The following is a 57,671-nucleotide window of genomic DNA, read 5'->3' as shown; positions in this document are numbered from 1 at the left end:
TGGCCATCAATGGTAACCCGGAGTACATGATTCTTTATCTGGGGCTGCAACAGCAGCAACTTCTGCTGACCATCCTGTCTTTCGTCGGCGGCCTGGCCGCATCCAGTGGCATCATGATCGTCAGTGTACTGGCCCTCGCTGCGATGATCCTCAACCACCTGCTGCTACCCACCTTTCAGCCCAATCCCAGAACCGATTTCTACCGCTGGTTACTATGGTCAAAACGCAGTCTGATCGTAACCGTGGTATGGCTGGCGTACTTTTACTACAGCACTGTTGGCCAGGCCTATCCGCTGTACCTGCAGGGTCTAATCGCCTTCGTTGCCTTTCTGCAGTTCATGCCTGGTCTGCTTGCCACGCTATTCTGGCCTCGCGGACACCGCCTTGGATTTATCTGGGGCCTTCTTACAGGCATGGGATACTGGCTGGTGAGCATGCTGTTACCTCTGGTAACAGGACACACCGACGCCCCCAGCCTCAGCCTGTACACCGATAACTGGCATCAGTCGGCCCTGTACTCTCTGACCCTCAACACGCTGATTTTCAGCGTCATTTCCATCTACTCCAAGGCCACAGCCAAAGAGCAGCAGGTAGCACAGATTTGCGCTCTCAACGCCCTGCCCAGCCCAGTGGGCAAACAGGTGATGGTCACCAACTGTCAGGACTTTATTCTTTGCCTGACTCCCCATCTGGGCTACCGCACGGCCGAGAAGGAAGTATTACAGGCCATGGATGATCTGGCTCTGGAGCCGGATGATCATCGCCCTTCGAGCCTCCGATGGCTGCGTGACCGACTGGAGACCAACCTGTCCGGCCTGCTGGGCCCGACCGAAGCGGAGGAAATACTCGACTCCTCCATTCCGTCACAGGGTGATGACACGCTGTATAAAGCAACCGATATACACATCATTGAAAGCCAGCTAAGCCAGTACAAGTCACGCCTCACTGGCCTTGCGGGAGAGCTGGACAGCTTACGCCGCTTTCACCGCAACATCCTGCTGCACTTGCCTATTGGTGTCTGTGCACTGGGAGAGGATCAGGAAATCGCGCTATGGAACAATGCCATGGTGACTTATACCGGCCTCAGTGCAGAACAGGTACTTGGCAGTACCCTGAATGACCTCCCTCACCCCTGGCAGGATCTGCTCAGTGAATTTATCTGCAGCGGTCAGGCACGCCAGAGCACTCAGGAAGTAAGCTGGGCGGCTCATACCCGCTGGTTCAGCTTGCAGCGCCTGGATATTCAGGCCGAAACCGATGAAGCACCGGTAGGAGAGCACAGTGTCATCCTGCTCGAGGATGAGACCGAGACCAAGCTGATTGATGATCGTCTCGCTCACAGTGAGCGACTCATATCCGTCGGCCGACTGGCAGCAGGCGTAGCCCATGAGATAGGTAATCCGGTGACCGCGATTGCCTGTCTGGCACAAAATCTCAAGTACGAAACGGATGTCCCGGAGATTCTCGAAATTGCTGGCCAACAGGTGCAGCAGACCGAGCGCATCAGCCGTATTGTTCAGTCACTGCTGACCTTCTCCCATACCGGCCAGCACTCCGACCCTCGCCACTATGAGCCGTTGAACATCAACGACTGCATCAGCGAAGCCATCCACCTTGTGCGCCTTGACCATCGCGGTCGCCAGTTGCATTTCATAAATCACTGCCATACGCAGTTGTTGGTTGCTGGTGATGCGCAACGCCTGATCCAGGTATTCGTCAACCTGTTCAACAACGCCAGAGATGCTTCTGCAGACGGGGCCCCTATCGAAGTTCGGGGTTACACCGATGAGTTTTCAGTGATAGTTCAGGTTGAGGATCACGGTCGCGGCATCCCGGCCGATGCACTGGAGCACTTGTTTGAACCCTTTTTCACCACTAAAGAGCCGGGCAAGGGCACAGGGTTGGGCTTGTCCCTCGTCTACAGTATCATCGAGGAACATTATGGTAAGATCGAAGTCCAAAGCAGAACGGCTGCAGCCCCCAAGGACTCAGATGGAGCCGATGCCCAAGAACAATCAACCGGCACCTGTATCACCTTAACGCTTCCCCGCTACCTGTCGGTGGAAGCCTCGAGCGAAGGCTAATTATGCGCCGTATCCTGATAGTAGAAGATGAAATCATCATCCGTCAGGCGCTGAAGAAACTCCTTGAGCGCAACAGTTACAACGTAGACGACACTGGCAGTGTCGACGAAGCCCTAAGTAAAAATCTCGACGATTATCAACTTATTATCAGTGACCTGCGCCTGCCCGGGCGCCCCGGCACCGATCTTATAAAGGAAGCTGGCGCAACGCCGGTACTGATAATGACGAGCTATGCCAGCCTGCGCTCTGCCGTAGATGCCATGCGCGAAGGGGCAGTCGATTACATCGCCAAACCCTTCGACCATGAGGAAATGCTGAACAGTGTTCAGCGCATCATCCGTCAACGTGAAGAACGTACGACCCGCCCGGGGCGTGCAGCTTCGAATAACAGCACGACGCCGCAGCGCAGCAGTTCCGAAATAAAGACGCGTATCATTGGCTCCTGCGAGCCGATGCAGACGCTCTTCAAGCGTATCGAAAAAGTAGCAGGGACCGATGCAACCGTTCTTATTCAGGGGGAGTCAGGCACAGGTAAAGAGCTGGCAGCACGTGCCATTCATGAGCTCAGCCGTCGTGCGGACAAAACCATGATATCGGTTAACTGTGCCGCCATTCCGGAAAGCCTGATCGAGTCAGAACTGTTCGGCCATGAGAAAGGGGCGTTCACCGGCGCCGTGGCAGCCCGCAGTGGGCTGATTGAAGCCGCAGACAGTGGCACCTTGTTTCTGGATGAAGTGGGAGAACTGCCTCTGGAGGCGCAGGCCAGACTGCTGCGGGTACTTCAGGAAAATGAAATACGCCGTGTCGGCTCTATCACCTCGAAGAAAGTCGACGTCCGCCTGATTACTGCAACGCATCGCAATTTGCGGGAAATGGTCAAGGAAGGCAAATTTCGGGAAGACCTCTATTACCGCCTGTATGTAATGGAAATCCGTATGCCTCCATTGCGTGAACGCGGTCAGGACATTACCGAAATTGCTGAAGTATTCCTGCGTTTGACCAGCGATCGGATGGGTAAATCAGGCCTGCAGTTTGCGCCAGACACATTAGACACCATGCTCCACTATCCCTGGCCCGGGAATGTCAGAGAACTGGAAAACGCCATAGAGCGGGCGGTAATTCTGGTAGATGATCACTTGATTACCACCGAACTGCTGGGCATCGAGATAGAAGACGATGAACTGGAGCAAATCGAAGCGCGCCTTGCTTCCACAAGTCCAGCTCAGATGCGCCCACTTAGCTCACGTGCAGTCAAAGAAAATCTGTCGCTGGATGACTATTTCCTGCGTTTCGTGCTGGAGCACCAGGACAAGATGAGCGAAACAGAGCTGGCACAAAAACTCGGGGTCAGTCGCAAGTGCCTATGGGAAAAGCGCCAAAAGCTTGGCATTCCACGCAAGCGCTGATCGTTTCAGGCGGTAACATGGCAAGCAGGTAACACCTGGCAAACTTTGTTACCGCGTTACCTTGATATGATCCCATAGGTAACACATTCCTTCTTTCCACTTCTTGGAAAAAAATAAAACCTAATAAAATCAGTAACTTGAAAAGTTGGCATAGACTCTGCTTTATACATAGCAAAGAAAAATTCTGGCACCTCCAGATCGCTAATAAAAATAAAAACTGATCAGGAACGTGTAGAACGCCTCGGTAAAATAAAAATAAATAGGGGCAGGAAAAAACTGATCGCTTTAGACATCCAGCTTTTTTAACAACCGTTGACGGCTGGAATGGGTTAGGCATAAGAACGAACCAAAAATAAAAATAAAACCGGTAGACGTACTTGCAACCCACTCCACAAAAGCCACTGGTTGTACTGGATATTTAAAGCGATCTGTTTGTTCTTCTTGTTACTCTCAACCATAAGAACAATGTCATGAGTCCGCGTGAATAAAAATAACAGCGGTAGATTCTGTTCACTGCATAAGTTTTCCTTCGAGTAGCAGTTCCCGTTTTTACCTTTTCCCCGTCGGTGGTATCATCCGCTACTCTCGTAGTCGTCCAGCAGATGAGACGCTTACGGCACGATTACACTCCCTTTGCTAATCCAAGAGCGGTATGGAACATCAGGTTGATTTGTATTATCTGATTGGCTTTGCAGCCATCACAGGCATAGCGATACTGGTCGCCCGCCTTCTAAGCCGTCCTCGCAACTCAGACAGAGTAATGAATACAGGTCCGGCTCACCACGACACAGTTCCCGTTGTCCCTCAGGACTCGCGCATCATTCAACGCGATCACCACTCCATTTCCCGCAAAGACATTACCCCGAGCGCACTGAAGGTGTTGTACCGCCTGCAGGAAGCTGGCTTTGACGCCTATATCGTGGGTGGCGGTGTACGCGACCTGTTGTTGCACCTGCATCCCAAAGATTTTGACGTCGCCACTAATGCCAGCCCAGAAGAGGTTCACCGGCTGTTTCGCAACTCACGCATGATCGGTCGTCGTTTCAAGATCGTTCACGTACAGTTCGGTCGCGAAATCATTGAAGTGGCGACATTTCGCGCACACCACGCTGAACAGGAAGAACAGGGCTCGGATCATAGCCGTCAGGCAGCCAACGGTATGCTGCTTCGGGATAACGTCTACGGTACGCTGGAAGAGGATGTTGAGCGACGGGACTTCACAATCAATGCGCTCTACTACACCACGAAAGACTTCTGTATCTACGACTATCATGGCGGCATTAGCGACCTGAATAGCCGCGTAGTACGCATTATCGGTGAACCCGAAGCCCGTTATCGGGAAGACCCTGTTCGCATGCTGCGAGCGATCCGCTTTGCTGGCAAGCTCGGGTTTGATATTGAGCCTGTTACCGCCGCCCCGATTCATGAGCTGGCGCCTCTTCTGGCTGCTGTTTCAAACGCCCGTCTGTTTGACGAAGTGCTCAAGCTGCTCAGTTCAGGTCACGGCCTGCCCACATGGAAACTGATGTGGCAGTACGGACTGATCGCCCCGATGCTGCCTGACACCTGGCAGAGCCTGCAAGGCGACGATGAACAGACTGTGCAGAACCGGATGATGATTGAGCTGGCCCTCGCCAATACCGACAAGCGTATTGCCGAAGATCGCCCCGTCACACCCGCCTTCCTCTATGCCGTACTACTATGGGCACCCTTACTGGAAGAACTCAGCTATTTACAGGATGAAGAGCGCATGCCATTAATTCCTGCCATGCATGAAGCTGCGCAGCGCATTATGGATCGCCAGGTAAAACATATTGCGATTCCCCGCCGCATCAGCAGTATCATGCGTGAGATTTGGGAGCTGCAGTTCCGGCTTCCACGTCGTCAGGGCAAGCGCCCGGACCAACTGATGGAACACCCTCGCTTTCGCGCCTCCTATGACTTCCTGCGCTTGCGAGAAGAGAGTGGGGAAGACCTTAACGGCCTGGGCATCTGGTGGGAGCGTTATCAGGAACAAACTGACGACAGTCGCCGTTCAATGATTCAGGATCTTAAGGAAAACTACAGTGAGCCACCGCGCAACAAGCGTCGACGCCGGCCACGTAAGCGGACCCCCTCCAATGAATGATGCCTGGCATGGTACCGAACTAGCCTGGATTGGTCTTGGCAGCAATCTGGAGTCACCTCACACTCAAGTGAGTAAAGCCCTGGACGAACTGGCAAGCATTCCAGCTACCTGTGTACTGGCTCATTCAGGATTATATCGTTCCGATCCGGTTGGCCCTCCCGGCCAACCTGACTACATCAATGCCGTTGCCTTACTCCGTACGCAGCTTGAACCTCATGATCTGCTGGATAGCTTACAAGGCATAGAACAGCTGCATCAGCGTCGGCGTATTCAACACTGGGGGCCGAGAACACTGGATCTCGACCTACTGCTCTACGGACAACAGCAAATCAGCACTGATCGTCTCCAAGTTCCCCACCCTTATATGAGCCAACGTAGTTTCGTGCTCTATCCGCTGGCCGAAATCAGCCCTGGACTCACCCTCCCCGGTCTGGGTGCTCTGTTCGATTTATTAGCCCAATGCCCGATGGGCACACTGAATCGTATTCCCGTATAATTTTGCTGCACTACAACAAAGAATAAGAGGACATGTGCTGATCTTCGTTGTCATGCCATGTCGCTCCAGTTGCATGCTCAACTAGTCTGGCTTCCATGCCTTGTTCAGGAACATTACTGAAATGAAAAAGGTAACCCTGCACACCCTGACGCAAATGAAAGCGTCTGGCGAAAAAATTACCTGCCTTACTGCCTACGATGCCTGCTTTGCCAAAGTACAAGACGAGGCCGGTGTCGAGATCATCCTGGTGGGTGACTCCCTTGGCATGGTGCTGCAAGGCAATGACAGCACCCTGCCTGTTACCGTTGAAGAAATGGTGTATCACACACGAGCCGTAGCTCGCGGCACACAACGTGCCATGGTGATGGCCGATATGCCCTTTATGAGCTACGCCACTCCGGCACAGGCAATGCAGAACGCCGGTTTACTGATGCAGGCAGGCGCCCATATTCTGAAACTGGAAGGTGGTGCATGGCTGGCTGAAACGGTTCGCATGCTCAGCGACAGAGGTGTACCTGTGTGTGCGCACCTTGGCCTGACGCCGCAAGCGGTCAACAAGCTGGGCGGCTTTCGTGTTCAGGGCCGTACACCTGAAAGCGCCAGGGAGCTGCTTGACGATGCTGCGATTCTGGAGGAAGCAGGCGCAAGCATGTTGCTTCTGGAGTGCGTACCAAGCAGCATCGCCGCCGCCATCACACGGCAAGCACAGGTCCCCGTTATCGGTATCGGTGCAGGCGCAGCAACTGACTCTCAGGTACTGGTCATGCATGATCTGCTAGGCTTGAATACCGGTTACGTCCCCCGCTTTGTTAAGAACTTCATGACTGAAGCAGAAGATATTCCTGGTGCTTTTCGCGCCTATATCGCAGCCGTCAAGGAAGGTCGCTTTCCTTCAGACGAACATGGATTTGAATAATGCTAGTACTGCCCACCATTGCTGAGCTGCGCCAGCAACTCCATGTCGAACGCATGCGTACTCACAAGATTGCCTTCGTGCCAACTATGGGTAACCTGCACGATGGCCATATTTCGCTGATTCACAAAGCCCGTGAAGAAGCGGATGTGGTCGTAGCGAGTATCTTTGTCAACCCACTGCAGTTCGGCGCCAATGAAGATCTGGAGCGATACCCACGCACCTTTGCGGAAGACAGTGCCAAACTCGAAGAAAGCGGTTGCGACTATTTATTTGCCCCCAGTGTCGAGGAGATGTATCCACAGGGCCTGACCAGTCAAACCATAGTTGATGTTCCAAGGCTGTCATCATTGCATTGCGGAGCCAGCAGACCTGGACACTTTCGTGGTGTAGCCACCGTCGTTGCCAAGCTCTTTGGCATTGTCCAGCCAGATGTTGCCATCTTTGGCCTGAAAGACTTCCAGCAACTGGCAGTGATTCGCCAGATGGTCAACGACCTCTGCCTGCCCGTTAACATTCTGGGAGCAGAAATAGCACGTGCAGAAAGCGGCCTAGCGTTAAGTTCACGTAATGGCTATCTGACCTCCTGCGAATTGCAGACGGCGCCCCTGCTGTACCAGACTCTGCAGGGTATTGAGCAGCGCATTAGCGCAGGTGAAGTGGATTTCAGACAGCTCGAAGCGGAAGCCAAGCAACAACTGGATGAACTGGGGCTAAGACCCGATTACTTCAACATCTGTAACCAGGCGACGCTGGAACTGGCAGAGCCCGATGACAAGCAGTTAGTTATTCTGGCAGCCAGCTACCTGGGCAAGGCACGACTGATCGACAATATTCGTATTCAACTCTGAGGCCGGTTATCCGGCCTTTTTATTATCTTGCGCCTTGTCATAGCCATTTAATCTAACCAGCAGCATAGTATCAGCTGGAATATCAACCCGGCCATCACCTATGATGGCCTAAGCAACCAAGTACAACTCATCAAGGGAGATCCTTATGCGTGATGTAGTGATCGTCGCAGCAGGCAGAACAGCAGTTGGAAGTTTTGGTGGTGGCCTTGCAGCTATGACAGCAGCGGAGCTGGGTGCAACAGTAATCAAAACCTTGCTGCAGCAAGTGGATCTTGATCCTGCACAGGTCAACGAGGTCATTCTGGGTCAGGTACTCACTGCCGGTTGCGGTCAGAATCCTGCCCGTCAAAGCGTCATCAAAGCAGGTCTACCTGACACCGTCCCCGGTATGACCATCAACAAGGTTTGTGGCTCAGGACTTAAAGCCATCCACCTGGCCACACAAGCGATTCGCTGTGGTGATGCAGACATCATCATCGCAGGTGGCCAGGAAAGCATGAGCCAGGCCCCCCATGTGCTGCCGAAATCACGTGATGGACAGCGTATGGGTGACTGGAAGATGATTGACTCCATGATCACTGATGGCCTTTGGGATGCATTCAACAACTATCACATGGGCATTACGGCGGAAAATATCGTCAGCAAGTATGGCTTCAGCCGAGAAGAGCAAGATGCCTTTGCTGCTGAGTCACAGCGCAAAGCAGGTGAAGCCATGGCTGCAAATCGCTTTGCGGACGAGATCATTCCTGTCAGCATCCCTCAGCGTAAAGGCGACCCTATTGTCATCGATAAAGATGAACAGCCCCGCCCAGGCACTACAGCTGAATCACTGGCGAAACTTCGGCCAGCCTTCAAACCCGACGGCAGCGTGACAGCAGGCAATGCCTCCTCCCTGAATGATGGTGCGGCTGCAGTTATCCTGGCCAGTGCAGAAAAAGCCAAAGCACTGGGACTTCCTGTTCTGGCCACCATCAAGGCGTACTCAAGCGCTGGTGTAGCACCCGAAATCATGGGTACCGGGCCAATTGACGCGACTCGCAAGTGCCTGGAGAAGGCAGGCTGGGATATCAACGAGCTGGACCTGATAGAAGCCAACGAGGCGTTCGCTGCCCAGGCAATGTCGGTTAACAAAGACCTGGGCTGGGATATCAGCAAGGTCAACGTCAACGGCGGCGCAATTGCACTGGGCCATCCCATTGGTGCGTCAGGTTGCCGTATTCTGGTTAGCCTGCTGCACGAGATGATCAAGCGTGATGCCAACAAAGGCTTGGCGACCTTGTGTATCGGTGGTGGCATGGGAGTCGCTCTTGCCATTGAGCGTTAATCTGTAATTTTCTCAACCAGCGCCATGAATAGAAAAAGCCACTTAGCGTGGCTTTTTCTTCACTAGATACTATAAAAGCGAACTGACGAATCCCTGCTAGGGCTGGCGGAAGCCGTCATGGCAGCCTTTACATGCTCTACCCAGCCCAGCAACATCCTTGGCTGCCAAATCCGGGTCATTTTTATCGACTGCCATTTTCACATTTGCCAGGGCCTCTTTGAAGTTACCCTGCGCCTGCTTAAATAACTCGGGCTCTTCCCAGACTCTCGATAAAGCCTCGCTTTCACCCACGGCGGTTCCCGGCAGGAATGCAGCAAAAGCTCTGTCACTGGCCTGCTCCAGAGCCGAAACATAGCCTTGAGCAGCAGCCTGGTCCCACTTGCTCTTGTCCTTCAGCATTGACCGGAGCATGCCGCTATTTTCTTTAAACTCATGAAAGGCATCCTGCCGGTAACTAACCACCTGCTCGGGCGACATGCCACTCAGATCATCTGCAGCCCAAACGGCCCCAGCCACCACACTTAATAACGTTGCAAACAACACGATTCGTTTCATTTTCGGCTCTTCCCGTCCATTATCCATGCCAATAACAGTCAAACCCCATCCCACTGTTACCCTGCAAAACAGAGCCAGCTTAAAACAGAAAAGGGACCCCAAGGTCCCTTTTTAATGTTTCAGAATGTGATTCAGGATAACAGCCGATTACTCAGCAGTCACATCCTTCATGGTCAGTTTGATACGGCCACGCTGATCGACATCCAGAACGCGCACCAGCACTTCATCGCCTTCATTAACAAAGTCAGAGACATTGTTAACACGCTCCTGGCTGATCTGGGAAATGTGAACCAGACCGTCTTTACCTGGAAGAATGTTCACAAATGCACCGAAGTCCGCCAGACGTACAACCTTGCCTTTATAAACCTTGCCTACCTCAGCCTCACATACGATGGCTTCAATACGCTGTTTGGCTGCATCGGCAGCGATCTTGTTCTCTGCGTAGACACGTACAGAACCATCATCTTCGATATCGATAGAAGCGCCAGTTTCCTCACAGATAGAGCGAATAGTCGCACCACCTTTACCGATAACATCACGGATCTTATCGGAATCGATTTTCATGGTCAGCATGCTAGGTGCATTTGGCGACACTTCTGGACGTGCATAACCAATAACCTTGGCCATTTCACGCAGAATGTGCAGACGTGCATCACGAGCCTGCTCCAAGGCAATTTCCATGATTTCTTCGGTGATACCCTGAATTTTGATGTCCATCTGCAGAGCAGTAACACCACTTTCAGAACCCGCCACCTTGAAGTCCATGTCACCCAAGTGATCTTCATCACCCAGAATATCGGTCAGAACAGCAAAGCCGCTTTCTTCCTTTACCAGACCCATAGCGATACCAGCGACCGGCTTCTTGACAGGTACGCCGGCATCCATCAGTGCCAGGCTGGCAGCACAGACTGATGCCATTGAGCTGGAGCCGTTAGATTCGGTAATTTCCGAAACGATGCGAATGGAATAGGGGAATTCATCATCGCTGGGCAGCATCGCTTCCACACCACGACGAGCAAGACGACCGTGGCCAATTTCACGACGTCCGGGTGGGCCCATGCGACCACACTCGCCTACAGAATAAGGTGGGAAGTTGTAATGCAGCATAAAACGGTCTTTACGCTCACCTTCCAAAGCATCGATAACCTGTGCATCACGCATGGTACCCAAGGTACAGGTTGCCAGAGACTGTGTTTCGCCACGTGTGAAAAGAGCAGAACCGTGGGTGCGCTTAAGAACACCAACGTCCACATTTATAGGACGCACAGTCTTGTTGTCACGACCATCGATACGGGCTTCGCCACGGATGATGCGACCACGAACAATGTCTTTTTCCAGGCTATTGAACAATCCGGCGACTTCACTGGCATCTGCAGCATTCTCACCGACGGTCAGTTCAGTCAGTGCTTTGCTACGCAGAGCATCAATCGCTTCACGGCGGGCAGTTTTGTCACTCACAATGTAGGCAGCAGCCAGTTCATCACCGACCAGTGACTGCAGACGTGACTTCAGTTCAGAGTTCACTGGCTCTGGTTGCCAATCCCAAGCAGACTTGCCTACTTCTGCGGCAAACTCGTTGATGGCCTTGATAGCCACCTGCATTTCCATATGACCAAACAGAACTGCTCCCAACATTTCGTCTTCGGTCAGCTCTTTGGCTTCAGATTCAACCATCAGTACCGCTTCGTTGGTACCCGCAACCACCATGTCTAACAGTGAGGTTGCCAGCTGTGGGTAGCTGGGGTTGAGTACATAGCCGCTGTCTTCGCTAAAACCTACACGAGCAGCGCCGATGGGACCATGGAAAGGAATCCCGGAGATAGTCAGGGCAGCGGATGCACCCAGCATTGCGGCGATATCTGGATCCTGCTCCTTGCTTGCAGAAACAACAGTACAGATTACCTGCACTTCATTGTTGAAGCCTTTGGGGAACAGCGGACGAATCGGACGATCAATCAGGCGAGAGGTCAATGTTTCCTTTTCGGAGGCTTTCGCTTCACGCTTGAAGAAACCGCCAGGAATCTTACCTGCAGCGTAGGTTTTCTCCTGATAGTGTACAGTCAGAGGGAAGAAATCCTGACCGGGCTTGGCTTCGCGAGCACCAACTACGGTACAAAGTACCTGCGAGTCGCCCATAGTGACCATTACCGCACCAGAAGACTGGCGGGCAACACGACCGGTTTCCAGAACTACTTCCTGGCCACCGTACTGAAAAGTCTTGGTAACGACGTTAAACATCGACATAGCTTCTTATCTTCCTTATTCGGACACCGATGAGGATGCTGCTATAGCCGTAAAGCCAGTACTGCGCTGGACTCAAGGGTGTAAACCCAGAGCAGTACAGGCTCAGAAAGTCAGCGTCCATTCAACTGTGTCTTGGATGTAGCACAGGAGCAAACCGCCCCCGCTAAATGACGAACGCCGCAGTAGACTGCGGCGTTCCATATCGCTTAGCGGCGCAGGCCCAAGCGACCGATCAGCTGAGTATAACGCTCAGCATCTTTGTTCTTCAGGTAGTCCAGCAGCTTGCGGCGCTGGTTAACCATACGGATCAGACCACGGCGAGAGTGGTGATCCTTGGCGTTAGCCTTGAAGTGAGACTGCAGGCTGTCAATGTTAGCAGACAGCAGAGCAACCTGAACTTCAGGTGAGCCAGTATCATTCTCAGTCTGAGCGAAATCTTTCAGAATCTGAGCCTTATGTTCAGCGGTCAAAGCCATTTCAATAACTCCAATAATCAATATGCAATCAACAGACGCCAACCGTGCATATTTACAGATGGCGCGCCCTCCCTCAGGAGGTTTTTAGCAAGCGTCGCGGATGAAGTATCCCCGATGCTACAACTTCACCGAGACCTAGAAACTCACCCGTATTTGCGTAGATACGCAAGAGCGGATTAGCCTGCACACCAGTCAGTGCAATACGCTGCCCCTGACGTAGCCTCTCAGTCTGCAAAGGGTCTAATTCTACAGCATTCAAATGCATTACGGCAGTCTCTGCCGGCATTAAATGATGCAGCAAAGGATTATCGATTTCGTCTGGCTGCGCAGTCTGTTGCAACTGCTCCAGAGTCATCGCATTTGCCAGAGTAAACGGCCCTGCCAGAGTACGCCGCAATACTTCAACATGAGCACCACAGCCGAGCGCCTCGCCGATATCCGCTACCAGAGAGCGAATATAGGTCCCTTTACTGCACTTTACTTCCAGCTCCAGCGTAGACTCTGACCAGTTAAGCAAGCGTAAAGAAGAGATAGTAACCTGGCGACGTTTTGTCTCCATGTCGACACTCTTCCCTTCCCGAGCCAACTTATAGAGAGGCTGGCCGTCTACTTTAAGAGCAGAGTAAAGGGGCGGCAGTTGTTCAATCTCACCACGAAAACGGCACAAAACCGACTCAATCAGCTCAGCCGTCAAAGCAGGGAGGGGACGCTGAAGCAATACCTGCCCTTCAGCATCAGCTGTGTCGGTGGTAGTACCAAGCCGAGCCACAGTCACGTACCCCTTATCGGCATCGAGCAATAACTGGGAAAACTTAGTAGCCTCACCAAAACACAGAGGCAGCACCCCCGTTGCCAGAGGGTCAAGTGCACCGGTGTGACCCGCTTTCGCGGCTCGAAGCAGATGACGTACTTTTTGCAGGGCGGAATTGGAGGTCAACCCCTGGGGCTTATCCAGCACCAGGATACCACTGACCTCCCGCCAGTAATTGGAAGACTTTTTCTGACTCATCAACGAACACTTATTCGGTATCGTTATCCGCCTGACTGTCAGGCGTCGGATCCTGACGCGCCTTGTCTTCGCGCACAGCACGAGTTATCAAGGCACTGATCTGATTCCCCCGATTAAGGGTGTGATCATAGTGAAAACGCAGAGCAGGGATGACACGCATGGTTTTTAAACCGCGGGCCAGTTCAGTGCGAAGAAATCCAGCAGCCTGGTTGAGAATTTTCTCACCCTGACGATAAACCTCTTCGCCTTCTTCCATGCTCAGCAATGTGAAATACACATCAGCATAGTTCAGGTCTTTGGAGACCCGGACGTCACTGATGGTGATGATCCCCAGACGGGGATCCTTCATTTCCAGCTGGACGATGCCAGCCAGATCCTTTTGGATCTGGTCGGCAACGCGCTGGGTCCGACTGAACTCTTTCGGCATCCAGTTCTCTCTTTAGAGACTACGCTCTACGGTAATCACATCGAAGACTTCGATCTGGTCACCAACGCGGACATCGTTGTAGTTCTTCACGCCGATACCACACTCCATGCCCTGGCGAACGTCGTTGACGTTGTCCTTGAAACGACGCAGTGAATCAAGCTCACCACCTTCAAAGATAACCACGTTGTCGCGCAGTACACGCAGCTTCTTACCACGCTGAACCACACCATCAATGACCATACAACCAGCCACCAGACCAAACTTCGGTGAACGGAACACATCACGAACCTCGGCAGTACCAAGGATCTGCTCATGGAACTCAGGAGCCAGCATACCGGACAACGCTTTCTTCACATCATCAATGATGTCGTAGATAACGCTGTAGTAACGCATGTCGATGCCTTCACGCTCAACGATGGTTTTGGCACCCGCATCCGCACGGACATTGAAGCCAAACACTACGGCGCTGGACGCCAGTGCCAGGTTAGCATCAGATTCAGAGATACCACCTACACCGCTGGATACAATGGTGACCTTAACTTCATCGTTAGATAGATCAGTCAAAGCCCCACTGAGCGCCTCAAGAGAACCACGAACATCGGTCTTCAGAACGATATTGAGGTTAGCAACCTTGTCGGAGCCCATGTTCTCAAACAGATTATCGAGCTTAGCAGCCTGCTGACGGGCCAGCTTCACATCACGGAACTTGCCTTGACGGAACAATGCAACTTCACGTGCTTTCTTCTCAGAAGCAACCACCGAGAACTCATCCCCAGCGTCAGGTGCCCCATCCAGCCCCAGAATTTCCACTGGAATGGAAGGACCCGCTTCATCAATCTGCTGACCGTTTTCGTCAAGCATAGCCCTGACGCGACCGTAATACATACCAGCCAGAACGATATCACCTTTACGCAGGGTACCATTTTGAACCAGCAGGGTTGCGACAGTACCGCGACCTTTGTCCAGACGTGACTCAACAACTGTACCGCGGCCGGAGATCGCAGGAACTGCTTTCAGCTCCATAATCTCAGCAACCAGCAACACCGTATCCAGCAGGTCATCAATACCCTGACCCGACTTGGCCGAGACATGAACAAACTCGGTATCACCACCCCAACTTGTGGGAATGACGCCACGCGAAGCCAATTCACTGGTAACACGGTCCGGATCTGCCGCTTCCTTGTCGATCTTGTTGATCGCAACAACAATAGGAACTTCTGCCGCTTTGGCGTGTTGGATAGCCTCTTCTGTTTGCGGCATGACACCGTCATCAGCAGCCACAACCAGAATTACGATATCAGTTACTTTCGCACCGCGAGCACGCATTGCAGTAAACGCCGCGTGACCGGGGGTATCCAGGAAAGTGACCATGCCTTTTTCGGTTTCTACATGGTAGGCACCGATATGCTGCGTAATGCCACCTGACTCACCTGCGGCAACCCGCGTACGGCGAATATAGTCAAGCAGTGAGGTTTTACCGTGGTCAACGTGCCCCATAACGGTAACAACCGGTGCACGTGGCTCTTCAGTCCCCTCTTCAACATCAGCACTGGCCGCACTTGCCAGATCGTCTTCCAGCGCATTCTCATTGAGCAGTTTGACCTTGTGGCCCATTTCCTCAACAACAATGGCAGCAGTATCCTGATCAAGTACCTGGTTGATGGTAGCCATAGCTCCCATCTTGAACATGATCTTGATAACTTCTGCAGCCTTGACCGCCATACGCTCAGCCAGTTCTGCAACTGTAATAGTTTCAGGAATCAGAACATCACGCACAATCGGTGCAGTCGGCTTCTCGAAGCCATGAGCATTCTGACCAAGCTTACCTTTCTTGGGCTTGCGTGGACCTGCTTTACGGCGAGCACCGTCGAAATCGTCATCAGAAGCGCCAGCTGGGCGACGAACAGCCACTTTGCCTTTAGCTCGGCCACGCTCTTCTTCGTCACTGCGCTCTTTAGTCTTAACAACCTTGCCAGGCTTGTCTTTACTCGCCTTACGCTTTTTCTCAGACTCACTCACTTCGGCAGCCTGAACATCAGCGATGGAAGCCACCTGAGGAGCTTTCACTCCATCATTGCTGCGCTTGGGTGCATCATTTCTGCGCGCCTGTTCTGCAGCAGCCTTGGGCACAGCCGTTTCAGTAGCTTTGCGAGCCACTTCATCGGCCTGCTTACGCGCGGCAGCAGCCTCTTCTTCCTGACGTGCCTGCTCTTCAGCCTTGGCCTGAGCTTCCTGCTCGTCACGCTTCACATAGGTACGCTTACGGCGTACCTCGATATTAACTGTCTTCTTCTTGCCAGATGAATTGCTGACTTTAAGCTGACTCGTAGTCTTACGCTTCAGTGTGATTTTCTTGGGCGAAGCTTCACCTTCGTCCTCATCACCGCCGTGGCTGCGCTTCAGAAAGGTCAGCAACGTCATGCGTTCCTTCTCGGAAACGACGTCATTGGACCGGGTGTGTTCAAGCCCCGCTTCCTGCATTTGGTTCAACAAACGCTCAACAGGAACTCCAACCACTTCGGCCAGTTGCTGAACTGTAACTTCTGCCATCATGGGTCTCCTCTATCCGCTGCGTTCTTACTCTTGAGCAAACCAAGGAGCACGCGCGGTCATAATCAATTCGGCCGCCCGTTCTTCGGACATGCCGTCAACTTCCATCAGATCGTCGATGGACTGCTCGGCCAAGTCCTCCATGGTGACAACACCTTTGCTCGCAAGAACAAAAGCAAGATGTTTATCCATACCTTCCATATTCAACAAATCGTCAGCCGGAGTACTGTCCAGCTTCTCTTCGGAGGCTATGGCGAGATTCAGCAGCACATCCTTGGCTCGACTACGCAGCTCTTCAACCAGGTCTTCATCAAGATCTTCGATGTCCATGAGCTCTTCCTTAGGCACATAGGCAATTTCCTCCAGAGAGGTAAAGCCTTGTTCTACCAGCAAGGAAGCAAAATCCTCATCGATATCCAGACGATCCATGAACAGGGTAACCAATTCACCGGTTTCCTCCTGCTGCTTGGTCGCCGCATCTTCTTCACTCATTACGTTCAATTCCCAACCAGTAAGCTCACTGGCCAGACGAACATTTTGTCCACTACGCCCAATTGCCTGGGCAAGATGGTCTGCGGCTACGGCCACATCCATCATGTGCGAGTCTTCATCCACAATGATCGATGCAACATCTGCTGGAGCCATTGCATTGATCACGTATTGAGCAGAATTATCATCCCACAGTACGATATCGATACGTTCGCCTTTAAGCTCGTTTGATACCGCCTGAACACGCGCTCCACGCATACCAACACAGGCGCCGACAGGATCAATGCGACCATCATTAGTTTTAACCGCAATCTTCGCGCGCGAACCGGGATCTCGTGCAGCGCCCCGGATCTCAATCACCTCTTCGGCAATTTCCGGAACTTCAATGCGGAACAGCTCGATCAGCATTTCCGGGCAAGTCCGACTCAAAATCAACTGAGGACCACGGCCTTCAGCTCGCACTTCCTTCAGCAGGGCCCGCACGCGCTCACCAGTACGGTACGCTTCGCGAGGAATCAACTGATCACGGGGCAGCACGGCCTCAGCATTGTTTCCAAGATCAACAATGATGTTGTCCCGAGTAACTTTCTTGACCGTAGCGGTGATCAACTCACCTAGGCGATCTCGATATGCATTGACAACCTTGGCGCGCTCAGCTTCTCGTACCTTCTGGATAATGACCTGACGAGCTGTTTGTGCAGCAATTCGGCCAAAAGCAATGGACTCGATCTGCTCCTCGTAGGTGTCGTCTGGTTGAAGCGCAGTATCAATCTCCATTGCTTCTTCCATGGTCAGTTCCGTACCCAACGCAGGAACAGCGTCATTGGATACTACCAACCAACGACGAAACGTGTCGTAATCACCGGTCTTCCGATTGATCGCGACACGAATATCCACTTCTTCTTCAAAACGCTTTTTGGTAGCAGTTGCCAAGGCGATCTCAATGGCTTCGAAGATCACTTCCTTGGAAACATCCTTCTCGTTGGATAGAGCTTCCACCACGTTCAGAATTTCTTTGTTCATGCCTATGCCTCGCCTTACAGCTCGTCGCTGACAATCCTCAAAATTCCGGTACAACATTAGCCTTGTCGATCAACTCGAAAGGCAAAAGATACTCGGCATCATCTACCTGCAATACAACTTCATCATTCTCGATTGCATTGAGGCGCCCAACAAACTTACGGCGCCCGTCAAAAGGCATACGCAAGCGTAATTTCACGATCGCACCGACATAGGCCTGAAATTGCTCAGGGGTATACAGCGGACGATCCATGCCTGGAGAAGAAACCTCCAGAACATACTCACCGGAAATGGGGTCTTCCACATCCAACAAAGCACTCGCTTGATGGCTGACTTTTGCACAGTCATCAACACCAATGCCAGACTCATGATCGATATAAATGCGCAACACACTACGACGACCTTGAGCCAGAAACTCTATCCCCCAGAGGGTAAAACCCAGGCCAGTCACAATAGGTGTTAGCATCTTATGCAGTGCAGCTTCTTTGCTTGTCACCGGGCAACCTCTCTAGCGCACAAATAAAAAATGGGTCCATGACCCATTTCCTCCTCCCTTGACGGGATTATCTCCTTAGCTAACAAAAAACCCCTTCAGAGAGGGGTTTAAGGAGAAAATGCTTGGTTGCGGGGGCCGGATTCGAACCAACGACCTTCGGGTTATGAGCCCGACGAGCTACCAGACTGCTCCACCCCGCGTCAAAACGAGAACGTATTTTACATGCTAAAAATACTCTACTCAAGAGCAAACACGTCTTTTAAAATTGGTGCCGAAGGCGGGACTCGAACCCGCACGACCGTAGGTCACTACCCCCTCAAGATAGCGTGTCTACCAATTCCACCACTTCGGCAATTTATTAGTTAGAGGACTTATTCGAATTGCCCAAATCAGGCAAATCACTATCCTTACTAACCTTATCTACAGCCTTGGACTGCTCAATCTGCTGTACAACATCAGCAGAAGGCACACCCATTTGACCAACTGTAGACACTTTCTCTTTTGCAAAATAAGCAAGAGCAAAACTTGTCACAAAGAAGAAGGCCGCAATACCTGCAGACAATCGAACCAAGAAAGAACCTGAACCCTGGCTACCAAAAACAGTCTGAGAAGCACCTGACCCAAACGCCGCCCCAGCATCTGCCCCCTTACCTTGTTGCAAAAGAACCAGAGCAATCAGAGAAATAGCCAGAGCAACATGAACAAAAATTACGAGCGTTTCCATCAGCACTTACACCTGCTGCCGCGCACGACAGATCGCTATGAATTCTTCAACCTTGAGTGACGCACCACCAACGAGAGCGCCATCTATATCGTTCTTCGCAAACAACTCACAAGCATTGTCTGATTTCACACTTCCACCGTATAAAATCGAAACAACTTCAGCACTTTCCGCATCAACATTCGCAATGCTGGCACGAACAAACCGATGCATTTCTTGAGCCTGATCTGGTGTTGCAGTTAAACCAGTACCGATTGCCCAGACAGGCTCATAAGCAATCACAAGCTTTTTCAGCTGACTTTCACTCAAGACAGATAAAACCGCATTCATTTGTTTAGAAACGACATCAAATGCAGCACCAGCCTCACGCTCCTGCATAGATTCACCTACGCAAAGCACCGGAACAAGATCAGCTTTCAATGCTGAGAGACACTTCTGAGCAACAAGCTCATCACCCTCCCCATGCATTACCCGACGCTCGGAATGCCCTAACAACACATATCGCGCACCGACGTCTCGCAACATTTCCGCAGAAACATCACCAGTAAAAGCACCTGATGCATTTACTGAACAGTCCTGACCACCCAAAGCCACATCGCTTAACACGATGCTCCCCAAGTATGGAAATGGAGGAAATAAAACAACATCGATATCATCAACAAGAAGATAACTAGATATCTCTAAACAGTATGCTCTCACAAACTCAGAGTCACCGTTCATCTTCCAATTGCCTGCCACTATCTTGCGTCGCATTGGCAACCTCCTCACGGCTGAAGCGGCGCCAATACTACTCAAGTTATCAGTAACTTACAAGCCTTTAGCAATATTGTTGTAGAGTTTTTCCACCTCAGTTGCCAACCAACCCCCAATGTCCGCCACCGTCTGAGGATCAGAATGTTCCAGCGTGACACGAATCTTTGGCTCAGTACCTGACGCACGCAACAATACCCTGCCCACTCCAGCCAGTCGCTTTTCAGCTTCCGCCAATAACTCTGCCACCTCCGGAAGATCGTGAGGATCCTTTCGAACAGCCACACGAATATTGATCGTTTCCTGAGGCACTCTATCAACCTCGGCACAAGCCTCGGCAAGTGACTGACTACCTCTAAGTAAGGCCGCCAACACCTGAAGAGCGGCTATAATCCCGTCCCCTGTACTGTGGAGATAGCGGCAGACGATGTGGCCCGAAGCCTCACCTCCCAACCACCACTCACGCGCCGTCAGCTGCTCCATTACATAACGATCACCAACCTGCGCCCGGACAAAAGGAATCTCGAGACGTTCAAGGGCTCTTTGCAGGCCAAGATTGGACATCAAAGTACCCACCACTCCACCATGCAACGAGCCACGTTGCTGCAAATCACGAGCGATCAGATACAGAAGCTCATCACCATCGACCAAGCGTCCTTGATGATCAACCATTACTACCCGATCACCATCACCATCGAACGCAATGCCAAGATCAGCACTCTCCAACAGAACTCGTTCGCTTAGCTGAGCCGGATCAGTGGACCCCACGCCGGCATTAATGTTAGTCCCGTTAGGGGTACAACCAGTCGTGACAATTTCAGCACCTAACTCCTGAAATACACTCGGAGCGACGTGATAAGTAGCCCCATGAGCACAGTCCAGGACAATCTTCATGCCATTTAAGCTGATGTGATTACCCAATGTGCTTTTACAGAACTCAATATAACGCCCTGCAGCATCATCAATGCGCTTGGCCTTTCCCAGAGCGGCCGAACTCACCATTACCATGGGCTCATCCAGCATCTCTTCAATTGCAGCCTCGACAGCATCAGGCAACTTTTCACCATCCGCTGAAAAAAACTTGATTCCGTTATCTTCAAAAGGATTGTGCGATGCACTTATGACAATGCCCGCAACACACTTGAATGTACGAGCCAGGTAGGCAATAGCAGGTGTTGGCATTGGGCCAATTAACAGCACATCCACACCCGCAGCCGACAACCCCGCCTCCAGCGCAGACTCGAACATATACCCAGATAGCCGGGTATCTTTGCCAATGACAATACGGCTTCGACCTTCCTTGGAAAATACGCGTCCTGCCGCCCATCCAAGCTTCATTACGAAGTCAGGCGTAATCGGCGCAACACCGACCTTTCCCCTTATACCATCAGTACCAAAATAGCGTTTAGACATCGTATTCCTTCTACACCTTCAGCACCTGGTGCGCCATCTTCAGCGCATCAACGGTCTCTGCAACATCATGCACCCTGAATATCCACGCGCCCTTAGTCAGTGCCATCACGGCCAACCCCAAACTACCTGCCAAACGCTGGTCGACCGGTCTATTCAGAATCTGCCCTATCATCGACTTACGAGACACACCAATCAATAGCGGCATATCCAATACCCTGAGCGTATCAATGTGCCGGAAAAGCTCGACATTATGCTCAAGCCCTTTACCAAAGCCAAAACCCGGATCAAGTATTAGTCTGGATCGATCTATACCCGCAGTAATACACCGACTCACCCGTTCCTGCAAAAAAGTCAGCACTTCTAGGGTAACGTTGGCGTAGCTGGGATCATGCTGCATATTCTGCGGGTCGCCCTGCATATGCATCAGACAAATAGCCGCATTACCTTGCACAGCTGCATCCATTGCACCCGGGCGCGTTAAAGCCCGAATATCATTTATAAGGCCTGCCCCTGCTTTCACCGACTCAGTTATTACCTTAGGCTCACTTGTATCTACCGAAATAACCACATCCAGGCGTGCAGCGATCGCCTCCACCACTGGCACAACACGATCAAGCTCCTCCTGCTGGCTGACGATTACAGCACCTGGGCGAGTGGACTCACCACCAATATCAATGATTGACGCTCCATCTTTCACCATTTGTTCTGCAATACGCAGTGCATGCTCGACAGACTTGTAAGCTCGCCCGCCATCCGAGAACGAGTCAGGGGTAACATTCAGAATACCCATTACCTGTGGAAGAGCAGGATCAAGACAGCGATTTCCGAATTGCATAAAACACTCCTACCAAGAAGGCAGATTCCCTCTCTAAAAACAACTCACGCCACACAAACCCAATAAAAACAAAAGGCCGAACAGAGTCGACCTTTTGCGCTAAAACATCATATCAAAATCAATGCGATGGCTGCCCTGCATCGGGATGGTTACCACCCGGATGCTCACCATGAGCAGGAACCTCTTTACGTTCCTCTCCTGAAGACGCCCCGGTAGTCGGCGGATCTTTCGGATGATCAGTCCAGCCTTCAGGCGGAGTAACCGGCTTACGCGCCATTAATTCATCAATTTGAGATGCATCGATAGTCTCATACTTCATCAACGCCTCAGCCATGGCTTCAAGAATGTCACGATTCTCAACCAGAATCTGCTTGGAGCGCTCGTAGCAACTATCAATAATCCCACGCACTTCCTGATCAATCAGCTTGGCAGTTTCAGCAGAGTGAGCATTAGCGCCGCCACCTGCGCCACGACCAAAGGGATCAGAATCCTCTTCAGCATACAACAGAGGGCCAAGCTTCTCTGACAACCCCCAACGAGTCACCATGCTGTGTGCAAGCTTGGTTGCACGCTGAATATCATTTGACGCACCAGTAGTCACACCTTCTTTACCCAGCGTCATCTCCTCAGCCAGACGACCACCATAAAGGCTACAAATCTGACTCATAATAGCTTGCCTGCTGTGACTGTATCGATCCTCTTCAGGCAGGAACATAGTCACACCTAGTGCACGACCACGAGGAATGATTGTCACTTTATAAACAGGATCGTGATCAGGAACCACACGCCCGATGATGGCATGACCAGCTTCATGATAAGCCGTATTTAAGCGCTCTTTGTAACTCATGACCATAGAGCGGCGCTCAGCTCCCATCATGATTTTATCTTTGGCTTTTTCCAGAAGATTCATGTTGACCAGGCGCTTGTTCTCTCGAGCTGCAAACAGGGCCGCTTCGTTAACCAGATTGGCTAAATCTGCACCGGAGAAACCAGGAGTTCCACGAGCAATCAGGTCCGGGCGCACATCCTCAGCGATAGGGACTTTACGCAGATGAACTTTCATGATCGCTTCACGCCCACGGATATCAGGCAACCCTACATGAACCTGACGATCAAAACGACCGGGACGCAACAAAGCAGAATCCAGCACATCTACACGGTTGGTAGCCGCTATTACAATGATGCCCTCATTTCCCTCAAAGCCATCCATTTCTACCAACAACTGGTTAAGAGTCTGTTCACGCTCATCATGGCCGCCACCCATACCTGAGCCGCGGTGGCGCCCTACAGCATCAATTTCATCGATAAAGATAATACATGGAGCCTGCTTCTTGGCCTGCTCGAACATGTCACGTACACGAGATGCACCTACACCAACGAACATTTCTACAAAGTCAGAACCCGAAATGCTGAAGAAAGGTACTTTCGCTTCGCCGGCGATGGCACGCGCTAAAAGCGTCTTACCTGTACCAGGGGGGCCAGCCATTAGCACACCGCGAGGAATCTTGCCGCCCAGACGTTGAAACTTGCCTGGATCACGCAGAAAATCGACTAGCTCTTTGACTTCTTCTTTTGCCTCCTCAACCCCGGCAACATCAGCAAAAGTCGTTTTGATCTGGTCTTCGCTGAGCAGCCTGGCACGGCTTTTACCGAAAGCCATCGGACCACCCTTACCCCCACCGCCCTGCATCTGGCGCATAAAGAACATAAATACAGCAATGATGACCAGAATAGGAAAGCTTGCTACCAGCAGCTGCGTCCAGATGCTCTGCTGCTCGGGCATTTTGCCCTCAATAGTCACATTGTGCTGCAGCAGATCATCAATCAGCTTTTCATCGCGAACAGCCGGACGAACAGTTTCAAAACGGTCTCCATCGACACGAGTCCCCTGGATGGTGTAGCTGTCAATGACCACACGAGTCACTCGACCAGCCTGCACTTCAGAGACGAAGTCGGAGTAGCTAACACGCTGCCCTTCAGACTCAACACTGAAGTTGTTAAATACCGTAAGAAGGACTGCAGCAATTATCAGCCACAGAACTAAATTTTTTGCCATGTCGTTCAAGAGCTTGTCCTCTTCAACCCAATCTGCTTTTCCTGAATGACATACTCAGGAGCGAAATCCCAGACCTACCAGATACACCTCGCGGGAGCGAGACCGGGAAGCATCTGGCTTCCGTGTTAACACACGCTCAAAGGAACCCTTGAGCTCTTGCATATATTCAGGAAACCCTTCTCCTTGAAACACCTTAGCGACAAAGTTACCGCCGGGCTTAAGCACTGTTCGAGCCAAATCCAACGCCAGCTCGACCAAATACATTGCAGCAGGTTGATCAATGTTTTGATTACCACTCATATTGGGGGCCATGTCCGAGATTACAAGATCCGCACAATCGCCCTGCATTTCGGCCACAATTGCCTTATATACTTCTTCAGAGGTGAAGTCGCCCTGAATAAAGCTCACCCCGGCAATGGGGTCCATGGTTAGGATATCAGAGGCAATTACCTTACCGTGATCTCCCACCAGCTCCACGGCAACTTGCGACCATCCTCCCGGAGCTGCGCCCAAATCTATCACACGCATACCCTGCCGAAACAGTCGATCCTTTTCATTTATTTCCATCAGTTTGTAACTAGCCCGGCTGCGATAGCCATCTTGCTTGGACCGCTTCACGTATACATCTGAAAAGTGTTCTTGCAGCCAACGCCCACTGCTTTTTGATCGTGCCACAGACTCAATATTCCTCGCAGACAAACCTGCCTAAATCAATAAGCTGTCAATTTAATAGCAAACGATTGCCCTACTAATACAAGTTCCCAGCCTACTCAGAACACAGCACCCAACGCGCCAAGTTTGTAATGCACACTTCCTTGCTACTCAAGCACCTGGCTTTTGAGTACAATTGCGCTTTCGGCTGAATGCCAATTCGTTTGACAAAGAATCCAACATTATGAGCTTATCGATTGAAGAAAAAAAGCGGCTGCGCGGCATTGGCCATCAGCTGAAACCCGTTGTCTACGTCTCTGACCGCGGTTTGTCTGAAGGTGTGGTGCAGGAAATGGACCGTGCTCTGGAAGATCACGAACTGGTTAAAGTGAAGTTCAGCATCCCTGATCGCGAAGCCAAACGTGAGGTAATGGGTGATCTAGCACAGGTGTGTGAAGCTGAGCTCATTCATGTTATCGGCAATATGGGCCTATTCTTCCGCAAGGCACAGAAACCCAATCCCAAACTATCCAACTTACACCGTCACCTCTAAGCCAGCAGCTCAACTCTATCATCTGCAGAGATCCCCCTGACACACAGCAGTAAAATTACCGTTTTGACGGACGCATTCGCAAATGTGTGAACGCTAGATCGATAGACAAAAAAGCCCGCATTGATGTCAATGCGGGCTTTTTTTACGCTAGAGATACCTGTTGAGCTTAGACGATATGCTCGACGCCACTCACTTCATACTCCACCGCACCATTTGGTGTTTGCACCACTACAACCTCGCCTTCCTCTTTGCCGATCAGGGCACGAGCAATGGGGGAGTTAACCGAGATCTTACCCACTTTCAGATCAGCTTCATCGTCACCGACGATACAGTAAGTGACGGTAGCATCACTGGCGATGTTAAACAGCTCAACAGTCGTACCAAAGATCACCTTGCCAGTATTGGGCAACTTGCCGACATCAATAATCTGCGCGTTGGACAATTTAGCTTCGATTTCTTTGATACGCCCTTCACAGAACCCCTGCTGCTCACGAGCAGCATGATATTCTGCATTCTCTTTAAGATCCCCATGCTCACGCGCCTCTGCAATCGCAGCAATGATGCGTGGACGATCAACGGTCTTGAGGCGTTGCAGCTCATCACGCAGCTGCTGTTCACCTCTCACTGTCATTGGGATTCTACTCATTCGCTAATTCCTGCATGCAAATCCTGTAGACGACGAACCTGACTAAGCTCACCAAAACCAAGTGCCATGCAAACAGCGTGCGCTCCGGCAACCGTAGTAGTGTAAGGAACCTTGTAGCGCAGTGCCGAACGACGAATCAGGGATGAATCTTCAATCGCCTGACGTCCTTCTGTGGTATTGATCACATACGCGACTTCTTCATTTTTGATCATGTCCACAATATTCGGACGACCTTCCGTCACCTTACTCACATACTCGGCGCTAATCCCTGCTTCTACCAAAGCACGATGCGTACCGCTGGTAGCAATCAGGCTGAAGCCTTGCTTCACCAGTTCATGCGCCAATGCAATGGCAGCGGGCTTATCAGCATCGCGCACACTGATAAAGGCTTTACCTGGACGAGGCAGCTTTTCACCCGCTCCCAGACTGGCCTTGGCAAACGCCTCGGAGAAGCTGTCACCGACACCCATAACTTCGCCGGTAGACTTCATCTCAGGGCTAAGAATGGGGTCAACACCCTGGAACTTAGCAAACGGGAATACCGCTTCTTTTACTGCATAGTAAGGAGGTACGATTTCTTTGGTGAATGCCTGCTGCTCCAACGAACTGCCCGCCATAGCGCGCGCAGCCACTTTCGCCAGAGACTGCCCAATGCACTTGGATACAAAGGGAACAGTACGCGAAGCGCGAGGATTCACCTCGATGACGTAAATTTCGCCATCCTGCCAGGCCAACTGCACATTCATCAAGCCAACAACACCCAGTTCGATTGCCATTTTCTTGACCTGCTCACGCATCTGGTCCTGAACATCAGCAGGCAAACTGTAAGGTGGCAAGGAACAGGCAGAGTCACCAGAGTGAACACCACACTGTTCAATATGCTGCATGATGGCACCGATAACGACCTGCTGACCATCCGCTACCGCGTCGATGTCCACCTCAATAGCATTGTGCAGGAAACGATCAAGCAACACAGGCGCATCGTTGGACACCTTAACCGCATAGGTCATGTAACGACGCAGCTCATCTTCCTTGTGGACAATTTCCATTGCCCGACCACCCAGTACATAAGACGGGCGGACGACCAGAGGATAGCCAATCTGCTCAGCACAACGCACCGCCTCTTCGATACTGCGCACAGTAGCGTTTGCTGGCTGCTTCAACTGCAATTTCTGCAGCATCTGCTGGAAACGCTCACGATCTTCAGCACGATCAATGGCATCCGGGGTTGTACCAATAATGGGTACACCCGCCTCTTCCAGTGCTACCGCGAGCTTCAAAGGGGTCTGTCCACCGAACTGAACAATTACCCCTTTGGGCTTTTCAACCTGAACGATTTCCAATACATCCTCAAGGGTAACCGGCTCGAAATACAGACGGTCCGAGGTATCATAATCCGTAGAAACGGTTTCAGGGTTACAGTTAACCATAATGGTCTCGTAACCATCTTCGCGCATGGCCAGCGCTGCATGGACGCAGCAGTAGTCAAACTCGATACCCTGGCCGATGCGGTTAGGACCACCACCCAGCACCATGATCTTGTCACGCGCAGACGGGTTAGCCTCACACTCTTCCTCATAGGTCGAGTACATATAGGCAGTATCAGTAGAAAACTCGGCAGCGCAGGTATCGACACGCTTATAGACAGGATGAATATCCAGAGCCCAACGACGCTTGCGGAATTCTTTCTCACTTACACCCAGCAGTTCCGCCAGGCGAGCATCCGAGAACCCTTTGCGTTTGATGCGGAACAGGCTGTCTTTATCAAGGTCAGCAATAGCCAGCTTGTGAATTCGATCTTCTTCATCAACCAGATCTTTAACCTGCACCAGGAACCAGGGATCGATACCGGACAGCTTGTAGCATTCCTCGATGCTCATGCCATAACGGAACGCATCTGCCAGGAACCAGATACGATCAGCCCCGGGCAGAGTCAGCTCACGCACCAGCGTATCCTTGATCTCTGGATCATTCAGATCGGCTATAGGATTAAGACCGGTTTTACCCACTTCCAGACCACGCAGCGCCTTCTGCAATGACTCCTGGAAGGTACGGCCAATAGCCATGACCTCACCCACAGATTTCATCTGTGTAGTCAGACGATCATTGGCCTGAGGGAATTTTTCAAAAGTAAAACGGGGCACCTTGGTGACAACATAGTCGATCGATGGCTCGAACGACGCCGGAGTACGGCCACCAGTAATGTCGTTCTGCAACTCATCCAGGGTATAGCCCACAGCCAGTTTGGCTGCGACCTTAGCAATAGGGAAGCCCGTCGCTTTGGAAGCAAGTGCCGATGAGCGAGATACACGAGGATTCATCTCGATCACAACCATACGTCCAGTTTTCGGATCAATACCGAACTGCACGTTGGAGCCACCGGTTTCAACACCAATCTCACGCAACACTGCCAGCGAGGCATTACGCATGATCTGGTATTCTTTGTCAGTTAATGTCTGTGCAGGCGCAACAGTGATTGAGTCACCTGTATGCACGCCCATCGCGTCAAAGTTTTCGATCGCACAGATAATGATGCAGTTGTCGTTTTTGTCACGAACAACTTCCATCTCATATTCTTTCCAGCCAATCAGAGATTCATCGATCAGTAGCTCACTGGTCGGAGAAAGGTCCAGACCACGAGTACAGATCTCTTCAAACTCTTCACGGTTGTAGGCAATCCCACCACCCGAGCCGCCCATAGTGAAGGATGGACGAATAATGCAGGGGAAGCCGATATCAGCCTGAACCTTCCAGGCTTCTTCCATGCTATGCGCAATGGAAGCACGCGGACACTCCAGCCCAATTTTCTTCATGGCCACATCAAAGCGGTCACGGTTTTCTGCCTTATCAATGGTATCGGCATTCGCACCGATCATTTCCACACCAAACTTCGCCAGAACACCATGACGCTCCAGATCCAAAGCGCAGTTCAGGGCAGTCTGCCCTCCCATGGTTGGCAGGATGGCGTCAGGACGCTCTTTCTCGATAATTTTGGCTACGGTATCCCACTGAATCGGCTCAATGTAAGTGGCATCAGCCATTGCCGGATCAGTCATGATGGTAGCAGGGTTGGAGTTAACCAGAATAACCCGGTAACCCTCCTCGCGCAGCGCCTTACAGGCCTGAGCACCGGAATAGTCAAACTCACAGGCCTGGCCGATGACAATCGGGCCAGCACCAATGATCAAAATACTTTTAATGTCTGTACGTTTTGGCATTTCTCTCTACCGCAAGCAAGCAGGTTCAGTAAGGCTGCCTTACAGGCAGCCACCTTGGCGCCTAACTCAGCGCTGCGCCCGATAGGCTTCGATTTCTTTGATAAAGCGATCAAAGAGCGGAGCCACATCATGAGGCCCCGGGCTTGCTTCCGGATGACCCTGAAAACTGAAGGCAACACAATCAGTACGCTCAATGCCCTGCAGAGAACCATCGAACAAGGATTTATGCGTTGCGCGAACATTGGATGGCAGCGTTGCCTCATCCACCGCAAAACCATGGTTCTGACTGGTAATCATGACCACTTTGCTATCCAGATCCTGCACTGGATGGTTACCACCGTGATGGCCAAACTTCATCTTCAACGTCTGTGCACCGCTGGCCAGCGCCAGAAGCTGATGTCCAAGACAGATACCAAACACGGGAATTCTGGCAGCAAGGATGGTGCGAATAGCATCGATCGCGTAGTCACAAGGCTCGGGATCACCGGGACCATTGGACAGAAAAACGCCATCGGGATTCATCGCCAGCACATCAGCAGCGGGGGTTTTGGCTGGCACGACCGTCAAGCGGCAGCCGCGCTGGGCAAGCATGCGCAAGATATTGCGCTTGACGCCATAGTCATAAGCAACAACGTGGAAAGGTTGTGCGTCTGGCTGCTGATGACCTTCACCCAGCTTCCATACACCTTCGTTCCAGCTGTAGGCATCAGAGACAGTGACCTCTTTGGCGAGATCCATTCCCTTCAGACCCGGGAATGCACGGGCAGCGGCAATTGCCGCCTCTTCATCAATACTGTCACCCGCCATCAGGCAACCATTCTGGGCGCCTTTCTCACGCAGAATACGTGTCAGTTTGCGCGTATCGATATCAGCGATACCCAGGATATTGCGCTCACGCAGATAGGCATCCAACGCTTCCTGATTTCGGAAGTTGCTGGCAACAAGAGGCAAGTCGCGGATCACCAGGCCGGCCGCATAAATCTGGCCAGACTCTTCGTCTTCTGAGTTGGTACCGGTATTACCGATATGTGGATAAGTGAGGGTGACAATTTGGCGAGCGTAGGAAGGATCTGTCAGGATTTCTTGATAACCGGTCATAGAGGTGTTAAAAACGACTTCTCCGACCGACTGGCCATCCGCGCCAATCGCAACCCCCCGGAACACTGTGCCATCTTCAAGGGCAAGAATGGCTGGCTTAAACAATGTAACCTCCCGGCATGAGCGCAATGTGTAGTGGTGGTCGATATTATGCTGGCAGGTTGTCGCAACGACAGTTGCAAAAAAGCGAGATGAAACCGTCGTCACATCTCGCTTTGCATCGAATCCGTCATCTTGCGGCAAACCTTCTGTCTAATCGCTGAGCCCGGCAAAACGGCATACTACCGGAGCGACAATTTGGACAAAGATCGGGAAAACATCCCCACTGCAGCAGACCGCCCCAATCTGGGGCAGCTAAATCTTGCGTATGATAAACATCCACTTGTGAACTGTCTACCGCTTTAGGCTTCACTTTGCCTCAGACTTCAATATGCCGGGCTTTTTCCGCATAATGTGCGACCTTGCAAGGAAGATAACCTGCCAACGCACTGTATTCGCTTCAACCCATCCGCGATAACAGCCTGTGCAGCGGCGCCGAGAACGAGATCATGAGCAAGAAGAAAAAGTCGTCATCCGACAACACCATTGCGCAAAACAAACGCGCCCGCCACGACTACCACATTGAACAGCGCTACGAGGCAGGCATCGCCTTGATGGGCTGGGAAGTCAAAAGCCTGCGAGCCGGACGCGGCAGCCTCAACGACACCTATGTATTGGTCAAAGATGGTGAGGTATCACTGGTAGGCACTCATATATCACCTCTGCTGTCCGCCTCATCACACGTCGTATGCAACCCCACTCGTGAGCGCAAGTTATTACTGCACGGCAATCAGATTCGCGAACTGGAAGAGGCTATTGCACAGAAAGGATACACATGCGTTCCATTGGCCCTGTATTGGAAAGGCCACCTGGTGAAGTGCGACATCGCCCTGGTAAAAGGCAAAAAACTCTATGACAAGCGTGACGCTGAGAAGGACAGAGACTGGGCGCGTCAGAAAGAGCGCCTGATGAAACACGATAAGTAACTTGTCAGAGCATCAGAGAAAATGGGCGGCTTGCACTCGGCACAGGCAGCCCTTTTATAGCCACTGCGATCAGACAGCAGGTTCAACCCGCAGAATATACACAGTGAAGTGTATATCTTTGCCGGCCAGCGGATGATTGAAGTCCACTGTCACCTTATCACCCTCAACAGCCTGCACCACACCGGGCAACTCGCTATTGATGGCATCACTGAACGAGATCACCTCGCCCGGCTCTATCACCATCTCCTGAGGAAATTGTTCGCGTTTGAAATACTGCAGATTGGCAGGATTCCACTGACCAAACGCATGTTCAGGGGACAACACGAAGGTTTCTCGCTGCCCAGCCTGCAGACCGAGCAACTTCCTCTCGAACCCTTCAAGCAGGCTTCCATCCCCTACCACAAAGGAGGCAGGAGACCTGTCAAAGTTGGAATCAATGATCTGCCCATCAACCAGAGTCAGCGAGAAATGCAACGTCACTCTCGCCCGGCTTTCCACTACTACATCACTCGTATGCATTCACCACATCTCATCAAGCCCTCTGCATAAGACCTGCAGAGTTATCAGACTTATCCATCCCTACTCAATGCTGCTGGCGCTGTCCCGCACCTTTAAAACCCAGCATATCGGGAATCAACATCAACGCACCCAGAGTGATTGCAGAATCAGCCAGATTGAATGCGGGGAAAAACCAGCCGTTGTAATGGAACGACAGGAAATCAACCACGTAACCTAGCAGAATACGATCATGCAAATTTCCCAGCGCTCCACCCAAAATTAAGGCCAGGGCAACAGCATGCCAATACTGCTTTGACGAAAGCTTCATCATCCACAGCAGAATAACAACACTCACCACGACAGCGATGGCTGCAAACAGCCAGCGCTGCCAGCCACCCGCCGCAGCCAGAAAGCTGAATGCAGCTCCAGTATTGTGCAACAGGGTCAGATCAAATACTGGCAGCACATAGACTGGCTGCGCGTAGGTAAGCGTCTCGCTTACCCACGCTTTGGCCGCCAAATCCAGCACCACCACCAACACCATCAGCCACAGCCAGCGCAAATTGCGCAGGTGATAGCCCTCGGGAAGACTCAACATATTGCGTGACTCATTCTACGATTAACAATCACCTGCACACGCTCACCCAGCCATCAGGCAAAGAGGCGTCGCTCGCCTTCGCCGGCTACGTTTTCTACACAACGCCCACACAGATCATCATGCCCCTGATGCAAGCCAACGTCCGGGCGATGATGCCAGCAACGACCGCACTTCTTGTATTCAGACGCTGTGACGGAAATCAGCAACCCTTCCATTTCACTGGGCTCTGCTCCCTCAGCAGCAGACACCGCATGTACAGCAGCAGCCGAGGTCAGAGTAACGAAACGCAGCTCCTCACCGAGAGCAGACAGCGCCACAAACAAATCACCTTCACAGAACAATGCCACTTCAGCAGCCAGACCATTCTTGATCACGCCAGCATTACGCTTGTTCTCCAGCTCCTTGTTGACGGCCTGCTTGGCCTCCAGTATCAGCTCCCAATAAGCCGGAGTGATAACATCCCCCGCGTTGAGACGGAACAGGCCCTGATACCAGGTTTCAAGGTGCACAGACTCTGCACGTTTCCCTGGCATAGTCAGCCAGATTTCCTCTGCGGTGAAACTCAGGATAGGTGCAACCCAGCGCACAAGCGCCTCCACCAGATGGTACATCGCTGTTTGTGCCGAACGGCGTGCCAGACTGTCCTGCTGAGTGGTGTACTGACGATCCTTGATCACATCCAGATAGAAAGAACCAAGATCCAACGAGCAGAAGTGGTGCACTTTCTGATAGATAGTGAGGAACTGATACTGTTCATAGGCTTGGCTGATCTCGTCCTGCAGCTGTGCTGCACGGTCAACCACCCAGCGATCCAATGCCAGCATCGACTCCGGAGCGACCAGGTGCTGCTCAGGAACAAAACCATTCAGGTTTGCCAGAAGAAAACGCGCGGTATTACGAATACGGCGATAGGTGTCGGCTGTACGCTTCAGAATTTCATCCGAAACGGCCATGTCGCCGCTATAATCCGTTGCAGACACCCACAGACGCAGAATATCCGCACCATAGGTACTCATCACCGTCTGAGGCACCACTACATTGCCCAGAGACTTGGACATTTTGCGACCTTCCTGATCCACTGTGAATCCGTGAGTCAGCAACGCTTTGTAGGGGGCATGCCCATCAATCGCACATCCCGTCAGCAAGGAGGAATGGAACCAGCCACGATGCTGATCAGACCCTTCCAGATAGAGATCTGCACGGGGGCCATGATCATGACCCAGACCATGCGAGCCACGCAGCACGTGCCAGTGTGTGGTACCTGAATCGAACCACACATCCAGCGTATCAGAGATCTTATCGTATTGGCCGGCTTCCTCGCCCAACAGCTCAACCGCATCCAGTTTAAACCAGGCTTCGATACCTTCCTGCTCGACACGTTTTGCCACCTCCTCCATCAACTCTACGGTACGAGGATGAAGCTCTCCGCTCTCCTTATGAAGGAACAAGGGAATGGGCACCCCCCAGTTCCGCTGACGGGAGATACACCAGTCAGGACGGTTGGCAATCATGCTCTGCAGACGTGGCTTACCCCAGGCGGGAACAAACTGAGTTTGCTCGATCGCATCCAGTGCACGAGTACGCAGGGTAGCTCCAGACTCAGGCTGAACATCCATCCCCACGAACCACTGCGCCGTAGCACGGTAGATAACCGGAGTCTTGTGACGCCAGCAGTGCATGTAACTGTGATTGATAGCACTGTGAGCCAACAGAGCGCCGACTTCCTGCAACTTTTCAACGATGACAGGATTAGCCTTCCAAATCATCATGCCACCAAAGAAGGGCAGCGAATCCACATAGACACCATTGCCCTGCACCGGACTGAGAATCTGATCATTCTCCATGCCGTAACGCTTACAGGAATGGAAGTCATCTTCACCATAAGCCGGCGCAGAATGCACAATGCCGGTACCCGCATCAACAGCAACATAATCAGCCAGATACATAGGCGAGTAGCGCTCATAGAAGGGGTGGCTAAACTTGATCAGCTCCAGCGCCTCACCAGCACAACTGGCAACCACCTTACCTTCCAGACCATAGCGCTGCAGGCAGCTCTCAACCAGCTCAACAGCCAATAGCAGATACTTGTCACCCACATCCACCAGCGCATACCGATGCTCAGGATGCGCATTCAGTGCCTGGTTGGCAGGAATAGTCCATGGCGTGGTCGTCCAGATAACCGCCTGCACTGGCTTGGTCAATTCTTTCAGACCAAAGGCAGTGATGAGTTTTGCAGGCTCAGCACACACAAAACCAACATCGATAGCAGGAGACTTTTTGTCTGCGTACTCTACTTCGGCCTCTGCTAGCGCAGATCCACAGTCAAAGCACCAGTTAACAGGTTTCAACCCCTTGAAGACAAAGCCTTTTTCCACGATACGAGCCAGCGCCCGAATCTCGCCCGCCTCGTTAGCAAAGCTCATGGTCTTGTAGGGATTGCTCCACTCACCCTGAACCCCAAGGCGAATAAAATCCTGCATCTGACCTTCGATCTGCTCTGCAGCGTAGAGCCGACATTGCTCACGCACAGCATCGGGTGATAACAGCTTGCCAGATACTTCAATAGTGCTGCCGTCTTCAGCCTTGACCTTGTGCTTGCTCGTCTCCACCTTGTGCTCAATGGGCAGACCATGACAGTCCCAGCCCGGCACATAAGGCGCATCAAAACCCATCATGGTGCGAGACTTGATAATGATATCTTTCAGGATTTTATTGACCGCATGGCCGATATGGATGCTGCCATTCGCATAGGGCGGGCCATCATGCAGAATAAAGCGCTTGCGACCTTGGCTCACTTCGCGAATCTTCTGGTAAAGATCAATTTCTTTCCAGCGCGCCAGCATCTCAGGCTCGCGCTGTGGCAGCCCCGCTTTCATCGGGAATGCCGTTTCCGGCAGATTCAGTGTGCTTTTATAGTCGGTCATTGGGTTCTTCACTCAGGCTGAATAAGTCTCGTCAGCTGCCTCACGACGCTCAAACCAGTTGCGCGCATGAGCAATATCAAGATGGATCTGTGTCGTCAGTGCCTGCAGATCAGGGAAGCGCTGCTCGGCACGAATATAATGGCGAAACACAACATCGATGTGCTGACCATAGAGATTGCCGGAATAGTCCAGCAGATGAACTTCAAGATTGGGCTTGATACCCTTCACGGTTGGGCGCATACCAATATTGGCAACTGCCGGCATTGGCAGGCCGCCAAGCCCCAGAACCTCCACCGCAAATACGCCACGCAACGCAGGCTGCTTACCACGCAGGGAGATATTGGCCGTTGGCACACCGATAGTACGCCCCAGTTGCTGGCCATACTCCACCCTGCCACTGATCGCATAGGAACGCCCGAGCATTTTCTCCGCCCGTGCCAGTTGTGCATCTGCAAGCAACTCACGAATTCTGGAGCTACTCACTCTCGCACCATGCAGGCTGAAAGTGTGGGTATTTTCCACCACAAAGCCACAGGTAGCACCAATTTGCTGCAACAGTGTGAAATCCCCCGCCCGATCACAGCCAAAACGGAAGTCATCACCCACCACAAAATGGCGTACTCGCAACCCTTCCAGCAGCACCGCGTTCACAAACGCCAGCGCGGGCAAAGAACGTAACTTGTCATTGAAGGGCAGACACAATACCGCATCGATACCCGCTTCCTGCAAATAGCGCACTTTGTCGCGTAGACGGGTAATCCGCGGTGGCGCAGAGGCAATATCAAAAAACTCCCTTGGCTGCGGCTCAAAGATAATAGCCAGCGTAGGGCAACCGAAACGCTCGCCAGCGGCCCTCACCTGCGACAGCACTTTGACATGCCCAAGATGGACACCATCAAAATTGCCGATTGTCGCGACACAGCCTTGGTGCCTCGGCTTCAGATTGTGCAGGCCTCGAATAAGCTCCATAACGACCAGGGAATACCAAGCAGCTCTCAAAGAAGCGGTGGATTATATATGAGCAAGACGCAACAGACCACGGCGCACTGCTTACCTGTACAGCTCAGTCACCAACCATACCGAACTGCAGTGACTGATGACAGCATGACCACCAACCAGGGCCACCACACCTTACGCAGCCGCTCGCAGATGCCTCGGGCGCAACCCCGTAGCCAGCAGCAGCACAGCATAGAGCACGGCTCCAGCGACAACTAAAGCAGCCAGATGCCAAGCTCTCGCCATACCATGCCAGGCAAACCAAACCGCCTTATCTGGCACGACCAGCCAAATCATCACAACCAAACCGCCGTTGGCCACCAGCAATTGCACAATTCGCTTTGCCCAGCCCACCTGCGCATGCAACAACCCATCACGATGGAGATACCACGCCAGGCAGCCTGCATTCATGAATGCCGAAAGCGAGGTTGCCAACGCCAGACCGGCATGAGCGAGAGGCCAGATCAGCAGCAGGTTCATAACCATATTGGCCACCATAGCCCAGATACCAATCTTGACAGGCGTACGGGTATCCTGCCGGGCATAAAACCCCGGCGCCAACACCTTGATCAGCATAAAAGCCAACAAACCCAGACCATAGGCACGCAAACTCATGGCGCTCATGGCCACATCATGCTCAGTCAGCGCTCCATAATGAAACAATGAAATCAACAGAGGCTCTGCCAGCATCACCAGAGCTAACGAAGCCGGAATACCAATCAGTAGAATCATGAAGATGGCCCAATCCAGCGTTCGCGCAAAGTCTTCCTGTGAACGACTGGCATGCTGACGCGACAAACTGGGCAGTATCACTGTTGCTATCGCAATACCGAACACACCGAGCGGCAACTCAGATAACCGGTCAGAAAAATACAGCCAGGAAACACTGCCAGTTTGCAGAAACGACGCCAGCACGGTGTCCAGCAACAGATTTATCTGGCTGACCGACACACCAAACAAGGCGGGCAACATCAACTTGAGAATCCGGCGCACCCCCTCATGCTGAAAATCAGGCCGAGGCACTGGCAGTAATCCCAGACGATAGAGAAACGGCAACTGAAAGGTGAACTGCACCGCACCGGCGATCAACACTCCCCAGGCCAGCGCCATTACCGGGGTTTGCATCTGCGGAGCCAGCCATAATGCCGTACAGATCATGCACACATTCAACCAGACCGGCGTAAATGCAGGCACAGCAAATTGTTTGTAAGCATTGAGAATACTGCCTGAAAACGCCGTCAGCGAGATCAGCAGCAGGTAAGGAAAGGTGATACGCAGCATCTCCACAGCTAAAGCAAACTTCTGTGGGTCTGCATTAAACCCCGGAGCAAATATCCAGGTAATGTAGTGCGCCCCCAGCATGGCGAGCAGCGTTACAAGCAGCAAGCTCAGGCCCAGCGCTCCCGCCACACTGTCAACCAGTCGCTTAATGTCAGCTTTGGTGACTTTGGTTTGATACTCAGCCAGCACAGGCACAAAAGCCTGATTGAACGCCCCTTCAGCAAACAAGCGGCGCAGAAAATTGGGAATTTTAAACGCTACAAAAAATGCATCCGCCCCGGTACCAGCACCAAATGCAGCGGCGATGACCATGTCCCGGACCAAACCCAGCACACGTGACACCATGGTCATAATACCCACCACAGCACTGCTTCTCAGCAACCCTACCTGCCGTGGCTTATCGACTAACTCAGCCATACTATTGAAGACTCACTTGTAGCCAGCACATTACCGCCCTGCAAAGCCCGGTTAATAGACGTCATCAGGGACAAATCGGAGAGCGAGCATGATACGTCAATGCCCTCCCATTGTGAGCAGTTTCCCGCCAGATAAAATTGCAGCCGATATGTGGTTGACTTTCAACCAGCCTATGGGGATAATTTCGGTCCTTCAAATTGGCATAAACACACACCTTTTCTGGAATTCTCGAGGAGCCGGATTGTGGCAAATTCCGCAGGATCTAAAAAGCGTGCACGCCAGGCCGAGAAGCATCGCCAGCAGAATGCTAGCATGCGCTCCATGGTACGCACCTATCTGAAGAAAGTAGTCAACGCTGTTGAGGCGGGTAACGCAGAAGCAGCCAAAGCTGCCTACGAGGTTGCTGTACCCGTGCTGGATCGCGCTGCTGACAAAGGCCTGTTCCACAAGAACAAAGCTGCACGTCATAAGAGCCGTCTGAATGCTGCTATCAAGAATCTGGCTACTGCTGCCTAAGACTTGATCGTACATCAAGATCTCACAATGAAACCGGCCATGTGCCGGTTTCGTTGTTTTAACTCTAGACAAAACCCCGCCAGCCCCCAGATATAAAAAATGGTGACAGCTCACGCCACCACCATTCCTTTACAACATCTCAAGCGACACCATTACTCAACTCAGAACTAGGTTATCCCTGTGCACCAATTCCGGCTCAGCACTGTAACCCAACACCTCAGCAATCTCTCGCGAAGAGTGACCGAGGATTAACCGCGCTTCTTCAGCAGAATACCCCACCAGACCGCGTGCAATCACCTCACCCGCCGCATCAACACACAGCACCATTTCACCACGAGAAAACTCACCTTCCACCGCAGTAACCCCGACAGACAGCAAGCTCACACCCGACTCGCGCACCGCTCTCACCGCACCAGCATCCAGAACCAGCTTTCCTTTAGCTTTCAGATGACCAGCCAGCCATTGCTTACGCGCCGCCTGAGGTGATTGTTCAGATGTCAACATGGTGCCCAGCACCTCACCCTGATGCAAGCGACGCAACACATCCGACTCACGCCCACTGACTATAATGGTCGCCGCCCCAGAGCGCGCAGCAACCTTCGCCGCCCTGACCTTGGTCAGCATACCACCCCGCCCCAGCAACCCGGCACCACCACCGGCCATCACCTCAAGAGAGGCATCACCCGCACTCGCTTCGGACACAAACTCAGCATCAACATGCTTACGCGGATCTTTGGTAAATAAACCCTGCTGGTCCGTCAGAATCACCAACACGTCAGCCACTATCAGATTTGCAACCAACGCCCCGAGTGTATCGTTGTCACCAAAACAGATCTCACTGGTAACCACGGTGTCATTCTCATTGATGACCGGCACCACTCCCCACTCAACCAGACCACGCAGAGTACTGCGCGCATTCAGATAGCGGGTGCGATTGGAAAGATCATCGTGCGTCAGCAACACCTGCGCCGTGTGCAGTCCGTGGCGCGAAAAGCTGGACTCCCAGACCTGCACCAACCCCATCTGCCCCACGGCAGCAGTAGCCTGCAACTGGAAAAGCTCGCGCGGTCGCTCCTTCAAACCCAGCCGGGACATACCCGCCGCCACCGCCCCCGAAGAGACCAGCACCAGCTCCACCCCTTCTTTGTGCAACGCTGCCAACTGATCAACCCAGCCAGCTATCGCCGCCTCATCGAGACCGCGACCATCATTGGTCAACAAAGAACTGCCGATTTTGACCACCCAGCGCTTTGACTGGGCCAGCTTACCGCGCTTATTCACGCTTACTCCTTAACGCACGTATTCCACTTCGATGTCATAATCATCATCGTCGAAGTCATCATCATCGAAGTCACTATCACCAGCCTCTTTGTGAGCACGACGCAATGCATCAATACGTTGACGCGCCTCACGCTCAACCTGCAGACGCTCCTGCTCTCTGGCTGCTACCAGTTCAGGATTCTGCTCCTCAGCCTCAGCCTGCTCTTCGATCCACTCCATGATGGCATGACACAACGCCTGCGTACCGTCAGCGTTGATCGCAGAAATCCGGAACACAGGCCCCTGCCAGTCAAGCGCATCAATGACCGCCTGACAGCGCTCGTCACGCTCATCATCTGGCACCATATCCAGCTTATTCAACACCAGCCAGCGCTCACGCCCAACCAGAGTCTGACTGAATTTACCCAGCTCACTGACAATGACTTCCGCAGCTTCTGGTGGCGTTAATTCATCCCAGGGCGCCATATCAACGATATGCAGCAACAAACGGGTACGCGCTAAGTGCTTAAGGAAACGAATCCCCAACCCAGCCCCCTCAGCAGCCCCCTCAATCAATCCCGGGATGTCAGCCACCACAAAGCTGCGATGCTGCTGCACACGCACCACGCCCAGATTGGGCACCAGCGTAGTGAACGGATAATCCGCCACTTTAGGCTTAGCAGAAGAGATAGAGCGAATAAAAGTTGACTTGCCAGCATTAGGCAAACCTAACAAGCCGACATCGGCCAGCACTTTCAGTTCAAGGCGCAGGTTACGACTCTCTCCAGGCGTACCCTTGGTAGTCTGTCGGGGCGCCTGATTCACACTGGACTTGAAACGAGCATTGCCCAGACCACGGAAACCGCCCTGCACCACCTTTATCCGCTGACCACCCACAGTCAGATCGCCGAGCACTTCCTCGGTATCTTCATCAATAATGGAAGTACCAACGGGCACCTTGATAACCAGATCCTCACCAGCCTTACCGGTACAATCCTTACCCTGCCCCGGCTGACCGCTTTCAGCGCGATACTGACGCACAAAGCGAAAATCAACCAGCGTATTCAGGTTCTCATCAGCTTCCATCCAGACCGAACCACCATGACCGCCATCACCACCGTCAGGTCCGCCTTTTTCAATAAACTTCTCACGACGAAAACTCATACATCCGTTTCCGCCCTTACCAGCCTCAACAACAATGCTGGCCTCATCAACAAACTTCATAACTTACCTCTGTGCACTTCCGCCCCTGCCGCCCCGACGACACACCACGCCAACAGGCAGAGTACAAATGCTTCACTAACCAATTAATTTCGCGTCGGAACAGGGTACAGAAACAAAAAAAGCCCCGCCATAGGCAGAGCTTTTTCCGTCCGCTGAGCGGAGCTATCAAGCAGCTACGATAGAAACGTATTTACGCTTCTTCGGGCCCTTGACTTCAAACTTGACCACGCCGTCTGCCTTGGCAAACAGAGTGAAGTCTTTACCCAGACCAACGTTAGTACCTGGATAGAACTGGGTACCACGCTGACGAACGATAATGTTACCAGCGTCTACTACCTGACCACCGAAACGCTTAACGCCAAGGCGTTTACTTTCGGAATCGCGACCGTTGCGAGAACTACCCGCGGCCTTCTTGTGAGCCATTTAACTTTCCTCCGTTATTCAACAAACGCCATTAGGCATTGATGCCAGTGATTTTCACTTCAGTGAACCACTGACGATGACCAATGCGCTTCATGTGATGCTTACGGCGGCGGAACTTGATGGTGGTCACTTTCTCGCCACGACCGTGAGATACCACTTCAGCACTCACTTTCGCACCGTCAACTACAGGGGCGCCGATTTTAACGTCTTCGCCATTTGCAACCAGCAGCACCTTGTCAAACTCGACTGCCGCGCCAACATCGGCGGTCAGTTTTTCGAGTTTCAGGGTTTCACCGGCTTTAACCCGGTACTGTTTGCCGCCGCTTACGATAACTGCGTACATTGTCTTCTCCATGGTTTACCTACCCGGCTACTAAGGGAAACCTACTTCTAATGGAAGCACCATATAATAGGGAGCGATTTCGGGCAGGTTTAGGGTGCGAAAGTGTACGCAAAATCACCAGCTCACGCAAGCCGTAAATAGGCAAACCAGAAGTGGCGCAAGCCTCGCAACCACCGCGCTTGACAGGGTACCCCCCCCTTCCTAGCATGGGTGCAGTTTTTCAGCTTCGAATACTCTCATGCAGCCACAGCAACTACACTCCGTCGTCGCCGACGAATTTGCCGCCGTCAACCAGTGCATTCTCCAGCATCTGCATTCAGAGGTCGCGCTGGTCGAAACCATTGGTCACTACATTATTAATAGTGGTGGCAAGCGCGTTCGCCCGCTGCTGACACTGCTCACAGCCATGGCTTGTGAGTATCAGGGGAAAGACCACATCCCTCTGGCCGCCATTATCGAATTTATTCATACAGCCACGCTCTTACATGACGATGTGGTGGACACCTCCGATATGCGTCGCGGCCGCCCGACAGCCAACGCAGAATGGGGCAACGCCCCCAGTGTTCTGGTGGGTGACTTCCTCTATTCACGCTCGTTCCAGATGCTGGTAGCCATCGGCAATATGGACATTATGAAAACCATCTCCCACGCCACCAATGTTATTGCCGAAGGTGAGGTGTTGCAGCTACTCAACTGCAACAATCCAGACACCACTGAAGCCGATTACATGCGCGTGATCCATGGCAAGACAGCCATGCTGTTTGAAGCCAGCGCGCTTGCGGCTGCCCAGTTAAGCGGCGCCTCTGCCAGCGCCTGCGATGCTTTGCAGCGCTACGGACGCCATCTGGGTGCAGCCTTCCAGCTGATGGACGACATTCTTGACTACACAGGCAATGCCGAAGAGATGGGCAAGAACGTCGGTGATGACCTGGCTGAAGGCAAGCCTACCCTGCCATTGATATACGCCATGCGCACTCTGGCCGAAGATGAAGCGCAGCTTATTCGTAACGCGATCGAGCACGGCGGCCTTGAGCAGCTGGATCACATTACTGCCTGTGTTCGCGACTGTGGCGCTCTGGACTACACCGTGCGCAAGGCCGAAGAAGAGCGTGACCTTGCTCTGGAGTGCCTGGCCTTTTTGCCTGAGTCTGCCTATAAGGCGGCAATGATCACTCTTGCCCACGCCGCTGTGCGGCGCAGCAAATAAGTATCCATTCACATTGCCTCTGCCATCACTAGCCGAGGATGTATATAATGGCGGTTTATTTGTCAGCCGATAGAAAAATATCACTGTTGCCGCTGACAAAGTTAAATAAGGAATGGAAAGTAAATATCGATGACCAGACCCTCCTCTTTTACCCGTGAAGAGCTACTTCAGTGTGGCCATGGTGAGATGTTCGGCCCAGGCAACGCTCAGCTGCCAATCGGTAACATGCTGATGCTGGACCGCGTCACTCATATCTCCGAAGTCGGTGGTGATTTCGGCAAAGGGGAAATCGTCGCAGAGCTGGACATCAACCCTGACCTTTGGTTCTTTGGCTGCCATTTCCCTGGTGATCCTGTGATGCCAGGCTGCCTGGGTCTCGACGCCATGTGGCAGATCGTTGGTTTCTTCCTTGCGTGGAAAGGTAACCCTGGTCGCGGCCGTGCTTTAGGTGCTGGCGAAGTACGCTTTTTTGGCCAGGTACTGCCAACCGCCAAGACCGTCAGCTATCGCCTCAACCTGAAGCGTGTTATCGAGCGCAAACTGGTCATGGGTATTGCTGACGGCCATATGTATGTAGACGGACGCGAGATTTACAGTGCGAAGGATCTGCGTGTAGGTCTGTTTACCACTACCGACCAATTCTGATCCTGCCCTGGCACGTTCGAGTGCTAGGTCAAGTTAATTGACATGAGGGCGCTTTAATGCGACGCGTTGTTGTTACCGGAATGGGTATCGTGTCCTGCCTGGGCAACGATAAGGCTACTGTACTGGACTCTCTGCAGCAGGGCCGTTCCGGCATTTCCTTTCAACCTGAATATGCAGAAATGGGCTTTCGTAGCCATATTGCTGGCCGTCCGGACGTCAATCTGGATGAAGCCATTGACCGTAAACTGCGTCGCTTCATGGGTGACGCAGCGGGCTTTGCCTATCTGTCGATGGCACAGGCTATCGAAGATGCTGGCCTCAGCCCAGAAATGGTTTCCAGTGAACGGACCGGTCTGATTGCAGGCTCCGGTGGTGCCTCATCCGCCAATATCATCGAGTCTGGCGACCTGGCACGCGAAAAAGGCGTGCGCAAAGTTGGCCCCTATCGTGTTACCCGTACCATGGGCAGCACTGTGTCAGCATGTCTGGCAACCCCCTTCAAAATCAAGGGTGTGAACTACTCCATCACCTCAGCCTGCGCCACCAGCGCACACTGTATCGGCAATGGTATGGAGCTGATCCAACTGGGTAAGCAAGACATCGTGTTTGCGGGTGGCGGTGAAGAACTGCACTGGGCGCAAACGGTGCTGTTCGATGCCATGGGCGCCTTGTCTACCAAATACAACGAAACCCCAGAAAAAGCCTCCCGCGCGTACGATGTTGACCGTGACGGTTTCATTATTGCCGGCGGTGGCGGCATGCTGGTTCTTGAAGAGCTGGAACACGCCAAAGCGCGTGGCGCCAAGATCTACGCTGAACTGGTAGGCTATGGCGCAACCTCTGATGGCTACGATATGGTTGCACCGTCTGGCGAAGGTGCCAAACGCTGCATGCATCAGGCGATGGCAGGCCTGGATTTGCCTATCGACTACATCAATGCCCACGGCACCAGCACCCCCGTGGGTGATGTCGCCGAAATGAAGGCAGTGATGGCAGTCTTTGGCGACAACATGCCTCCTGTTACATCAACCAAGTCTCTGTCTGGCCATTCGCTGGGCGCAGCTGGCGTACAGGAAGCCATCTACAGCCTGCTAATGATGGAAAACAACTTTATCGCTGGCTCTGCCAACATCGATAACCTTGACCCTGCGCTGGCCGGTGCCAACATTCCCGCCTCCAACAGAGAACAGGTGTTGAACTGCATCATGTCCAACAGCTTCGGTTTTGGTGGCACTAACGCTACGCTGATTTTCAAACGCTACCAGGGCTAACTCTGCACGCACTTTGACGTACAGCACATAACAACCCCGCATCTGCGGGGTTGTTGCTTTTCATCGCCACCAAAACAGCCCCTCTCTTACCATTGCGGTCGCAGACGCCCTTGACCCGGCGGCGGTGGCAGCTGACGTGGAAAAGATGGATGCTGCATGCGCAGATGAGCCAGCGTCAATGGCGTACCGCGGAAACATCCCAGAGTATAGGGATACTCTTCCGTCATCACGTAGTGATACATCGTGACTTCTTGGCCATTCCAACGAACCTTACTTGTCCGCCCGTGGCAGGCATCAAGATCCGCATTGGTCAGCTGCCGCCCCTGCTCATCCCACATACTGTAGATACCAAATCCATCCAGTGCGTAACCCAGCAACTGAGCAGGCTGCAGGCTGCCTGACAGGCAGTCACTCGGTCCATGATAGTGATACGCCCCCTGCTCCTGCGGATGCCCCTGACAGCTATCCTGCACCTCATGCGCTACTGCATCACGCCCAAGATCATCCAGGGCATTGAAGATCGCCACCCCATTCAACGCGATACCAATCGGCCCCATCGGTAAGCAGGAAGCCCGAGCTGCCAGTGCCGGTTGCAAGGGAAGGTCATACGCTACGGTCTGGGAGTGGATACGGTTAGGGTTGCGATCATAGCGAAAGGCAGGATCACTCTGCGCTATGGGAAACTGCCCCGTCGGTGCACTGACAGGCAGACCATTACCTTCGATATGACGCTGCCGCACCACGCCCGCGATAACTTCGCTGATATTGATGTAAGCTTCATGCCAGTAGCGTCGCCCCTGCACCATCGGTTTCTGTGCTGGATCCCAGTGATCGCCGACGATCCAGGGTGAGGGCCCCATAACACCACGCCCACGATGCTCCGACTGGCAGACCATCACATAGCCAGTCTGTGGCATTTGGCTGATCTTGCCATCCCCCAGGGGTAAGGTGTGCGCCAGCGCAGTGGCTGCGAACCAGTAACACGCCCATCCCCACAACCAACGACACATCATGCATCCCTCCGCACTGACCATGCGGCAACAACATGGCCGACTACCTCAAGTTGTTACACCATAGCCAGCAGCAAGCGTAAATGCCAAGCCGAATCACCACCACTATGCTCTTGCAAGAGTGCAGCTGATAACAGAAAAGAAGGAAAAGTAGCGAGGTGGCAAGGAGAAAAGAGCGGGAAGGGGATTCCCTTCCCGGCCCGGAATGCGTTATTTCATCATCCCGGTAGATGCTGAGGCATAGCCTTCAGCTGAGCCTGCATCCAGTCGACAGCCTGAGAATGCACTTCATCGGTGGTTTTACCGACCGTATCGATGGGCGCTCCCAGCACGATCTGAATCGTACCCGGAAACTTGATAAAGCGTTTGTTAGGCCAGCAGGTACCCGCATTATGGACTAAGGGCAGCAACGGCACCCCGGAGGAACACGCAAGAACCGTCCCGCTTTTTGAATAGGTACCTTCCACACCGGGATCAAGCCGAGTCCCCTGCGGGAAAATCAATAACCCTTCGCCGGCACCCAGTCGCTCTTTACCCTGCTTGAGAATCTGCTTCAGGGCATTGGTCTTTTGCGACCGGTCAATGGCGATGGGACGCAACAGCCGCAGAGCCCAGCCAAAGAACGGGACGGACAGCAGCTCTTTTTTCAACACCGTCACCAGAGCACGCGGCAAGGTTTGCAGGTAGAACGTTTCCCACTGGCTCTGGTGATTACTGATAAGTACAAAGGCACCGTCTCTGGGCATATGCTCTATACCAGTCACCTGATGACGCACACCGCAGGAGATACGCAACCACCAGATGAAGAAGCGGTTAAATAGCACGACCAGAGGGTGACGATGGCGAAAGGGCACCCAGATAAAAAACACTACACAGATCAGTGAGTAGCTGATTACCGTGGGGAAATATCCCAGGTAAAAAATGCAGGTACGCAATCCAGCGATCAACGCTGCCATACAACCGGTCTCCCTTACTGTTGTTCCAGCGCCAGCTTACGCCGCACCGGAGCGGCATACATTTCCAGAAAAAATGCCCGCTGACCTTCCGATAACCCTTCGAGACGTTCATCAAAGGTCGTCTGCTGTTCCGCTGAAGGCACTTGTTGAGTACTGACACCCAGATGTTTGGCTGCAGTCAGGTTAGAGCCGTGCATGAAGTAATTGTCCAGAATCTGACGATCAATCAGTTCCGCCAGCTCTTCCGGTGAAGCAGGCGGCTCAACGATTTCATCGCCGAAAGCCACATGCACCTGACCTTTATAGCCGACGATGCCGCGGACAATACTCTGGATATCCTCAAACTGAGACTTTTCATAACCTCCCTGTTCGGCCAGAGCATAGAGCTCGCGCGCCATGGACTGATCACAGGGATTGTATTCATAGGAGATACTGACAGGCACAATATGCAGGCGCTGCATGGCCTCGGCAAAACTCAGACCTTCCTTCTTACGGAACATGTAGAACATCTTGATGATGGCCGGATCCGTCAGATCCTTGCCGTCTTTTGCCCGCCCTTCTCGCTGTGCAATCCAGATGGAATGACCATCGGCAATGGAGCTGTCGATGTAAGTGGACAACTGCAGGTAGGTCGCCATCATCTCCCGCACGCCTTTGGCTGAACGCTTGACGATAAAACTCTTGTTCAGCCGCATCAGATCACTGACGTACGGTTTGCGCAGCAGGTTGTCACCGATGGCGATGCGTACCGTATCGTGCTGATTGTGCCACAGGGCATAGTTGACGAAAGCGGGGTCCATAGCGATATCGCGATGGTTGGAGATAAACAGATAAGCCTTACCGGGCTGCAGCTTATCAATCCCGGTGACTGTCAGGCCGGTAGTGCTTTTATGGATCATCCGATCCATATAGAAAGAAACGTTATGCTGAAAATCGCGGATGTTGCCAATCTTGCCCGCCTGCCGACGCAGGGCAAAGGCCACTGCCGGATTGAGCAACCAGCCGAGATAATTACGCAGTTTGGGATACTTGAAGCGTACTATGGCATCAATAAACTCTTGATCAGCCAGAATCCGGGCGATGACCTCCTTGACCTCGCCATCCTCGTAGGGACGGATATCCTGAAAGGCTTCACTCAGGGATGATGTCATCTTGCTCCTCTTTACCTACTAAACTGAAGGCCGATGTGGTTGTTGTCGTAACGGCCCTTGATTAAGGTGGGGCATTTTAAAGCAAAGCCGACCATATAACAGCACCGTCATATCGGCATCCAGCAATTTTCGCTATTATCGCCACAATCTTGGCGCCATAACCTGATATTGTGGCGTACTGCAATCATCACGAATTTCTCTCACATCAGGCAACTCAAGGAACCTGCATGGTTATCGCCTTCAAACACAGCCATATGCTGTTCGCCTTTCTCAGCATCTTTCTTTTTACCCTGCGCGGAATGTGGATGCTGCGTCGCTCACCTATGCTGGAAAAGAAGTGGGTCAGGATCTTGCCACATATCATTGACACCCTGTTGCTGGTTACCGCTATCGGCCTGATTGTGCAACTGGGCGTCTATCCCTTCCAGAGTGGTGCTGGCTGGCTGACTGCCAAGTTGCTGGGACTGATTGCCTACATCGTCCTGGGTACCGTCGCCCTGAAGCGTGGAAAAACCTATGCCAGTCGGGTAATAGCCCTTTTCGCCTGCTGGCTGATACTGGCTTACATAGTCTCCGTTGCACTAAGCAAGTCGCCGCTGCCATGGAGCTGAGCTGACAGACGCGACAACGAAACACCTGCTCACGCTCCAGGGGCGGGCACCCTGGACGAAGAAATGAAAAAGCCGCACTGCTGCGGCTTTTTCATTTTCGATCCGGCATTGCTGCCACACAGCGTGACAGCGGCTTAGCTATCTAAATCATCGGATCACACATTTCAGTCAGCATCGCCTGCAGATACTGGCGCCATGGACGCTGACCAATGCCAAAGACATGACGAATCTTGCGGCAATCCAGTCGGGTCTGATTGGGACGCGCGGGAAGCACATCTGCCTGTTCGGCATTGAGGCTTTCCAGCTCATCACAGGTAATAGCGATAAACTGTCTGGCCTGAGCCAGAATGGCTTCGTAGAAGCCATAGCGGCTCGTATACTCGGCGCTGCCGTAGTGATAGGTACCCCACTCAGTTACACCGCACTCCAGCTGTTGCAGAATAGCGCCCACGACACGGGCCAGATCAGCGGCTGCCGTCGGCTGACCGATGTGATCAACCAGCGCCGGCAAACTCTTGTGGGTACGGGCATCACGCAATACCTGAGCCACTTCCCCTGCGTCAGTGGCGCTGAACAACCAGTGACTGCGCAAAATGATGTGGCGCATGCAGTGGCGTCGGACACCTTCCTCACCCAGCCACTTGGTCTCCCCCAGCATACCGACCGGACGAATCGGGTCATCCTCTTTATAGGGCACTTTCAGCAGACCATCGAACACCAGTGCGCAGGACAGATGCAGCAGGCCGATACCCATATGTTCCGCCTCTCTGGCCAGTATCACCGGACCTTCCTGATTGACCTGCCGACACCGCTCTGGCTGTCTTTCGGCCAGATAGATATCGTTCATACCCGCGGCATTGACGATAAAATCAGGGCGTGATTTCTGCAGGTAAGAAGCAACAGCATCCGGATTGGCAATGTCCAGCATGGCATGAGAGGCAGCATCAACCTTGAATCCAAGCTGATGTAATTGCAGAACGATAGCGCTGCCTGCCTGACCATGGGCACCTGTTACCAGAACCTTCACTTTCTCTCCTTACCTTGAGTGACAACGCCAGGCCGTACACAACCGATGAATACAACGCAATTTCGTCGGGCTCAGGAAGAACACACCGACAGGATGACCGCGTCATCCTTGCTAACCGATACCACCGCATGGCCCATGCTGCTGTCAAAGTACAGGCTATCGCCTGTTTCCAGCTGAAGAGGCTCATAGAACTCGGTATAGAGCATCACCTGCCCGTCCAGTACCAGCAGGAACTCCTCACCGTCATGACGCACCCACTCACTGAAATCATCGAAACTGCGCGCATGCACTATCGTCTTGAAGGGAATCATGCGCTTGTTGGCAAAGTCCGTGCAGAGCAGCTCATGTTCGTAAGTAGGTGTGGGATGGGGGCGCCCCTCTCCCAGGCGGGTCAGATCACGCCTGCCCAGCGGCTTTTCCTTGCGCTTGGGTGTTGAGAACAGCTGAGGCAGATCGATACCCAGACCGTGAGATAGTTTCTGCACTGCAGTAAAGGTCGGGGAAATCTGTTCGTTTTCAATCTTGGACAGGGTAGAACGCGCCAGACCGGTACGCTGACTGACATCCTCCAGCGTCCAGTTATTACTCAAGCGGATCTCCTTGAGCCGTTGCCCTAAACGCAGTGGTTCGACAAATGGCTTACGACCCGACGCAATACGTAACGCCGGATCCTGTTTCGCCGTGGTATCTGACATTGCTTTACCCTAACCCTGATCCGCGTTGGATCATAACATGAAAAAGCGCTGTGAAAAGGCAGCATAATCAGTCATATACCGCCTATCTCAGCGCTCTCAAGGCATCTCAGGATGGGACTGCCAGACTTTACCCCATGCGCTCCGCCAGCGAGCCCTGCTCCTTGGCCTGGGCCGCTACACGCTCAACCGAGGCAACGGTTTCGGCTATTTCACTGGTCATGCTGTCTGCGGCCACTGATATTTCCGTGACATTGCCGTTGATGGTTTCAGCCACACTGCTCTGTTGCTCTGCAGCAGTGGCGATCTGCTCCGTGCGTTGATGGATGTCGCTCATGCCATGACTGATATCGATCAGCACGTCACCGGCATGACGCACCTGCGCCACACTGGCCTCAGTGCCAGCCCTGCTGGCATTGATGGACTCCACAGCCTGCTCGGACTCCTGCTGCAGCTTGCTGATGATTTCCTGAATCTGTTCTGTCGCTTCCTGAGTACGTGTTGCCAGACTGCGCACCTCATCTGCCACCACAGCAAATCCACGACCCTGTTCACCGGCACGTGCCGCCTCAATGGCGGCATTGAGCGCCAGCAGGTTGGTCTGATCAGCGATGCTATGGATCGCAGAAACAAAACTGCCAATCTCGTTGGACTGCGTTGCCAGCCTGGCCACGACTTCGGAGGTGTGCTGGACATTGTGATTGAGCTGCTCAATGGTGGCGATGGTGCGCTCCAGCACCTGACGGCTTTCCCCCGCCTGCTGATCGATATGTACTGTCACCTCAGCAGAGTCACGGGCATGTCGAGCCACTTCGCCGATGGACGCAGCCATCTCGTTCATGGCTGCGGCCAGCTGATCGGCCTGAGACTGCTGCTTGCGAATCCCCGCCTGCACCTCACTGACCCGCTGCTGGGAATGCGTCGCCTCACGGGCCACATGACGGGAGCTGCTGGACAGGCGATGCACCACCGTGCGCGCCCGACTCCTCAGGGCATACATCGAGGTCGCTATGTCGGTAAACGGATTGACCTTGCCCTGATACATATAGCTGGCCAGTGGGTTGTGAAAGACCGCACGTGCATCCGGCAGCAGCCGGGCCAGCTGCTGATTAATCAGATAGTAGACACCGCTGGCCGCCAGCACCGCGATCAGGATACCCAGCCCCCATGCCAGCATGGGGTCATCAATCAACTGACGTACCACTACTCCCAGCAAGCCAACAACGAGGGTAAAGAATACCGGCCACCAGACCGGAGAGAACTGCTCAGCCCGTGTCAGTGGCGCCTTACCCTGATTGATGCGGGCATACAGCACCTCTGCCCGGGCAATCTGCTCCACCGAGGCGGGATGGCGCACAGACTCGTAACCGACGACCCGGCCCTGTTCCAGTACCGGCGTGATATAGGCATCCACCCAGTAATGGTCACCCGATTTTGCACGGTTCTTGACAATACCCATCCAGGAGCGGCCAGCCTTGAGGTTCTGCCACAGATCCGCGTATACCGCCGGCGGCACATCCGGATGGCGCACAATATTGTGATTGTGACCAATCAGCTCATCACGGGAAAAACCACTCACCGCGATAAAGTCATCATTGCAATAGGTCACGGCCCCTTTCAGGTCTGTTCCGGAGATCAGCACCTGACCGGCCTTCAAAGGAATGGCTTTCTGTGTAACAGGGAAATTCTTTTTCATCGACTACTGCCCGACTACCGCTCTTTCGGGTGGATGGATGCGTGCCTTGCAAATCCTGCTGCAAATCAATCAACAGGCACAACGTCATTAGGGATACAGATTTAGTCGGAGTCGTACGGCTTTGCAACCGCAGAAACGAAAATGCCCCCAAAAATGAGGGCATTTGATCGTTGCACTAAGGCGAATCAGAATGTGCCAGATCAGTGCTCACGTGTCGCGCGGAAGACCACGTCAGGATAACGCTCCTGAGCCAGGCTCAAGTTGACGCGGGTTGGCGCCAGATAAGTCAACAGGCCGCCGCCATCCACTGACAGGTTATCAGCGCACTTGCGCTTGAACTCTTCAAACTTCTTGCTGTCCTTGCACTCAACCCAGCGGGCAGTGGCAACGTTGACGGCTTCGTAGATGCACTCGACCTTGTATTCGTCCTTGAGACGATAGGCGACCACTTCAAACTGCAGCACACCGACCGCGCCAAGAATCAGGTCATTGTTGTTGAGCGGCTGGAACACCTGAGTCGCACCTTCTTCCGACAGCTGCTGCAAACCTTTCTGCAACTGCTTCATCTTCAGCGGGTCACGCAGGCGCACACGGCGGAACAGTTCAGGCGCAAAGTGCGGAATGCCGGTGAATTTAAGCTCTTCACCTTCGGTGAAGGTATCACCGATCTGGATCGTACCGTGGTTATGCAAACCAATAATGTCACCGGCCCAGGCCTCTTCCACCGCTTCACGTTCACCGGCGATAAAGGTCACTGCATCAGCAATACGGACATCCTTACCAATGCGGCAATGGCGCAGCTTCATACCCTGGGTATAGCTGCCTGAACACACTCGCAGGAAAGCAATACGGTCGCGGTGTTTTGGGTCCATGTTGGCCTGAATCTTAAAAACGAAGCCCGAAAACTTCTCCTCAGCAGAAGCAACTTCACGGCTTTCGGTCTTGCGGTTGGCCGGGGCAGGTGCCCACTCCACAAAGCCGTCGAGCATTTCACGCACACCGAAGTTCCCCAGTGCAGTACCGAAGAAGACGGGCGTCTGTTGGCCTGCCAGATAGGCTTCCAGATTGAAGGTGTGACTTGCACCACGCACCAGCTCAATTTCATCAACAAAGTTTGCCCACAGATCACCCAGCAACGCTTTGGCTTCATCACTTTCCAGACCCTGAATCTGGATATCGTCCTGCAGCGTGTGGCCCTTGCCGGGGGTGTAGACATGCACCACATCGGTGTACAGGTTATAGACGCCCTTGAACTGCTTACCCATATCGATAGGCCAGTTGATCGGCGCCGCCTCAATCTTCAGCACTTCCTCGATTTCGTCGAGCAGGCTGATGGGTTCGCGGATGTCACGGTCCATCTTGTTGACGAAAGCCAGAATCGGCGTGTCACGCAGACGACAGACTTCCATCAGCTTGATGGTACGGTCTTCCACACCCTTGGCACCGTCTACCACCATCAGCGCGGAGTCCACAGCCGTCAGCGTGCGGTAGGTGTCTTCAGAGAAGTCTTCGTGACCGGGAGTATCCAGCAGGTTGACGATTCGGTCCTTGTAAGGGAACTGCATCACCGAGGAGGTGATAGAGATACCACGCTCCTGCTCCATGCTCATCCAGTCGGAGGTGGCATGGCGATCACTCTTGCGCCCTTTCACCGTGCCAGCCTGCTGGATGATCTGACCGATCAGCAGCAATTTTTCGGTAATGGTGGTCTTACCGGCGTCAGGGTGAGAAATGATGGCGAAAGTGCGGCGCTTGGCAATTTCGGGCGGCATGACAGAGGTGGACATGGAATTCAATCTTCTGTGCTGAGGGCAAAGGGCCACGGCACGGCGGACCTCTGCGGATAGAAATAAAATTGGCCGGTATTTTCCCTGATCTGCGCTTTTCAGACAATGAAGAATGCAGAATTTAGCCAATTCATTGCTTCGCGGTTTTTAAGGACACAACCCCTCGCACTACGACTTTCGTCTAGGTCTGCATGATTAATCCCGATAAAATTAGTCAGGCTTTACATCACCCTGACCGCCCCTTCCCCGCCATTGTGGGATCAGCGCGCCGTTGTCAGCGACACACCCCATGACCTTGTTTGCGCCCGCCCGCCTCGCGCGGCGGTGGCCCACTTATTTCAGAGAGACCTCTTCGCTATGCTCCGTTGGCTCAATAACCTCAGCGTCAGCCTCAAACTCGGACTGGGGTTCAGTCTGGTCCTGGCCCTGACCCTGACTCTGGTGATCACCGCCTGGTCTGCCATGGATACCCTGATCAAACGCAGCAACTGGACGCAGGCGATCACCCAGCTCAACACCCTGACCACCGATATGCGTATCAGCCGCCTGCAGTACATGCTGACACAAGGTGATGAAGCTTCCGCCAGTAAAGTACTGAACAACCTGCAGCAGATGGAACAACAGCAGGACAGCATTATTGCCTCGTTTAAGGACCCCACTAACCTGCGCCTGCTACATCAGCACAAAACCCTGACGCAGAATGACTACCGTCAGGCGTTTGACGATATGCGACAGGGTTACGCCCAGGCCGGTAGCACTCACCTGCAACTGGATCAGGCTGCCAATGCAGCTGACACACTATTGCAGCAACTTCATCAGCAACTGTTGCAAAGCACCGCGAGCGACAGTCCGATCCGGGATCTGGACACCTACTGGCAAGTCGTTTCTGCCATTCAGCAGGCACGCATTGATACCCGCAGTCTGACCTACGGCGCCCGTGCCGAACTGGCAGACAAGGCGATTAGCAGCACCGACACCGCCCTGACAGAGCTGAAACGTCTGCAAAGCGAGATTCACGGCGTTGATGCAACACAGATTGCTCCACTCCAGAGCAGCTTGAGTGCCTACCGTCAGGCCATTGACAGCTACACCCAGGCTTTACGCCGTATCAGTGCCGCCCGTCAGGAAATGACCGCACGCACCAATGACGTTCTCAGCGTCATCAATGAGCTCTATCAATTGCAGATCAGCCGTCGCGATAGTGAATCACACAGTGCCGTCACTACCCTGCTCAGCACCGCAGCGCTGGCCATCCTGCTCGGCATTCTGGCGGCCTGGGCCATCAATCGCCAGATCGTGCCCTCCCTGCGTCAGACCGTCACCCAGCTGCGCCGTATTGCCGAGGGCGACCTGAGCCAGCAGATCACCGTAGAGCGCCGCGATGAAGTAGGCATGCTGCAACAGGGATTGCAGCAAACCAATGACCGCCTGCGTGAGCTGATCGGCCATATTTCCAGCGGAGTTGGTCAGTTGGCCAGTGCCGCCGAAGAACTGTCGGCCGTCACTGAACAGACCCGCAACGGCGTGCTCAACCAGAAGGATGAAACTCATCTGGTGGCTACCGCCATGAACGAAATGACCGCCACGGTCAACGATGTAGCACTGAATGCCGAGCGCGCAGCCAACGCAGCCAATCAGGCGGCTCAGCAGGCCCACAGCAGTGACGCCGTCGTCGCCCGGACAGTCAGCTCAATGGACCGGCTGGCAGCCGAAGTGGAACGCTCGGTACAGTCGATGGCCAGCCTGAAGGCAGAAAGCAATCAGATTGGCAGTGTGCTGGATGTGATCAAAACCGTCGCCGAACAGACCAATCTGCTGGCATTGAATGCGGCCATTGAAGCGGCCCGCGCAGGGGAAGCCGGACGTGGTTTTGCCGTCGTCGCTGATGAAGTACGCGGCCTGGCGCAGCGCACCCAGCAGTCAACGGCAGAAATAGAAGCACTGATTGCCGCCTTGCAACGGCGCGCCAACGACACCGCGCTGATCATGCAGGACAGCAGGACACTGACCGAACAGACCGTCACCCTGGCCCGCGATACCGGCACCGCGCTGACGGCTATTTCCCGTGCGATTGGCGATATTCAGGATATGAATCAGCAGATCGCCACCGCTGCCGAGCAGCAAAGCACGGTGGCAGAAGAGATCAATCGCAGTGTGGAAAATGTGCGAGAGGTAGCCGACCAGACCGCCACCGCCAGTGCCCAAACCGCACAGTCCAGTACCCAGCTGGCCAGTCTTGGCGGCGATCTGCAGCAACTGGTAGGACGCTTCGCACTCTAATGCCTGTCTGACGGACGATCAGGCGCTGACACAGTCCCGACCTGCTGACTTGGCCCGATACAGGGCCTCGTCAGCCAGACGCAAAGGCTCGTCGATATCCAGATCGACACTGCCCACCGCCACGCCGGCACTGATGGTAACGATGTTACCCTCACCTGCTCCCTGATGGGGAATACGCAGCGCCTTGATGGCACTGCACATCTTTTCTGCCACCAGACGGGCAATGTGCAGATCGCCGCCCGGTAGCAGCACGACAAACTCCTCTCCGCCAAAGCGGGCAACCATGTCACCTTTGCGGCGCAACGTACTCTGCAGGGTATCGGCAATGGTACGCAGGCAGCGATCACCGGCCGGATGACCGTAGCGGTCGTTGAAATGCTTGAAGTGATCGACATCCAGCATGATCACCCCCATCTCCTCGCGCTGTCTTGCCTTACTCAGCTGTGCCAGATAACCGCTCATCTCGCGCCGGTTGGCCAGCCCCGTCAACGGATCGGTATAGGACAGCATCCGCAGCTCGTCGTTAAGACGTGCCAGCTGCAGCTGCCGGATCTGATCAAGCAAACCGGCCAGATAAGTGCGCCGCTCGTTGCGCTCCAGGGTATAGCAGGCAAATACCGAAAACAGGGCCGTCGTCACCAGCATCAGCACATAGGTTGGAAAGACAAAGTCAGGCACCCCGGAGGGTACAGGTTTGATCAGCACATACAGGGCGATGGTGAACAGGCAGGTCAGCAGGGTAAACCAGAAGTTCAGCTGCACCACCACGCTGGCAAACATCAGCACCAGATAGATACCGGGGTGATAGAAGATGGAGTCGGTATAGTGCGACATGTCCAGCATCACCAGCAGACTGCCGATGATGACCAGATTCATCACCAGCAGCGACAGCTCGCGCCAGTGGGCAGGCAGCCCGCGGCGGATGCCATAGAGCACCGCCAGCATCAACGGCGTCACGATCCCCAGACGGATGACCATGGCTTCAAAAAAGATGTCCGGCAACATCAGCCGGTCCATCAGCAGAAACAGGTTATAAATCAGGATGGCCAGCAGGCCACCTTTCCACAGCTGCCGTTGCCGCAACCGCTCACGGTCATGCTCATACATGCATTCCACCGTGCAGGGGAAAAACAGCCAGCGCACACCGCTTTGCAGGGTCTGCTCAATCAGCTCACGCTGAGCCAGCAGCTTGTCTGCTGCTATGGCCATGCCGGGCCTTGCGGCCTGTACTCCGGGCAAAATCCCGAGATCATTGCTTGCACTAAATAACATCGCTACCAACCACGTCGCCATCATTACGAATGGCCGGGGTGAAAGCACTGCATAACACCGTAGCCATGGCGCCCAGTGTGCGCATATCACCCTAAGGAAACAACGAATTGTCACGACAGACAGGTCAAGAATGCTGCCTTGGTAGGATTGCT

49 protein-coding genes and 2 tRNA genes (1 of these 51 only partly in view) are annotated in these 57,671 nt (G+C 53.1%); 15 read left to right on the top strand and 36 right to left on the bottom strand.

Going from position 1 to position 57,671, the window contains the following annotated elements:
* From QCD60_RS16490 to QCD60_RS16460, 7 genes are all read left to right on the top strand, one after another.
* Positions 1-2,084, top strand: the 3' portion of a protein-coding gene (locus QCD60_RS16490; protein WP_279787153.1) for an ATP-binding protein. 877 nt of this gene lie to the left of the window's left edge; the window shows 2,084 of its 2,961 coding nt (coding positions 878-2,961); its start codon lies off the left edge, out of view; its stop codon occupies positions 2,082-2,084.
* 2 nt (positions 2,085-2,086) lie between these two features.
* The gene (locus QCD60_RS16485) at positions 2,087-3,490 is read left to right on the top strand and encodes a sigma-54 dependent transcriptional regulator (protein WP_279787151.1); all 1,404 of its coding nucleotides are present in this window, start codon (positions 2,087-2,089) and stop codon (positions 3,488-3,490) included.
* 760 nt (positions 3,491-4,250) lie between these two features.
* Positions 4,251-5,618, top strand: a complete 1,368-nt coding sequence (pcnB, locus tag QCD60_RS16480; RefSeq protein WP_279787150.1) for a polynucleotide adenylyltransferase PcnB — start codon at positions 4,251-4,253, stop codon at positions 5,616-5,618.
* A complete protein-coding gene (gene folK / locus QCD60_RS16475) occupies positions 5,611-6,114 on the top strand; it encodes a 2-amino-4-hydroxy-6-hydroxymethyldihydropteridine diphosphokinase (RefSeq protein ID WP_279787148.1) in 504 nt (167 codons plus the stop codon). Before pcnB ends, folK begins: the two co-directional genes overlap by 8 nt.
* Positions 6,115-6,235: 121 nt before the next feature.
* Positions 6,236-7,030 carry a 3-methyl-2-oxobutanoate hydroxymethyltransferase gene (gene panB / locus QCD60_RS16470; protein WP_279787146.1) on the top strand — a complete coding sequence of 265 codons (795 nt, stop codon included), beginning with the start codon at positions 6,236-6,238 and terminating at the stop codon, positions 7,028-7,030.
* Complete coding sequence (gene panC, locus QCD60_RS16465; protein ID WP_279787144.1) at positions 7,030-7,878, top strand: pantoate--beta-alanine ligase; 849 nt, start codon at positions 7,030-7,032, stop codon at positions 7,876-7,878. The genes panB and panC overlap by 1 nt, the downstream gene beginning before the upstream one ends.
* A 145-nt stretch (positions 7,879-8,023) precedes the next feature.
* Complete coding sequence (locus tag QCD60_RS16460; RefSeq protein WP_279787142.1) at positions 8,024-9,202, top strand: acetyl-CoA C-acetyltransferase; 1,179 nt, start codon at positions 8,024-8,026, stop codon at positions 9,200-9,202.
* 96 nt (positions 9,203-9,298) lie between these two features.
* Here the strand turns inward: QCD60_RS16460 and QCD60_RS16455 are convergent, their stop codons facing one another.
* The 16 genes from QCD60_RS16455 to rlmE all read right to left on the bottom strand — a co-directional run bounded on the left by QCD60_RS16455 (position 9,299) and on the right by rlmE (position 24,918).
* Complete coding sequence (locus tag QCD60_RS16455) at positions 9,299-9,757, bottom strand: cytochrome c (protein ID WP_279787140.1); 459 nt, start codon at positions 9,755-9,757, stop codon at positions 9,299-9,301.
* Between the two features lie 147 nt (positions 9,758-9,904).
* Entirely contained in the window at positions 9,905-11,995 is a 2,091-nt protein-coding gene (pnp, locus tag QCD60_RS16450; protein WP_279787932.1) for a polyribonucleotide nucleotidyltransferase, read from the bottom strand.
* Positions 11,996-12,207: 212 nt separating this feature from the next.
* Positions 12,208-12,477: a 30S ribosomal protein S15 gene (gene rpsO, locus QCD60_RS16445; RefSeq protein ID WP_104151864.1), complete on the bottom strand. Its 270-nt coding sequence runs from the start codon at positions 12,475-12,477 to the stop codon at positions 12,208-12,210.
* Positions 12,478-12,550: 73 nt separating this feature from the next.
* Positions 12,551-13,486, bottom strand: a complete 936-nt coding sequence (truB, locus tag QCD60_RS16440) for a tRNA pseudouridine(55) synthase TruB (protein WP_279787136.1) — start codon at positions 13,484-13,486, stop codon at positions 12,551-12,553.
* A gap of 10 nt (positions 13,487-13,496) precedes the next feature.
* The gene (rbfA, locus tag QCD60_RS16435; RefSeq protein WP_104151784.1) at positions 13,497-13,913 is read right to left on the bottom strand and encodes a 30S ribosome-binding factor RbfA; all 417 of its coding nucleotides are present in this window, start codon (positions 13,911-13,913) and stop codon (positions 13,497-13,499) included.
* Positions 13,914-13,925: 12 nt separating this feature from the next.
* Complete coding sequence (gene infB, locus QCD60_RS16430) at positions 13,926-16,463, bottom strand: translation initiation factor IF-2 (RefSeq protein WP_279787931.1); 2,538 nt, start codon at positions 16,461-16,463, stop codon at positions 13,926-13,928.
* A gap of 27 nt (positions 16,464-16,490) precedes the next feature.
* Positions 16,491-17,975: a transcription termination factor NusA gene (nusA, locus tag QCD60_RS16425; RefSeq protein ID WP_104151786.1), complete on the bottom strand. Its 1,485-nt coding sequence runs from the start codon at positions 17,973-17,975 to the stop codon at positions 16,491-16,493.
* Positions 17,976-18,012: 37 nt separating this feature from the next.
* Positions 18,013-18,468, bottom strand: coding sequence for a ribosome maturation factor RimP (gene rimP / locus QCD60_RS16420; RefSeq protein ID WP_146074198.1), 456 nt, complete (start codon positions 18,466-18,468; stop codon positions 18,013-18,015).
* 123 nt (positions 18,469-18,591) lie between these two features.
* Positions 18,592-18,668: transfer RNA gene (locus tag QCD60_RS16415), tRNA-Met, on the bottom strand.
* 66 nt (positions 18,669-18,734) lie between these two features.
* Positions 18,735-18,820 (bottom strand) — tRNA-Leu (locus QCD60_RS16410).
* 6 nt (positions 18,821-18,826) lie between these two features.
* On the bottom strand, positions 18,827-19,192 hold the full coding sequence (gene secG / locus QCD60_RS16405) for a preprotein translocase subunit SecG (protein WP_104151865.1): 366 nt from the start codon (positions 19,190-19,192) through the stop codon (positions 18,827-18,829).
* A 6-nt stretch (positions 19,193-19,198) separates the two neighbouring features.
* Complete coding sequence (gene tpiA / locus QCD60_RS16400) at positions 19,199-19,942, bottom strand: triose-phosphate isomerase (protein ID WP_279787130.1); 744 nt, start codon at positions 19,940-19,942, stop codon at positions 19,199-19,201.
* Positions 19,943-19,996: 54 nt separating this feature from the next.
* Positions 19,997-21,352: a phosphoglucosamine mutase gene (glmM, locus tag QCD60_RS16395; RefSeq protein ID WP_279787128.1), complete on the bottom strand. Its 1,356-nt coding sequence runs from the start codon at positions 21,350-21,352 to the stop codon at positions 19,997-19,999.
* 10 nt (positions 21,353-21,362) lie between these two features.
* A complete protein-coding gene (gene folP / locus QCD60_RS16390) occupies positions 21,363-22,187 on the bottom strand; it encodes a dihydropteroate synthase (RefSeq protein ID WP_279787126.1) in 825 nt (274 codons plus the stop codon).
* A 118-nt stretch (positions 22,188-22,305) separates the two neighbouring features.
* Positions 22,306-24,243 carry an ATP-dependent zinc metalloprotease FtsH gene (gene ftsH, locus QCD60_RS16385; protein WP_279787930.1) on the bottom strand — a complete coding sequence of 646 codons (1,938 nt, stop codon included), beginning with the start codon at positions 24,241-24,243 and terminating at the stop codon, positions 22,306-22,308.
* 54 nt (positions 24,244-24,297) lie between these two features.
* The gene (rlmE, locus tag QCD60_RS16380; protein ID WP_104151792.1) at positions 24,298-24,918 is read right to left on the bottom strand and encodes a 23S rRNA (uridine(2552)-2'-O)-methyltransferase RlmE; all 621 of its coding nucleotides are present in this window, start codon (positions 24,916-24,918) and stop codon (positions 24,298-24,300) included.
* A 220-nt stretch (positions 24,919-25,138) separates the two neighbouring features.
* Between rlmE and QCD60_RS16375 the strand changes: the two genes are divergently transcribed.
* Positions 25,139-25,447, top strand: coding sequence for a YhbY family RNA-binding protein (locus tag QCD60_RS16375; RefSeq protein ID WP_207780354.1), 309 nt, complete (start codon positions 25,139-25,141; stop codon positions 25,445-25,447).
* A 166-nt stretch (positions 25,448-25,613) separates the two neighbouring features.
* On the opposite strand, the gene greA is transcribed toward QCD60_RS16375, so the two are convergent.
* The 3 genes from greA to carA all read right to left on the bottom strand — a co-directional run bounded on the left by greA (position 25,614) and on the right by carA (position 30,514).
* Positions 25,614-26,093 carry a transcription elongation factor GreA gene (gene greA, locus QCD60_RS16370; RefSeq protein WP_104151793.1) on the bottom strand — a complete coding sequence of 160 codons (480 nt, stop codon included), beginning with the start codon at positions 26,091-26,093 and terminating at the stop codon, positions 25,614-25,616.
* The gene (gene carB / locus QCD60_RS16365; RefSeq protein WP_279787121.1) at positions 26,090-29,311 is read right to left on the bottom strand and encodes a carbamoyl-phosphate synthase large subunit; all 3,222 of its coding nucleotides are present in this window, start codon (positions 29,309-29,311) and stop codon (positions 26,090-26,092) included. Before carB ends, greA begins: the two co-directional genes overlap by 4 nt.
* A gap of 66 nt (positions 29,312-29,377) precedes the next feature.
* Positions 29,378-30,514, bottom strand: a complete 1,137-nt coding sequence (carA, locus tag QCD60_RS16360) for a glutamine-hydrolyzing carbamoyl-phosphate synthase small subunit (RefSeq protein WP_279787119.1) — start codon at positions 30,512-30,514, stop codon at positions 29,378-29,380.
* Positions 30,515-30,957: 443 nt separating this feature from the next.
* Here carA and smpB point away from each other — a divergent pair, with 443 nt between their 5' ends.
* Positions 30,958-31,434: an SsrA-binding protein SmpB gene (gene smpB / locus QCD60_RS16355; RefSeq protein ID WP_279787117.1), complete on the top strand. Its 477-nt coding sequence runs from the start codon at positions 30,958-30,960 to the stop codon at positions 31,432-31,434.
* Between the two features lie 69 nt (positions 31,435-31,503).
* Here smpB and fkpB read toward each other — a convergent pair whose 3' ends face one another.
* The 5 genes from fkpB to murJ form a co-directional block, all read right to left on the bottom strand.
* On the bottom strand, positions 31,504-31,953 hold the full coding sequence (fkpB, locus tag QCD60_RS16350; RefSeq protein ID WP_279787115.1) for an FKBP-type peptidyl-prolyl cis-trans isomerase: 450 nt from the start codon (positions 31,951-31,953) through the stop codon (positions 31,504-31,506).
* Positions 31,954-32,017: 64 nt separating this feature from the next.
* Entirely contained in the window at positions 32,018-32,530 is a 513-nt protein-coding gene (gene lspA / locus QCD60_RS16345) for a signal peptidase II (RefSeq protein WP_279787113.1), read from the bottom strand.
* 53 nt (positions 32,531-32,583) lie between these two features.
* Positions 32,584-35,454 (bottom strand): isoleucine--tRNA ligase, encoded by a 2,871-nt coding sequence (gene ileS / locus QCD60_RS16340; RefSeq protein ID WP_279787111.1) that lies wholly within the window; start codon positions 35,452-35,454, stop codon positions 32,584-32,586.
* Between the two features lie 12 nt (positions 35,455-35,466).
* Positions 35,467-36,423, bottom strand: coding sequence for a bifunctional riboflavin kinase/FAD synthetase (gene ribF / locus QCD60_RS16335; RefSeq protein ID WP_279787109.1), 957 nt, complete (start codon positions 36,421-36,423; stop codon positions 35,467-35,469).
* A gap of 162 nt (positions 36,424-36,585) precedes the next feature.
* The gene (murJ, locus tag QCD60_RS16330) at positions 36,586-38,148 is read right to left on the bottom strand and encodes a murein biosynthesis integral membrane protein MurJ (protein ID WP_279787107.1); all 1,563 of its coding nucleotides are present in this window, start codon (positions 38,146-38,148) and stop codon (positions 36,586-36,588) included.
* Positions 38,149-38,391: 243 nt separating this feature from the next.
* Between murJ and rpsT the strand changes: the two genes are divergently transcribed.
* A complete protein-coding gene (rpsT, locus tag QCD60_RS16325; RefSeq protein ID WP_104151802.1) occupies positions 38,392-38,664 on the top strand; it encodes a 30S ribosomal protein S20 in 273 nt (90 codons plus the stop codon).
* 156 nt (positions 38,665-38,820) lie between these two features.
* Here rpsT and proB read toward each other — a convergent pair whose 3' ends face one another.
* The 4 genes from proB to rplU all read right to left on the bottom strand — a co-directional run bounded on the left by proB (position 38,821) and on the right by rplU (position 41,914).
* Complete coding sequence (gene proB / locus QCD60_RS16320) at positions 38,821-39,945, bottom strand: glutamate 5-kinase (protein WP_279787104.1); 1,125 nt, start codon at positions 39,943-39,945, stop codon at positions 38,821-38,823.
* Positions 39,946-39,954: 9 nt separating this feature from the next.
* Positions 39,955-41,148 (bottom strand): Obg family GTPase CgtA, encoded by a 1,194-nt coding sequence (gene cgtA / locus QCD60_RS16315; protein WP_279787102.1) that lies wholly within the window; start codon positions 41,146-41,148, stop codon positions 39,955-39,957.
* Positions 41,149-41,313: 165 nt separating this feature from the next.
* Positions 41,314-41,571: a 50S ribosomal protein L27 gene (gene rpmA, locus QCD60_RS16310; RefSeq protein ID WP_104151805.1), complete on the bottom strand. Its 258-nt coding sequence runs from the start codon at positions 41,569-41,571 to the stop codon at positions 41,314-41,316.
* Between the two features lie 31 nt (positions 41,572-41,602).
* A complete protein-coding gene (gene rplU / locus QCD60_RS16305; RefSeq protein ID WP_104151806.1) occupies positions 41,603-41,914 on the bottom strand; it encodes a 50S ribosomal protein L21 in 312 nt (103 codons plus the stop codon).
* 238 nt (positions 41,915-42,152) lie between these two features.
* Here rplU and ispB point away from each other — a divergent pair, with 238 nt between their 5' ends.
* From ispB to fabB, 3 genes are all read left to right on the top strand, one after another.
* Entirely contained in the window at positions 42,153-43,121 is a 969-nt protein-coding gene (ispB, locus tag QCD60_RS16300) for an octaprenyl diphosphate synthase (RefSeq protein ID WP_279787099.1), read from the top strand.
* 129 nt (positions 43,122-43,250) lie between these two features.
* Positions 43,251-43,766 (top strand): 3-hydroxyacyl-[acyl-carrier-protein] dehydratase FabA, encoded by a 516-nt coding sequence (gene fabA, locus QCD60_RS16295; RefSeq protein WP_104151808.1) that lies wholly within the window; start codon positions 43,251-43,253, stop codon positions 43,764-43,766.
* A gap of 56 nt (positions 43,767-43,822) precedes the next feature.
* Complete coding sequence (gene fabB / locus QCD60_RS16290; RefSeq protein WP_104151809.1) at positions 43,823-45,037, top strand: beta-ketoacyl-ACP synthase I; 1,215 nt, start codon at positions 43,823-43,825, stop codon at positions 45,035-45,037.
* An 86-nt stretch (positions 45,038-45,123) separates the two neighbouring features.
* Here the strand turns inward: fabB and QCD60_RS16285 are convergent, their stop codons facing one another.
* The 3 genes from QCD60_RS16285 to QCD60_RS16275 all read right to left on the bottom strand — a co-directional run bounded on the left by QCD60_RS16285 (position 45,124) and on the right by QCD60_RS16275 (position 48,154).
* The gene (locus QCD60_RS16285) at positions 45,124-46,050 is read right to left on the bottom strand and encodes a YHYH protein (RefSeq protein WP_279787096.1); all 927 of its coding nucleotides are present in this window, start codon (positions 46,048-46,050) and stop codon (positions 45,124-45,126) included.
* A gap of 215 nt (positions 46,051-46,265) precedes the next feature.
* Positions 46,266-47,003 (bottom strand): lysophospholipid acyltransferase family protein, encoded by a 738-nt coding sequence (locus QCD60_RS16280; RefSeq protein ID WP_279787094.1) that lies wholly within the window; start codon positions 47,001-47,003, stop codon positions 46,266-46,268.
* A gap of 14 nt (positions 47,004-47,017) precedes the next feature.
* Positions 47,018-48,154, bottom strand: coding sequence for a 1-acyl-sn-glycerol-3-phosphate acyltransferase (locus tag QCD60_RS16275; protein WP_279787091.1), 1,137 nt, complete (start codon positions 48,152-48,154; stop codon positions 47,018-47,020).
* Positions 48,155-48,381: 227 nt separating this feature from the next.
* Here QCD60_RS16275 and QCD60_RS16270 point away from each other — a divergent pair, with 227 nt between their 5' ends.
* Positions 48,382-48,765 (top strand): SirB2 family protein, encoded by a 384-nt coding sequence (locus QCD60_RS16270; RefSeq protein WP_279787089.1) that lies wholly within the window; start codon positions 48,382-48,384, stop codon positions 48,763-48,765.
* 142 nt (positions 48,766-48,907) lie between these two features.
* On the opposite strand, the gene QCD60_RS16265 is transcribed toward QCD60_RS16270, so the two are convergent.
* The 4 genes from QCD60_RS16265 to QCD60_RS16250 all read right to left on the bottom strand — a co-directional run bounded on the left by QCD60_RS16265 (position 48,908) and on the right by QCD60_RS16250 (position 53,967).
* Positions 48,908-49,792 carry an NAD(P)-dependent oxidoreductase gene (locus QCD60_RS16265; protein WP_279787087.1) on the bottom strand — a complete coding sequence of 295 codons (885 nt, stop codon included), beginning with the start codon at positions 49,790-49,792 and terminating at the stop codon, positions 48,908-48,910.
* Positions 49,793-49,863: 71 nt separating this feature from the next.
* Complete coding sequence (locus QCD60_RS16260; protein ID WP_104151815.1) at positions 49,864-50,487, bottom strand: XRE family transcriptional regulator; 624 nt, start codon at positions 50,485-50,487, stop codon at positions 49,864-49,866.
* 127 nt (positions 50,488-50,614) lie between these two features.
* Positions 50,615-52,180, bottom strand: coding sequence for a PAS domain-containing methyl-accepting chemotaxis protein (locus QCD60_RS16255; protein ID WP_279787083.1), 1,566 nt, complete (start codon positions 52,178-52,180; stop codon positions 50,615-50,617).
* A gap of 200 nt (positions 52,181-52,380) precedes the next feature.
* On the bottom strand, positions 52,381-53,967 hold the full coding sequence (locus tag QCD60_RS16250; protein ID WP_104151817.1) for a peptide chain release factor 3: 1,587 nt from the start codon (positions 53,965-53,967) through the stop codon (positions 52,381-52,383).
* A gap of 357 nt (positions 53,968-54,324) precedes the next feature.
* Between QCD60_RS16250 and QCD60_RS16245 the strand changes: the two genes are divergently transcribed.
* Entirely contained in the window at positions 54,325-56,247 is a 1,923-nt protein-coding gene (locus QCD60_RS16245) for a methyl-accepting chemotaxis protein (RefSeq protein ID WP_279787080.1), read from the top strand.
* A gap of 18 nt (positions 56,248-56,265) precedes the next feature.
* Here QCD60_RS16245 and QCD60_RS16240 read toward each other — a convergent pair whose 3' ends face one another.
* The gene (locus QCD60_RS16240; protein WP_279787078.1) at positions 56,266-57,456 is read right to left on the bottom strand and encodes a GGDEF domain-containing protein; all 1,191 of its coding nucleotides are present in this window, start codon (positions 57,454-57,456) and stop codon (positions 56,266-56,268) included.
* Positions 57,457-57,671: the final 215 nt, after the last annotated feature.

Origin of the sequence: Pokkaliibacter sp. MBI-7 (genome assembly GCF_029846635.1) — a bacterium.
GTDB lineage: Bacteria > Pseudomonadota > Gammaproteobacteria > Pseudomonadales > Balneatricaceae > Pokkaliibacter.
The sequence above is the reverse complement of the archived record's forward strand: the minus strand, read 5'-3'. Positions and strand labels throughout refer to the sequence as shown.

What these genes read in the sequence shown, in the direction of transcription:
- QCD60_RS16485 (WP_279787151.1), top strand. Translation starts at nt 2,087, where the DNA reads ATGCGCCGTATCCTGATAGTAGAAGATGAAATCATCATCCGTCAGGCG.
- pcnB (WP_279787150.1), top strand. Translation starts at nt 4,251, where the DNA reads ATGAATACAGGTCCGGCTCACCACGACACAGTTCCCGTTGTCCCTCAG.
- folK (WP_279787148.1), top strand. Translation starts at nt 5,611, where the DNA reads ATGAATGATGCCTGGCATGGTACCGAACTAGCCTGGATTGGTCTTGGC.
- panB (WP_279787146.1), top strand. Translation starts at nt 6,236, where the DNA reads ATGAAAAAGGTAACCCTGCACACCCTGACGCAAATGAAAGCGTCTGGC.
- panC (WP_279787144.1), top strand. Translation starts at nt 7,030, where the DNA reads ATGCTAGTACTGCCCACCATTGCTGAGCTGCGCCAGCAACTCCATGTC.
- QCD60_RS16460 (WP_279787142.1), top strand. Translation starts at nt 8,024, where the DNA reads ATGCGTGATGTAGTGATCGTCGCAGCAGGCAGAACAGCAGTTGGAAGT.
- QCD60_RS16455 (WP_279787140.1), bottom strand. Translation starts at nt 9,757, where the DNA reads ATGAAACGAATCGTGTTGTTTGCAACGTTATTAAGTGTGGTGGCTGGG.
- pnp (WP_279787932.1), bottom strand. Translation starts at nt 11,995, where the DNA reads ATGTTTAACGTCGTTACCAAGACTTTTCAGTACGGTGGCCAGGAAGTA.
- rpsO (WP_104151864.1), bottom strand. Translation starts at nt 12,477, where the DNA reads ATGGCTTTGACCGCTGAACATAAGGCTCAGATTCTGAAAGATTTCGCT.
- truB (WP_279787136.1), bottom strand. Translation starts at nt 13,486, where the DNA reads ATGAGTCAGAAAAAGTCTTCCAATTACTGGCGGGAGGTCAGTGGTATC.
- rbfA (WP_104151784.1), bottom strand. Translation starts at nt 13,913, where the DNA reads ATGCCGAAAGAGTTCAGTCGGACCCAGCGCGTTGCCGACCAGATCCAA.
- infB (WP_279787931.1), bottom strand. Translation starts at nt 16,463, where the DNA reads ATGGCAGAAGTTACAGTTCAGCAACTGGCCGAAGTGGTTGGAGTTCCT.
- nusA (WP_104151786.1), bottom strand. Translation starts at nt 17,975, where the DNA reads ATGAACAAAGAAATTCTGAACGTGGTGGAAGCTCTATCCAACGAGAAG.
- secG (WP_104151865.1), bottom strand. Translation starts at nt 19,192, where the DNA reads ATGGAAACGCTCGTAATTTTTGTTCATGTTGCTCTGGCTATTTCTCTG.
- tpiA (WP_279787130.1), bottom strand. Translation starts at nt 19,942, where the DNA reads ATGCGACGCAAGATAGTGGCAGGCAATTGGAAGATGAACGGTGACTCT.
- glmM (WP_279787128.1), bottom strand. Translation starts at nt 21,352, where the DNA reads ATGTCTAAACGCTATTTTGGTACTGATGGTATAAGGGGAAAGGTCGGT.
- folP (WP_279787126.1), bottom strand. Translation starts at nt 22,187, where the DNA reads ATGCAATTCGGAAATCGCTGTCTTGATCCTGCTCTTCCACAGGTAATG.
- ftsH (WP_279787930.1), bottom strand. Translation starts at nt 24,243, where the DNA reads ATGGCAAAAAATTTAGTTCTGTGGCTGATAATTGCTGCAGTCCTTCTT.
- QCD60_RS16375 (WP_207780354.1), top strand. Translation starts at nt 25,139, where the DNA reads ATGAGCTTATCGATTGAAGAAAAAAAGCGGCTGCGCGGCATTGGCCAT.
- greA (WP_104151793.1), bottom strand. Translation starts at nt 26,093, where the DNA reads ATGAGTAGAATCCCAATGACAGTGAGAGGTGAACAGCAGCTGCGTGAT.
- carB (WP_279787121.1), bottom strand. Translation starts at nt 29,311, where the DNA reads ATGCCAAAACGTACAGACATTAAAAGTATTTTGATCATTGGTGCTGGC.
- smpB (WP_279787117.1), top strand. Translation starts at nt 30,958, where the DNA reads ATGAGCAAGAAGAAAAAGTCGTCATCCGACAACACCATTGCGCAAAAC.
- fkpB (WP_279787115.1), bottom strand. Translation starts at nt 31,953, where the DNA reads ATGCATACGAGTGATGTAGTAGTGGAAAGCCGGGCGAGAGTGACGTTG.
- lspA (WP_279787113.1), bottom strand. Translation starts at nt 32,530, where the DNA reads ATGTTGAGTCTTCCCGAGGGCTATCACCTGCGCAATTTGCGCTGGCTG.
- ileS (WP_279787111.1), bottom strand. Translation starts at nt 35,454, where the DNA reads ATGACCGACTATAAAAGCACACTGAATCTGCCGGAAACGGCATTCCCG.
- ribF (WP_279787109.1), bottom strand. Translation starts at nt 36,423, where the DNA reads ATGGAGCTTATTCGAGGCCTGCACAATCTGAAGCCGAGGCACCAAGGC.
- murJ (WP_279787107.1), bottom strand. Translation starts at nt 38,148, where the DNA reads ATGGCTGAGTTAGTCGATAAGCCACGGCAGGTAGGGTTGCTGAGAAGC.
- cgtA (WP_279787102.1), bottom strand. Translation starts at nt 41,148, where the DNA reads ATGAAGTTTGTTGATGAGGCCAGCATTGTTGTTGAGGCTGGTAAGGGC.
- rpmA (WP_104151805.1), bottom strand. Translation starts at nt 41,571, where the DNA reads ATGGCTCACAAGAAGGCCGCGGGTAGTTCTCGCAACGGTCGCGATTCC.
- rplU (WP_104151806.1), bottom strand. Translation starts at nt 41,914, where the DNA reads ATGTACGCAGTTATCGTAAGCGGCGGCAAACAGTACCGGGTTAAAGCC.
- ispB (WP_279787099.1), top strand. Translation starts at nt 42,153, where the DNA reads ATGCAGCCACAGCAACTACACTCCGTCGTCGCCGACGAATTTGCCGCC.
- fabA (WP_104151808.1), top strand. Translation starts at nt 43,251, where the DNA reads ATGACCAGACCCTCCTCTTTTACCCGTGAAGAGCTACTTCAGTGTGGC.
- fabB (WP_104151809.1), top strand. Translation starts at nt 43,823, where the DNA reads ATGCGACGCGTTGTTGTTACCGGAATGGGTATCGTGTCCTGCCTGGGC.
- QCD60_RS16285 (WP_279787096.1), bottom strand. Translation starts at nt 46,050, where the DNA reads ATGATGTGTCGTTGGTTGTGGGGATGGGCGTGTTACTGGTTCGCAGCC.
- QCD60_RS16280 (WP_279787094.1), bottom strand. Translation starts at nt 47,003, where the DNA reads ATGGCAGCGTTGATCGCTGGATTGCGTACCTGCATTTTTTACCTGGGA.
- QCD60_RS16275 (WP_279787091.1), bottom strand. Translation starts at nt 48,154, where the DNA reads ATGACATCATCCCTGAGTGAAGCCTTTCAGGATATCCGTCCCTACGAG.
- QCD60_RS16270 (WP_279787089.1), top strand. Translation starts at nt 48,382, where the DNA reads ATGGTTATCGCCTTCAAACACAGCCATATGCTGTTCGCCTTTCTCAGC.
- QCD60_RS16260 (WP_104151815.1), bottom strand. Translation starts at nt 50,487, where the DNA reads ATGTCAGATACCACGGCGAAACAGGATCCGGCGTTACGTATTGCGTCG.
- QCD60_RS16255 (WP_279787083.1), bottom strand. Translation starts at nt 52,180, where the DNA reads ATGAAAAAGAATTTCCCTGTTACACAGAAAGCCATTCCTTTGAAGGCC.
- QCD60_RS16250 (WP_104151817.1), bottom strand. Translation starts at nt 53,967, where the DNA reads ATGTCCACCTCTGTCATGCCGCCCGAAATTGCCAAGCGCCGCACTTTC.
- QCD60_RS16245 (WP_279787080.1), top strand. Translation starts at nt 54,325, where the DNA reads ATGCTCCGTTGGCTCAATAACCTCAGCGTCAGCCTCAAACTCGGACTG.
- QCD60_RS16240 (WP_279787078.1), bottom strand. Translation starts at nt 57,456, where the DNA reads ATGGCCATAGCAGCAGACAAGCTGCTGGCTCAGCGTGAGCTGATTGAG.